This window comes from Bradyrhizobium sp. UFLA05-153 (assembly GCF_054185185.1).
In genome coordinates this window covers 13,044-70,527 of sequence record NZ_JBBIAM010000020.1, presented here as the reverse complement: position 1 = coordinate 70,527, position 57,484 = coordinate 13,044, and the positions used below count along the sequence as shown (strand labels likewise).

Annotated in this window: 53 protein-coding genes and 1 tRNA gene; 27 read left to right on the top strand and 27 right to left on the bottom strand. The window is 64.8% G+C overall.

All coding sequences use genetic code 11. The features are described 5' to 3' along the window. Positions 1-337 precede the first annotated feature (337 nt). The 10 genes from sdhC (at position 338) to Q2941_RS14605 (ending at position 11,988) form a co-directional block, all read left to right on the top strand. Complete coding sequence (gene sdhC / locus Q2941_RS14650; protein WP_027523486.1) at positions 338-736, top strand: succinate dehydrogenase, cytochrome b556 subunit; 399 nt, start codon at positions 338-340, stop codon at positions 734-736. Then, positions 733-1,137 carry a succinate dehydrogenase, hydrophobic membrane anchor protein gene (sdhD, locus tag Q2941_RS14645; protein WP_458192885.1) on the top strand — a complete coding sequence of 135 codons (405 nt, stop codon included), beginning with the start codon at positions 733-735 and terminating at the stop codon, positions 1,135-1,137. The genes sdhC and sdhD overlap by 4 nt, the downstream gene beginning before the upstream one ends. A 3-nt stretch (positions 1,138-1,140) precedes the next feature. Continuing rightward, entirely contained in the window at positions 1,141-2,976 is a 1,836-nt protein-coding gene (gene sdhA, locus Q2941_RS14640) for a succinate dehydrogenase flavoprotein subunit (protein ID WP_027523484.1), read from the top strand. Between the two features lie 24 nt (positions 2,977-3,000). Then, positions 3,001-3,783: a succinate dehydrogenase iron-sulfur subunit gene (locus tag Q2941_RS14635; RefSeq protein WP_458192884.1), complete on the top strand. Its 783-nt coding sequence runs from the start codon at positions 3,001-3,003 to the stop codon at positions 3,781-3,783. A gap of 195 nt (positions 3,784-3,978) precedes the next feature. Next, positions 3,979-6,117: an ATP-binding protein gene (locus Q2941_RS14630; protein ID WP_458192883.1), complete on the top strand. Its 2,139-nt coding sequence runs from the start codon at positions 3,979-3,981 to the stop codon at positions 6,115-6,117. A gap of 58 nt (positions 6,118-6,175) precedes the next feature. Beyond that, entirely contained in the window at positions 6,176-8,134 is a 1,959-nt protein-coding gene (locus Q2941_RS14625) for an ABC transporter ATP-binding protein/permease (protein ID WP_458192882.1), read from the top strand. A gap of 62 nt (positions 8,135-8,196) precedes the next feature. After that, complete coding sequence (locus tag Q2941_RS14620; protein ID WP_458192881.1) at positions 8,197-9,039, top strand: FkbM family methyltransferase; 843 nt, start codon at positions 8,197-8,199, stop codon at positions 9,037-9,039. A 24-nt stretch (positions 9,040-9,063) separates the two neighbouring features. Then, positions 9,064-9,450 (top strand): VOC family protein, encoded by a 387-nt coding sequence (locus Q2941_RS14615; RefSeq protein ID WP_458192880.1) that lies wholly within the window; start codon positions 9,064-9,066, stop codon positions 9,448-9,450. Positions 9,451-9,536: 86 nt separating this feature from the next. After that, a complete protein-coding gene (locus tag Q2941_RS14610) occupies positions 9,537-9,812 on the top strand; it encodes a hypothetical protein (RefSeq protein WP_458192879.1) in 276 nt (91 codons plus the stop codon). A 148-nt stretch (positions 9,813-9,960) separates the two neighbouring features. After that, positions 9,961-11,988, top strand: coding sequence for an OmpA family protein (locus Q2941_RS14605; RefSeq protein WP_458192878.1), 2,028 nt, complete (start codon positions 9,961-9,963; stop codon positions 11,986-11,988). Positions 11,989-12,190: 202 nt separating this feature from the next. On the opposite strand, the gene argG is transcribed toward Q2941_RS14605, so the two are convergent. From argG to Q2941_RS14575, 6 genes are all read right to left on the bottom strand, one after another. Further along, positions 12,191-13,528 carry an argininosuccinate synthase gene (argG, locus tag Q2941_RS14600; protein WP_027523476.1) on the bottom strand — a complete coding sequence of 446 codons (1,338 nt, stop codon included), beginning with the start codon at positions 13,526-13,528 and terminating at the stop codon, positions 12,191-12,193. 95 nt (positions 13,529-13,623) lie between these two features. Beyond that, on the bottom strand, positions 13,624-14,400 hold the full coding sequence (locus Q2941_RS14595; RefSeq protein WP_458192877.1) for a phosphatase PAP2 family protein: 777 nt from the start codon (positions 14,398-14,400) through the stop codon (positions 13,624-13,626). 134 nt (positions 14,401-14,534) lie between these two features. After that, positions 14,535-15,029: a hypothetical protein gene (locus Q2941_RS14590; protein WP_027523474.1), complete on the bottom strand. Its 495-nt coding sequence runs from the start codon at positions 15,027-15,029 to the stop codon at positions 14,535-14,537. A 178-nt stretch (positions 15,030-15,207) separates the two neighbouring features. After that, positions 15,208-16,416, bottom strand: a complete 1,209-nt coding sequence (rlmN, locus tag Q2941_RS14585; RefSeq protein WP_156944353.1) for a dual-specificity RNA methyltransferase RlmN — start codon at positions 16,414-16,416, stop codon at positions 15,208-15,210. Between the two features lie 204 nt (positions 16,417-16,620). Beyond that, entirely contained in the window at positions 16,621-17,265 is a 645-nt protein-coding gene (locus tag Q2941_RS14580; protein ID WP_027523472.1) for an invasion associated locus B family protein, read from the bottom strand. Between the two features lie 128 nt (positions 17,266-17,393). Further along, positions 17,394-18,233, bottom strand: coding sequence for an SDR family oxidoreductase (locus tag Q2941_RS14575; RefSeq protein ID WP_458192876.1), 840 nt, complete (start codon positions 18,231-18,233; stop codon positions 17,394-17,396). Between the two features lie 218 nt (positions 18,234-18,451). Between Q2941_RS14575 and Q2941_RS14570 the strand changes: the two genes are divergently transcribed. The 4 genes from Q2941_RS14570 to Q2941_RS14555 all read left to right on the top strand — a co-directional run bounded on the left by Q2941_RS14570 (position 18,452) and on the right by Q2941_RS14555 (position 22,015). Beyond that, on the top strand, positions 18,452-19,426 hold the full coding sequence (locus Q2941_RS14570; RefSeq protein ID WP_458192875.1) for an NADPH:quinone oxidoreductase family protein: 975 nt from the start codon (positions 18,452-18,454) through the stop codon (positions 19,424-19,426). A 23-nt stretch (positions 19,427-19,449) separates the two neighbouring features. Further along, positions 19,450-19,638: a hypothetical protein gene (locus Q2941_RS14565; RefSeq protein WP_156944352.1), complete on the top strand. Its 189-nt coding sequence runs from the start codon at positions 19,450-19,452 to the stop codon at positions 19,636-19,638. Between the two features lie 315 nt (positions 19,639-19,953). Beyond that, positions 19,954-20,820 carry a hypothetical protein gene (locus Q2941_RS14560; RefSeq protein WP_254109554.1) on the top strand — a complete coding sequence of 289 codons (867 nt, stop codon included), beginning with the start codon at positions 19,954-19,956 and terminating at the stop codon, positions 20,818-20,820. Positions 20,821-20,845: 25 nt separating this feature from the next. Next, a complete protein-coding gene (locus tag Q2941_RS14555; RefSeq protein ID WP_027523468.1) occupies positions 20,846-22,015 on the top strand; it encodes a TAXI family TRAP transporter solute-binding subunit in 1,170 nt (389 codons plus the stop codon). Between the two features lie 271 nt (positions 22,016-22,286). On the opposite strand, the gene Q2941_RS14550 is transcribed toward Q2941_RS14555, so the two are convergent. Beyond that, positions 22,287-22,676 (bottom strand): YkvA family protein, encoded by a 390-nt coding sequence (locus Q2941_RS14550; RefSeq protein WP_027523467.1) that lies wholly within the window; start codon positions 22,674-22,676, stop codon positions 22,287-22,289. 91 nt (positions 22,677-22,767) lie between these two features. After that, on the bottom strand, positions 22,768-23,073 hold the full coding sequence (locus Q2941_RS14545; protein WP_027523466.1) for a 4a-hydroxytetrahydrobiopterin dehydratase: 306 nt from the start codon (positions 23,071-23,073) through the stop codon (positions 22,768-22,770). 151 nt (positions 23,074-23,224) lie between these two features. Between Q2941_RS14545 and Q2941_RS14540 the strand changes: the two genes are divergently transcribed. Further along, positions 23,225-24,673: a TAXI family TRAP transporter solute-binding subunit gene (locus Q2941_RS14540; RefSeq protein WP_458192874.1), complete on the top strand. Its 1,449-nt coding sequence runs from the start codon at positions 23,225-23,227 to the stop codon at positions 24,671-24,673. Positions 24,674-24,778: 105 nt separating this feature from the next. Beyond that, a complete protein-coding gene (locus Q2941_RS14535) occupies positions 24,779-26,326 on the top strand; it encodes an alkaline phosphatase D family protein (RefSeq protein WP_458192873.1) in 1,548 nt (515 codons plus the stop codon). 9 nt (positions 26,327-26,335) lie between these two features. On the opposite strand, the gene Q2941_RS14530 is transcribed toward Q2941_RS14535, so the two are convergent. Next, positions 26,336-26,743 (bottom strand): response regulator, encoded by a 408-nt coding sequence (locus tag Q2941_RS14530; protein WP_458192872.1) that lies wholly within the window; start codon positions 26,741-26,743, stop codon positions 26,336-26,338. Between the two features lie 160 nt (positions 26,744-26,903). On the opposite strand from Q2941_RS14530, the gene Q2941_RS14525 reads away from it, so the two are divergent. From Q2941_RS14525 to Q2941_RS14510, 4 genes are all read left to right on the top strand, one after another. Next, a complete protein-coding gene (locus Q2941_RS14525) occupies positions 26,904-27,701 on the top strand; it encodes a Crp/Fnr family transcriptional regulator (RefSeq protein WP_051389774.1) in 798 nt (265 codons plus the stop codon). Positions 27,702-27,752: 51 nt separating this feature from the next. Further along, positions 27,753-28,376, top strand: a complete 624-nt coding sequence (locus tag Q2941_RS14520; protein ID WP_458192871.1) for a hypothetical protein — start codon at positions 27,753-27,755, stop codon at positions 28,374-28,376. A 242-nt stretch (positions 28,377-28,618) separates the two neighbouring features. Further along, positions 28,619-30,445 carry a translational GTPase TypA gene (gene typA / locus Q2941_RS14515; RefSeq protein ID WP_458192870.1) on the top strand — a complete coding sequence of 609 codons (1,827 nt, stop codon included), beginning with the start codon at positions 28,619-28,621 and terminating at the stop codon, positions 30,443-30,445. Positions 30,446-30,558: 113 nt separating this feature from the next. Next, entirely contained in the window at positions 30,559-31,806 is a 1,248-nt protein-coding gene (locus tag Q2941_RS14510) for a flavin monoamine oxidase family protein (protein ID WP_458192869.1), read from the top strand. Positions 31,807-31,907: 101 nt separating this feature from the next. On the opposite strand, the gene Q2941_RS14505 is transcribed toward Q2941_RS14510, so the two are convergent. From Q2941_RS14505 to Q2941_RS14490, 4 genes are read right to left on the bottom strand one after another with little or no spacing between them, the layout of a single operon-like run. Next, positions 31,908-32,315, bottom strand: a complete 408-nt coding sequence (locus Q2941_RS14505) for a thiol-disulfide oxidoreductase DCC family protein (RefSeq protein WP_027523459.1) — start codon at positions 32,313-32,315, stop codon at positions 31,908-31,910. A gap of 45 nt (positions 32,316-32,360) precedes the next feature. After that, on the bottom strand, positions 32,361-33,686 hold the full coding sequence (locus Q2941_RS14500; protein WP_458192868.1) for an SDR family oxidoreductase: 1,326 nt from the start codon (positions 33,684-33,686) through the stop codon (positions 32,361-32,363). 8 nt (positions 33,687-33,694) lie between these two features. Further along, positions 33,695-34,162 (bottom strand): DUF2269 family protein, encoded by a 468-nt coding sequence (locus Q2941_RS14495; RefSeq protein WP_027523457.1) that lies wholly within the window; start codon positions 34,160-34,162, stop codon positions 33,695-33,697. Continuing rightward, positions 34,159-35,046: an alpha/beta hydrolase family protein gene (locus Q2941_RS14490; protein WP_458192867.1), complete on the bottom strand. Its 888-nt coding sequence runs from the start codon at positions 35,044-35,046 to the stop codon at positions 34,159-34,161. Before Q2941_RS14490 ends, Q2941_RS14495 begins: the two co-directional genes overlap by 4 nt. 267 nt (positions 35,047-35,313) lie before the next feature. Between Q2941_RS14490 and Q2941_RS14485 the strand changes: the two genes are divergently transcribed. From Q2941_RS14485 to Q2941_RS14475, 3 genes are all read left to right on the top strand, one after another. Further along, the gene (locus Q2941_RS14485; RefSeq protein ID WP_027523455.1) at positions 35,314-35,823 is read left to right on the top strand and encodes a GNAT family N-acetyltransferase; all 510 of its coding nucleotides are present in this window, start codon (positions 35,314-35,316) and stop codon (positions 35,821-35,823) included. Positions 35,824-36,001: 178 nt separating this feature from the next. Beyond that, positions 36,002-36,535, top strand: coding sequence for an inorganic diphosphatase (gene ppa, locus Q2941_RS14480; RefSeq protein ID WP_027523454.1), 534 nt, complete (start codon positions 36,002-36,004; stop codon positions 36,533-36,535). Positions 36,536-36,675: 140 nt separating this feature from the next. Continuing rightward, on the top strand, positions 36,676-38,160 hold the full coding sequence (locus Q2941_RS14475) for a M20 family peptidase (protein WP_458192913.1): 1,485 nt from the start codon (positions 36,676-36,678) through the stop codon (positions 38,158-38,160). Between the two features lie 146 nt (positions 38,161-38,306). On the opposite strand, the gene Q2941_RS14470 is transcribed toward Q2941_RS14475, so the two are convergent. From Q2941_RS14470 to Q2941_RS14460, 3 genes are read right to left on the bottom strand one after another with little or no spacing between them, the layout of a single operon-like run. Further along, positions 38,307-39,191, bottom strand: a complete 885-nt coding sequence (locus Q2941_RS14470; RefSeq protein ID WP_027523452.1) for a bifunctional methylenetetrahydrofolate dehydrogenase/methenyltetrahydrofolate cyclohydrolase — start codon at positions 39,189-39,191, stop codon at positions 38,307-38,309. Positions 39,192-39,194: 3 nt separating this feature from the next. After that, entirely contained in the window at positions 39,195-39,545 is a 351-nt protein-coding gene (locus tag Q2941_RS14465; RefSeq protein ID WP_027523451.1) for a DUF167 domain-containing protein, read from the bottom strand. 16 nt (positions 39,546-39,561) lie between these two features. Next, complete coding sequence (locus Q2941_RS14460) at positions 39,562-39,852, bottom strand: YggT family protein (protein ID WP_027523450.1); 291 nt, start codon at positions 39,850-39,852, stop codon at positions 39,562-39,564. Between the two features lie 188 nt (positions 39,853-40,040). Here Q2941_RS14460 and Q2941_RS14455 point away from each other — a divergent pair. Beyond that, positions 40,041-40,116, top strand: a tRNA-Ala gene (locus Q2941_RS14455). Positions 40,117-40,240: 124 nt separating this feature from the next. Here Q2941_RS14455 and Q2941_RS14450 read toward each other — a convergent pair. From Q2941_RS14450 to Q2941_RS14420, 7 genes are all read right to left on the bottom strand, one after another. After that, positions 40,241-41,053 (bottom strand): enoyl-CoA hydratase, encoded by an 813-nt coding sequence (locus tag Q2941_RS14450; RefSeq protein ID WP_027523449.1) that lies wholly within the window; start codon positions 41,051-41,053, stop codon positions 40,241-40,243. A 110-nt stretch (positions 41,054-41,163) separates the two neighbouring features. Next, positions 41,164-41,958, bottom strand: coding sequence for a glutamine amidotransferase (locus tag Q2941_RS14445; RefSeq protein ID WP_027523448.1), 795 nt, complete (start codon positions 41,956-41,958; stop codon positions 41,164-41,166). A gap of 250 nt (positions 41,959-42,208) precedes the next feature. After that, complete coding sequence (locus tag Q2941_RS14440) at positions 42,209-42,988, bottom strand: SDR family NAD(P)-dependent oxidoreductase (RefSeq protein WP_027523447.1); 780 nt, start codon at positions 42,986-42,988, stop codon at positions 42,209-42,211. 233 nt (positions 42,989-43,221) lie between these two features. Beyond that, positions 43,222-43,710 (bottom strand): tellurite resistance TerB family protein, encoded by a 489-nt coding sequence (locus Q2941_RS14435; RefSeq protein WP_027523446.1) that lies wholly within the window; start codon positions 43,708-43,710, stop codon positions 43,222-43,224. Between the two features lie 318 nt (positions 43,711-44,028). Beyond that, positions 44,029-45,438: an adenylate/guanylate cyclase domain-containing protein gene (locus Q2941_RS14430; protein ID WP_458192866.1), complete on the bottom strand. Its 1,410-nt coding sequence runs from the start codon at positions 45,436-45,438 to the stop codon at positions 44,029-44,031. A 47-nt stretch (positions 45,439-45,485) separates the two neighbouring features. Then, a complete protein-coding gene (locus Q2941_RS14425; RefSeq protein ID WP_458192865.1) occupies positions 45,486-46,853 on the bottom strand; it encodes a cytochrome P450 in 1,368 nt (455 codons plus the stop codon). A 36-nt stretch (positions 46,854-46,889) separates the two neighbouring features. After that, on the bottom strand, positions 46,890-48,263 hold the full coding sequence (locus Q2941_RS14420) for a hydrolase (RefSeq protein WP_458192864.1): 1,374 nt from the start codon (positions 48,261-48,263) through the stop codon (positions 46,890-46,892). 137 nt (positions 48,264-48,400) lie between these two features. On the opposite strand from Q2941_RS14420, the gene Q2941_RS14415 reads away from it, so the two are divergent. Next, entirely contained in the window at positions 48,401-50,089 is a 1,689-nt protein-coding gene (locus tag Q2941_RS14415; RefSeq protein WP_027523442.1) for an MFS transporter, read from the top strand. 146 nt (positions 50,090-50,235) lie between these two features. On the opposite strand, the gene Q2941_RS14410 is transcribed toward Q2941_RS14415, so the two are convergent. Both Q2941_RS14410 and Q2941_RS14405 read right to left on the bottom strand, forming a co-directional pair. Next, the gene (locus Q2941_RS14410) at positions 50,236-50,451 is read right to left on the bottom strand and encodes a hypothetical protein (RefSeq protein ID WP_027523441.1); all 216 of its coding nucleotides are present in this window, start codon (positions 50,449-50,451) and stop codon (positions 50,236-50,238) included. Positions 50,452-50,636: 185 nt separating this feature from the next. Beyond that, entirely contained in the window at positions 50,637-50,933 is a 297-nt protein-coding gene (locus Q2941_RS14405) for a hypothetical protein (protein WP_027523440.1), read from the bottom strand. Positions 50,934-51,184: 251 nt separating this feature from the next. Between Q2941_RS14405 and Q2941_RS14400 the strand changes: the two genes are divergently transcribed. Then, on the top strand, positions 51,185-52,234 hold the full coding sequence (locus tag Q2941_RS14400) for a polysaccharide deacetylase family protein (RefSeq protein ID WP_027523439.1): 1,050 nt from the start codon (positions 51,185-51,187) through the stop codon (positions 52,232-52,234). Between the two features lie 176 nt (positions 52,235-52,410). On the opposite strand, the gene Q2941_RS14395 is transcribed toward Q2941_RS14400, so the two are convergent. Continuing rightward, the gene (locus Q2941_RS14395) at positions 52,411-52,755 is read right to left on the bottom strand and encodes a hypothetical protein (protein ID WP_458192863.1); all 345 of its coding nucleotides are present in this window, start codon (positions 52,753-52,755) and stop codon (positions 52,411-52,413) included. Between the two features lie 129 nt (positions 52,756-52,884). Then, complete coding sequence (locus Q2941_RS14390; protein WP_458192862.1) at positions 52,885-56,313, bottom strand: DUF7933 domain-containing protein; 3,429 nt, start codon at positions 56,311-56,313, stop codon at positions 52,885-52,887. A 702-nt stretch (positions 56,314-57,015) separates the two neighbouring features. Between Q2941_RS14390 and Q2941_RS14385 the strand changes: the two genes are divergently transcribed. After that, positions 57,016-57,484: hypothetical protein (locus Q2941_RS14385; RefSeq protein WP_458192861.1), on the top strand; the 469-nt coding region annotated here is incomplete at its 3' end.

Genomic DNA, 57,484 nt, shown 5'->3' with positions numbered 1-57,484 from the left:
GCGGCAGGCTTCTTCGCGGTTCCGCCCCAGGTCGCTTTGGCCGCGCTTTTCGGCATGAACGGACTGGTTCGCGTGAGGACGATCCTCTTGCGATTTCAAGTCGCGAAGCGAGGCCCCCAAGAAACGGCGTAAGATTCAGCTCTTCAACATCCCGATGTCGTTCTGGTATACCAAGCTCCTGATCAGCCTTGCTTCGTGATCCCTCTAGAGCTGAACGCTGGTTCGCTTTATGGCGATTTGGTGATTGCGTGGATAGATTCGACTCCGTAAATAGGGCCGACCTTTCGCGATCCCCGCGCGCCCCATGCTGGGCCGCAATAAAACACCAAAGCCGCCCATGACCGCACGGATCGAACGACCGCTTTCACCACACCTGCAAGTCTACCGCTGGACGCTGACGATGGCGCTATCCATCGTCCACCGCGCCACCGGTATCGCGCTCTATTTTGGAACGGTTCTGCTCGCCTGGTGGCTGATTGCGGCGGCGTCGGGCCCGGGGGCCTACGGCAATGTGCAGGCCTTCACCGGCAGCTTCTTCGGCCGTCTCATCGTGTTCGGCTACACCTGGGCCCTGATGCATCACATGCTCAGCGGCATCAGGCATTTCGTCTGGGACCTCGGCTACGGCTTCAAGGCCAATGAGCGCGAGGCCCTGACCTGGGGCGCGCTGATCGGTGGCATCTCGCTCACTGTCCTGATCTGGATCATTGCCTACGCGATCGGAGGCGGACGATGAGCACGCCCGATACACCCAAGCGCAGCATGCGCACGCCGCTCAGCCGCGTCCGCAACCTCGGCGCCGCGCATTCGGGCACGTCTGACTTCTGGCGCCAGCGCCTCACCGGCGTCGCGATGACGCTGTTGATGCTGCCTGTGATCGTGGTCGTCATGATGCTGCTCGGCAGCAACCAGGCCGGAGCCAAGGTGATCCTCGGCTCGCCGCCGATCGCGCTGATCCTCTTGCTCTTCATCTTCGCCAGCGCCTGGCACATGAAGATCGGCATGCAGGTCGTGATCGAGGACTACGTCCACAACGAGAAGCTGAAGCTCGTTGCGGTCATGCTCAACAACTTCTTCTCGATCGCGGTGGCGCTCGCCTCGACCTACGCGATCCTCAAGCTGTCATCCGGAGTGTAACCCATGGCCGCCACCACGAATGGCAAGGGCAGCGGCGCTCCCGCCACCAACGGAAAAGCCTATCCGATCGAAGACCATACCTATGACGTCGTCGTGGTCGGCGCGGGCGGTGCGGGCCTGCGCGCCGTCGTCGGCTGCAGCGAGGCGGGCCTGCGCACGGCCTGCATCACCAAAGTGTTCCCGACGCGCTCGCACACCGTCGCGGCGCAGGGCGGCATCTCCGCTTCGCTCGGCAACATGCACAAGGACGACTGGCGCTGGCATATGTACGACACCGTGAAGGGGTCGGACTGGCTGGGCGACCAGGACGCGATCGAATACATGGTGCGCCACGCGCCGGAAGCCGTTTACGAGCTCGAGCACTGGGGCGTGCCGTTCTCGCGCACCGAGGACGGCAAGATCTATCAGCGCCCGTTCGGCGGCATGACCATGGACTACGGTAAGGGCCAGGCGCAGCGCACCTGCGCGGCCGCCGACCGCACCGGTCACGCCATGCTGCACACGATGTACGGCCAGTCGCTCCGCCATGCGGCAGAATTCTTCATCGAGTTCTTCGCCATCGACCTGATCATGGACGACCAGGGCGCCTGCCGCGGCGTGATCGCGCTGAAGCTCGATGACGGCACGCTGCATCGCTTCCGCGCCCAGACCACGATTTTGGCGACCGGCGGTTATGGCCGCGCCTACGCCTCCTGCACCTCGGCCCATACCTGCACCGGCGATGGCGGCGGCATGGTGCTGCGTGCCGGCCTGCCGCTCCAGGACATGGAGTTCGTGCAGTTCCACCCGACCGGCATCTACGGTTCGGGCTGTCTCGTCACCGAAGGCGCGCGCGGCGAGGGCGGCTATCTCGTCAACTCCGAAGGCGAGCGCTTCATGGAGCGCTACGCGCCGTCGGCCAAGGACCTCGCCTCGCGCGACGTCGTCTCGCGCGCGATGACCATCGAAATCCGCGAGGGGCGCGGCGTCGGCAAGAAGAAGGACCACATCTTCCTGCATCTCGACCATCTCGATCCGAAGGTCCTGCAGGAGCGGCTGCCGGGTATTTCCGAATCGGCAAAGATCTTCGCCAATGTCGACGTGACCCGCGAGCCGATCCCGATCGTGCCGACCGTCCACTACAACATGGGCGGCATCCCGACGAATTATCACGGCGAGGTGCTGACCAAGAAGGACGGCGACGACAACGCCGTGATACCGGGCCTGATGGCGATCGGCGAAGCCGCCTGCGTCTCGGTGCACGGCGCCAACCGTCTCGGCTCCAACTCGCTGATCGACCTCGTGGTGTTCGGCCGCGCCGCGGCGCTGCGCTGCGCCGAGAAGCTCACCGCCAACGGCAAGCAGCCGGAGCTGCCGGCGAACTCCGCCGAGCAGTCGCTCGGCCGCCTCGATCATTACCGCTACGCCTCCGGCGGCACGCCGACCGCGAAGCTGCGCGAGGGCATGCAACACGTGATGCAGAACAATTGCGCGGTGTTCCGCACCGGCGAGGTTCTGAGCGAAGGCCAGAACCTGATCCAGAAGGTCCACAGCGGCATCACCGACATCGCGGTGTCCGACCGCTCGCTGGTGTGGAATTCGGACCTCGTCGAGACGCTCGAGTTCGACAATCTGATCTCGCAGGCGGTGGTGACGATGAACTCGGCCGCCAACCGCACCGAGAGCCGCGGCGCGCATGCCCGCGAGGATTATTCCGAGCGTGACGACAAGAACTGGATGAAGCACACGCTGGCCTGGCTCGACGATGCCGCCAAGGTCACGATCGACTACCGCCCGGTGCACAACTACACCATGACCAACGACGTCCAGTACATCCCGCCGAAGGCGCGCGTGTACTGAGCGAAAGCGAAGGCCTGATCGAAGATGGTTGAATTCGCACTTCCGAAGAACTCGAAGATCACCGGCGGCAAGACCTGGCCGAAGCCCGCGGGCGCGACGGACTTGCGCGAATTCCGCGTCTATCGCTGGAACCCGGACGACGGCAAGAACCCGAGCGTCGACACCTATTACGTCGACACCAACGACTGCGGTCCGATGGTGCTGGACGGCCTGATCTGGATCAAGAACCACATCGACCCGTCGCTGACCTTCCGCCGTTCCTGCCGCGAGGGCGTCTGCGGTTCCTGCGCCATGAACATCGACGGCCAGAACACGCTCGCCTGCACCCGCTCGATGCACGACGTGAAGGACGGCGCGGTGAAGATCAACCCGCTGCCGCACCAGCCGGTGGTGAAGGATCTCGTCCCCGACCTCACCAATTTCTACGCGCAGTATGCCTCCGTCGAGCCGTGGCTGAAGACGACTTCGCCAACGCCGCAGAAGGAATGGCGCCAGAGCCACGAGGACCGCGAGAGGCTCGATGGCCTCTACGAGTGCATCCTCTGCGCCTGCTGCTCGACCTCCTGCCCGAGCTATTGGTGGAACAGCGAGCGCTATCTCGGCCCCGCCGCCCTGCTCCAGGCCAACCGCTGGGTGTCCGATTCGCGCGACGAGGCGACCGGCGAGCGGCTCGACAATCTCGAGGACCCGTTCCGGCTCTATCGCTGCCACACCATCATGAACTGCGCCAAGGCCTGTCCGAAAGGCCTCAACCCCGCAGAGGCGATCGCCGAGCTGAAGCTGAAGCTCGTCGAGCGGCAAGTTTAAGCGAACTTTTATGCATCGGCGGCGGCCGGACATGGCCGCGGCCGTATTGCTACCTATAGTAGCTTAGCTCAGGATTGCTACTGGCGCATCCTTCGCGGGCGGAGACGCGCCGACCGCAACCAAAGGTTCCCATCACAAGCCACTTCCTTCCCTGCGGGAAATTCAAGTAAGCTTCGTTCCGGGTCAGGAGCGACTGTGCAGGGTGCGCAACGCAATTCGTTGAAACTGCTGCAGTGGATGATGGCGGCATCCCTGGCGCTGCCGATTGCGCTGTTCATCATCGCCTCGGCGATCTCCTATCATTCGACCAACGACATCGCCGACCGCGAGATCGAGCGCACGCTCGACGTCGCCCATGAGCATGCGCTCAAGGTGTTCGAGACCATCGATCGCAGCCTCGCCGAGCTCAACGAGGTGGTGCGCGGCCTTTCGGACGAGGCCATCCGGTCGCGCGAGGGGGCGCTGCATCTTCGCCTGAAGCGGCTGACCGATTCGCTGCCGCAGCTCAAATCTGTCTGGATCTTCGATGCGCAGGGCCATGCGCTGGTCAACAGCCTGTTGTCGCCGGCGCCGCAGGTCAGCTTCGCGGACCGGGATTATTTCAACGCCCATGTCGACCAGACCATCGGCACCTTCATCGGCACGCCGCTGACGCCGCGCCAGCCCTACCAGGGCGCCCGCTTCTTCGGCATGAGCCGCCGCCGCGAGTCCGACGACGGCAGCTTCATCGGCGTGATCCAGGCCTCGGTGTTTCCCGAATATTTCGAGAGCTTCTACGCGCGCATCGGCAGCGATCCCGGCAGCTTCTTCGCGCTGGGGCGGACCGACGGCGTCCTGCTCGCGCACTATCCGCACCTCGATCGCGATGTCCGGCTCGACCCCGGTGGGCCGGTCGGCCGGAAGATCGCGCTGAGCCCCGCGCACGGGCTGATGACCATCGCCTGGCCCGCCGACGGGATCGAGCGGCGCATCGGCTACAAGCGCGTCGCCGAATACCCGATCTATGTCAGCGCGGGGCTCGAGACCTCGGCGATCCGTTCGCGCTGGCTCGCCACCATGGGCCAGCACCTGATTTTCGGTCTGCCTGCCACCGCCCTGCTCTTCTTCATCCTCGCGCTGGCGTTCCGGCGCACGCAGAACCTCCAGGCCGAAGCGGCACGGCGGCGCGACGCCGAGGAGGCACTCAAGCACAGCCAGCGCCTGGAGGCGCTCGGACAGCTCACCGGCGGCGTGGCGCACGACTTCAATAACCTGCTCACCGTGATCCGCGCCTCCATCGACCTGTTGAACCGGCCGCAATTGTCGGAGGAGAGGCGGCAGCGCTACATCAACGCCATCACTGATGCGGTCGCGCGCGCCGCAAAGCTGACCTCGCAGCTCCTCGCCTTCGCACGGCGGCAGACGCTGAAGCCCGAAGTGTTCGACGTCGGCGCGCGCGTGCAGTCGCTGCGCGACATGATCGCCACGCTGACGGGACCGGCCATCGAGATCGTGATGCGGCTGCCGGCGGCGTCCTTTCTCGTCAACGCCGATGCCGGCCAGTTCGAGACGGCGCTGTTCAACATGGCGGTCAATGCGCGCGATGCGATGCAGGGCCGCGGCAGGATCACGTTCACGGTGGAGGCGGCGACGGCCGTTCCCGACAGCCTAACGCATCTCGTCGGCAGCCATGGCTTCATCACCGTCACGGTCACCGATACCGGGTCCGGCATCCCGATAAGCCAGCTCGGCCGCATCTTCGAGCCGTTCTTCACCACCAAGCAGGTCGGCCACGGCACCGGGCTCGGCCTGTCGCAGGTGTTCGGCTTCGTCAAGCAATCCGGCGGCGAGGTGACGGTTGCGAGCGAGGTCGGCCGCGGCAGCGCCTTCACGCTCTATCTGCCGCGCGTGCCCGCCGAGGTGCTGCCGCAGCGGCAGGCGCCCGACACCGCACCGGCACTCGCCGGCAGCGGCATGTCGGTGCTGGTCGTCGAGGACAATATCGAGGTGGCTAATTTCGCCGCCGACGGGCTCACCGAGCTCGGCTACAGCGTCACGCTGGTCGACAATGCCGGCGATGCGCTCGCCGAGCTGACGGTGGACGCGGATCGCTTCGACGTGGTGTTCTCCGACGTGGTGATGCCCGGCATGACCGGCCTCGATCTCGCGCACGCGATCCGCGACCGCGGCATCGACGTGCCAATCGTGCTCACCAGCGGCTACAGCCACGTGCTGGCGCAGGACGGCAGCTTCGGCTTCGAACTGCTGCAAAAGCCCTACTCGATCGAGGCGCTGTCGCGCGTGCTGTACAAGGCGGCACGGCTGCGGCGCGTGCGGGATGGAGCGGCGGAGTGACTTCCGCGAGCCGCTGAAGCCAGAAGGAACCGGCTGATTTCCCTCGCGTTGTTCAGCAATGCAAAAGCCGGCCGCCGAACGCGAAAAGGGCAGGAAGCCGCCCATCATCGAGATCGCCGGCGAGAACGACGAGGAGGTCGCTCCGCCGCCTCCGGAGATTCTCGAATCGGGCGCCGATCTATCGCCTGAGGAGATCGAGGAAGCGCGGAAAGACTATCTGCTGACCCGCTTCTGGATCAGTGCAAGGGGCTTTTGGGGCCCAAATGGCGATCGGCTGGCCTGGCCGTTCTCGATCGGGCTCGGGGTCCTGATCGTCGCCACCGTCGGCTTTCAGTACGGCATCAACGTCTGGAATCGCGCGATCTTCGATGCGATCGAGCAGCGCGACGCCTCCACCGTCTACCATTTGACAGCGGTGTTCTTTCCGCTCGCATTCGGCAGCGTCGCGCTCGGGGTGGCCCAGGTCTTCGCGCGCATGCGCATCCAGCGCCGCTGGCGCGCCTGGCTCACCGCAAGCGTGCTGACGCGATGGCTCGCCAATGGCCGCTACTATCAGCTCAATTTGGTCGGCGGCGACCACGACAATCCCGAATACCGGATTGCGGAAGACCTGCGCATCGCCACCGATTCACCAGTTGACTTTCTCGCCGGCGTGACCGCGGCATTCCTGTCGGCGGCGACCTTCATCGTCGTGCTCTGGACCATCGGCGGCGCGCTCACGGTCGGGCTCGGCGCCACATCGCTCACCATTCCCGGCTTCCTCGTGATCGCCGCCGTCGTCTATGCCGCGATTGCCTCGGGTTCGATCGCGATGATCGGCCGGCGTTTTGTGAGGGTCTCCGAGGACAAGAACCAGGCAGAGGCCGACTTCCGCTACACGCTGACGCGCGTGCGCGAGAACGGCGAGAGCATCGCGCTGCTCGGCGGCGAAGAGGAGGAGCGCGACGGCATCGACCGCAACTTCAGCAACGTCTTGCGCCAATGGGCCCGGCTCGCTGGACAACACATGCGCACCACCCTGGTGTCTCAGGGCTCGAGCCTTGTTGCTCCCGTGGTCCCTCTCTTGCTCTGCGCACCGAAATTCCTCGACGGCAGCATGACGCTCGGGCAGGTGATGCAGGCCGCCTCCGCCTTCACCATCGTGCAGAGCGCGTTCGGCTGGCTGGTCGACCACTATCCGCCGCTGGCCGACTGGAACGCCTGCGCCCGGCGCATTGCCGCGCTGATGATGTCGCTCGATGGTCTCGAACGCGCCGAGCAGGGTGACGGCATCGGGCGTATCAAGCGTGGGGATACGGACGATGATGCGATGCTGGAGCTGCGCGATCTCTCCGTCACGCTCGACGATGGCACCGCGGTGGTCAGCGAAACCGAGGTGGTCATCGAGCCCGGCGAGCGGCTGCTGGTGGCCGGCGAATCCGGCACCGGAAAGAGCACGCTGGTGCGCGCGATCGCAGGCCTGTGGCCATGGGGTGGTGGCAGCGTCAACCTCCATCCCGACCGGCGGCTTTTCATGCTGCCGCAGCGTCCCTACGTGCCGACCGGGAGCTTGCGCCGTGCGGTCGCCTATCCGGGCGCAGCCGAAGACTGGACGGTCGATGAGATCTGCGCAGCCCTGCGCAAGGTCGGCCTCGATCATCTCAAGGAGAAGATCGAGGAAGAGGGCCCGTGGGACCAGACGCTGTCCGGCGGCGAGAAGCAGCGTCTCGCCTTCGCGCGGCTGTTGCTGCACAGCCCGGACATCGTGGTGCTTGACGAGGCGACCTCGGCGCTCGACGAGAAGAGCCAGGACAGGATGATGAAGATGGTCACGGACGAACTGCCGAAGGCGACCATCGTCAGCGTGGCGCATCGCGCCGAACTCGAGGCCTTTCATAGCCGCAAGATCGTGCTGGAGCGGCACAGGGGCGGTGCCAGGCTCGTGAGCGACGTCGACCTCATCCCGCGCAGGGGTAAGCGGCGGCTGCTCGGCAGCTTCCTGCGCCAACGCAAGCCGGCACCGAAAAAGGCGGTCTGAGCGACGTTGGAGTCGGGGGGAAAACCGGCTATGCATGCGCCGCTCGCAACGAGGACCTCTGCTTGGCGCCCGATACCGACCCCGCGCCATTCGGCGCGTTCGCGCCGAATGCGGCGCAAGCTGCGATCATTTCGCTTGCGCACCGCTCCGGGCTGAAGCGCGGCGCGTTCCGCCCGTGGCTGTCGCGGCTTGTCAACCTGCTGCGCGCGGGTCCCGTCGACGTGCAGTATCAGGGCGCCTCGTTCCGCTTCCATCACCAGGCGAGCGCGACCGAGCGCGGTGCGCTGTTCAACCCCGACTATAATCTCGACGAGCTCGAGTTCCTGCGGCAGCACACACCAAGCGGCGGGGTGTTCGTCGACGTCGGCGCCAATGTCGGCACCTTCGCGCTGGTGATGGCGCGCCATGTCGGCGCGCAGGGCAGGATCGTCGCGATCGAGCCGCATCCCATGACCTTCGCGCGGCTCTCGTTCAACAACCAGGCGTCGGGATCGATCCAAGAATCGACTCGGGGATCGACGCAGGTCCGCCTCGTGCAGGCTGCGGCCGGCGATGCCGACGGCGAGCTGATGATCGAGACCGACGGCGACAATCTCGGCGCCAGCCATGTCGTGACCGGCACGGCGACGGCAAGGGCCATCAAAGTGCCGTCGTTACGGCTGATACGCATCCTCGAGGAATCCGGCGTCACGAAGGTCGATGCCCTCAAGATCGACGTCGAGGGCTTTGAAGACCGCGTGCTGATCGGCTTCTTCCGCGACGCGCCGCAATCGCTATGGCCCCGCGCTGTCGTGATCGAGCATCTGTCACAAAACGAATGGCGCGAGGATTGTATTGCAGACATGGTGGCGCGCGGCTTTGCCATCACGCGCAAGACACGGAGCAACACCTTCCTGTCACGCTGACGACGATCAACGACGGAGATTCCGATGATCGATCACATGGGTTTTCCTGTTTCCGACTATCAGCGCGCCAAGGCGTTCTATACCAAGGCGCTGGCGCCGCTCGGCTACAGCCTGATCATGGAGGTCACGCAGGAGCAGACCGGCCACGATCCCGCGGCGGGCTTTGGCGCCGACGGCAAGCCGGACTTCTGGATCGGCGGCGAAGGCGCGTTGAACAAGCCGGTGCACGTCGCGATTCTCGCCAAGGACCGCGCCACCGTGGATGCGTTCTACAAGGAGGCCATCGCGGCCGGCGGGCGCGACAATGGACCGCCTGGCATTCGCGCGCATTATCATCCGACTTATTACGGCGCCTTCGTGCTCGACCCCGATGGTCACAACATCGAAGCCGTCTGTCACGCGCCCGAATAGGCCTGTTCCATCGTCATGATGCGCGGGAACATCGACGCATCGGCAACGTTATCGTCTTTCGAGCAACGATATGTCGATGATGGATGATGCCGATCGAACCCCCGGAGATTCCGCCGGCAACACCGGGCACACCGAGTGAGCCGCCACCAGGAATTCCACCGGGCAATCCGCAGCCGGATATCGTGCCGCCTGTGCGCGAGCCCGGCGAGTCACCGCGACCCGATGAATTGCCCGGCCGTGTCCCGGAGGAGATCCCGCCGCGCGGACCGAACGGGCCGCGCACGCCCAATCCCGCGACGGATGCGAATTTGTCGCATCGTCACATTCGAGGCGATTGCAAGATGGGCCTGAATGCGCAATGAACGTCGATGTTCTGAAGTGATTTGCATGCAGAAATAAATCGAGACGCGGCTGCTTCGCCCGCCACAATCCGGCCTAACGCGTATCTGTTGATCGCAACACTGACTCCAAGAACTTCCTCTACAAGAACCTTCCCCAGGATCTCATCACATGACTCAATTTCGCTTCGTGCTGCTTGCCACGACGGCTCTGACCGCGATGCCATTCGCAAGCTCCGCATCGCACGCGCAAAGCGCACCCATCGTGATCGCGCAGGCGCAGGGCGAAACCGGCCCTGACGGAAAACCGAAGCAGCCATCGCGGGAGCAGCCGAAAGCGCCGCCGCAACAACCGCCGGCCGCTCGCCCCGCACCGGCCCCACCGCCGCCTCCGCCCGCGGCTCCCCAGCGTCCGAGTGCGCCGCCGCCGACGGCTGCGCCTCCGCATGCCCCGACACCACCACCTCCGGCGGCTGCGCCGACACGGCCGACGCCTCCGCCGCCGCCACCACCTCCGGCGCCAGCGGCTCCAAAGCAACCATCGCCACCCCCGGCGGCGGCACCGCAGCAGCATGCGCCGACGCCACCTCCGCCGCCTGCGGCTGCACCGCCCGCGCGCGTTGCCCCGACACCGACGCCAACACCGCCGCCTCCGGCAGCGCCGTCGCGCGTTGCTCCGACACCGACCCCGACGCCCCCTGCCGCGCCTCCGGCACGGGTCGCGCCGACGCCAGCGCCGACAGCGACGCCTGCACCGGCGGCACCAACGACGCGCGCCACGCCGACCCCGACGCCCGCGCCAACTGCTACGCCCGCTCCTGGCGGTGCGACGACCACGCCACCGGCAGGTCGCACGGGTCCGGCACCGACGCCCGCCCCCGGCGCAACCCCGGCCCCGACAGCAACGCCGGCTCCCGGCGGAGCCATGACGCCGCCGACCGGACGTCAGGGCGCAACGCCCCCTGCAACCACACCGCCAGCCGGCACGCCGCCTGCGGGTGCGCCCGCTGCCGGAACTCCGCCTGCGCCGCAGGCGGGCGCCCCGGCCCGGCCCACGCCTCCCGCCGGCGCCGCGGCGCCAACTGTCGTCCCTGGCACGCCAGCCGCAGCGCCACCGCCCAACAGGGCGCAATACGCTCCGCCGACGGTTGCGCCGGCCTTCCGGGCCGCGCCGACGGTCGCAGCGCCGCTGCCGCCACCGCCGCGCCCGCCGCAGCGTGATCTGACGCCGCTCGCTATCGGAGCGGGCGTGGTGGCCGGTGCCGTGATCGGCGCCACCATCGCCGACTACCGCAACCAGCGACAGGAGGTCATCGAAGGCGGCCGCACCGTCTACACCGAGCCGGACCGCATCATCATCCGCGACCCGGGCGGGCAAGCGTACGTCCGCGGCAACGATCTCTATCGCTTCCGCTATGGCGCCCGCGACATCCGCAGCGAGACGGTCGGCGGCGAAACCCGCACCGTCGTGATCCGTCCCGACGGCAGCGAGGTGATCACCGTGGTCGGTCCGGACGGTCAGTTGCTGCGGCGTATCCGCAGGGACCCCGGCGGGCGCGAGATCATCATCATCGACAACAGCTACCGTGATCCGCGGTCGGTCGGCGGCTTCTATGTCGACGTGCCGCCGCCGGTGGTGAACATTCCCTACGATCGCTACATCGTCGACGCCCAGGAGGCGTCGCCGGACGTGATCTACCAGACCATGGAGGCACCGCCGGTGCAGCGGATCGATCGGCGCTACTCGCTCGACGAGATCCGTTACAGCCCGAATGTTCGCATGCAGATGCCGAGCATCGACGTCAACACGATCAACTTCGAGACGGGGTCGTGGACCATCCCGCCGGACCAGGCTGCGAGGCTGCAGGTGATCGCCGACGGTCTCAACCGGGCGATCCAGCGCAACCCGCGCGAGGTGTTCCTGATCGAGGGCCACACCGACGCGGTCGGCAACGACGTCGACAATTTGTCATTGTCGGACCGCCGTGCGCAGGCCGCGGCCGAATTGCTGACCCAGCAGTTCAATGTGCCGGCGGAGAACCTGACCTCGCAGGGCTACGGCGAGCAGTATCTGAAGGAGCAGACGCAGGGGCCGAGCCTGATCAACCGGCGCGTCACCATCCGCCGCATCACGCCGCTGCTCAACGGCGGCCAGGCCTCGCTGCCGCCGCCCCCGCCAGGCACCACGCCGCCGCGGTAAGCGCAGCCACAAATGCAAAATGGCCGGGAGCGATCCCGGCCATTTTTGTTTCTTGCACTCTCGTGCCCCGGCCCATCTACTATCGATGCAATTGGATCGAGATTCTGGGTCCCGGCTCTGCGACGCACCGCCATAGCGCGTCGAAGACGCGCGTGAACGCGCTTATGGCGCTGCATCGCGTCCGGGACACGAGCAGACGCGCTTAGCCCTTGTCGCTCTCGAGCCGGAAGATCTGCGAGCCTTCGCCGCCCGATAGCAAGCCGCTCTCGGTGTAGAGCTTGAGCTTGGTGCGGGTGTCGGCGATGTCGAGGTTGCGCATGGTGAGCTGGCCGATGCGATGCTCCGGCGTGAACGCCGCGTCCTCGACCTTCTCCATGCTCAGCCGCTCCGGCGCATAGGTCAGGTTGGGGCTTTCCGTGTTGAGAATCGAATAGTCGTTGCCGCGGCGCAGCTCGAGCGTCACCTCGCCGGTGACGGCCCGCGCCACCCAGCGCTGCGCGGTTTCGCGCAGCATCAGCGCCTGCGAATCGAACCAGCGGCCCTGGTAGAGCAGACGGCCGAGGCGCAGGCCGCTGACGCGATATTGCTCGATGGTGTCCTCGTTGTGGATGCCGGTGACGAGGCGCTCATAGGCGATGTGCAGGAGCGCCATGCCGGGCGCCTCGTAGATGCCGCGGCTCTTGGCCTCGATGATGCGGTTCTCGATCTGGTCGCTCATGCCGAGGCCATGGCGGCCGCCGATGGCATTGGCTTCCAGGAACAGCGCGACAGGATCTGCAAAGGTCTGGCCGTTGAGCGCTGTGGGCTGGCCCTCCTCGAAACGCACCACGACCTTCTCGGCCTTCACAGTGCAATCGTCGCGCCAGAACGGCACGCCCATGATGGGATTGACGATCTTGATGCCGCTGTCGAGGCTCTCGAGATCCTTTGCCTCGTGCGTGGCGCCGAGCAGATTGCTGTCGGTCGAATAGGCCTTCTCCGCGCTCATCTTGTAGGCGAAGCCTTGGGCGGTCATGAACGCCGACATTTCGGCGCGGCCACCGAGCTCGTCGATGAACTGCTGGTCGAGCCAGGGCTTGTAGATGCGCAAGGATGGATTGGTCAAAAGACCGTAGCGATAGAAGCGCTCGATGTCGTTGCCCTTGAAGGTCGAGCCGTCTCCCCAGATGTTGACGCCGTCTTCCTTCATCGCGGCAACCAGCATCGTGCCGGTCACGGCGCGCCCGAGCGGCGTGGTGTTGAAATAGGTGATGCCGCCGGTCGAGATGTGGAAGGCGCCCGACTGGATCGCGGCGATGCCTTCGTGGACGAGCTGCGTACGGCAATCGACGAGCCGCGCCTTTTCGGCGCCGAACTCCATCGCCTTGCGCGGGATCTCGTTGTAGTCGGCTTCATCCGGCTGGCCGAGATTGGCGGTATAGGCATAGCAGCGCGCGCCCTTCTGCTTCATCCAGAGCAGCGCTGCGCTGGTGTCGAGACCGCCGGAGAAAGCGATGCCGACCTTTTCTCCCTTGGGCAGGCTCTTCAGAATCGTAGTCATGGCGCTTCCAATCGGATCTTAAGGGGCTGATGTCGTCTTTCGGTGTGACTTGCGCGATTATCAAATTTCGCGTGCATGGGCACGCCTTTAATGGCTTACATCGACGCTGCCGGGCCGGTTTTGCGGCCGAACAGGCGCTGGCGGAGCCGATAGGCCGGCCAAGCCAGCCGGGTCAGGGCGGCATCGACCGCCTCGTCGGAAAACCGTGTCCGCGGCCAGCGGTAAATCAGGGCGTAGGCGAGCCAGATCACCAGGAAGGTGACGAGGCCGGCGATCGAGACGTCGGTGAAAAAGTGCCCGCCAAAGGCCATGCGCAGGCCGCTGGTGACTGTGCCGAACACCACGGCCCCGGCATAGGCGAGCGGCCGCCACGTGGGCGGCGCCAGCGCAGCCGGCGCCAGCGTCCAGAACGCGGTCGCGCCCTCGCCGGAGAAGAACGAGCAGTTGCGTCCGCAGCCGCCGCGCGGATCCCACCACGGCACGAATGACAGGTCACCGGCGAACTCGGTCACGACCACCGGGCGCGGCCGGCCCCAATAGGATTTGAAGGCGAGATTGGTGAGAATGCCGGCCGACAGCGTCAGCGTCACCAGCAGGAAGACGATCGTTCGTCCCGAGACCATCAGCGGCCGGTCGGGCCTGACCAGCTTGACCCCCAGCGCCACGATCGATGGAACTGCGAACGCCCAGGCGATCCACATCGCCGCATCCCGCGCAAAGCCGGCCCAGCCATTCAGCTTGAGCGGAAAGGTCTTCGTCTCAGGATCGAAGAACAGCGAGGCGAGCTTGAGATCGAGCTCGGGAAAGACGCCGAAGACGACGCCGATCACGAGCCACAGCGCCAGCGCGATGAAGAGTCCAGTCCGGTTCATGGCGCGCGGTTTAGCCGAGCGGGATGGGGATGGAAACCCTTCGGCTGTCATTCCGGGGCGATGCGAAGCATCGAACCCGGAATCTCGAGATTCCGGGTTCGGTCCTGCGTACCGCCCCGGAATGACTACATTACCTACAGCGCATCCGGCCGCGAATTCGACGGCAGCGGCGGGGGCGGCTTGCGCGGGGGCGGCGGATGGCGCCAGGCGCCCGCATTGCGACCGGCGATCATCCAGTACACGACCCCGGCAACGATACCCGCGCCGGTCATGATCTCGAGATGGCGGCGCACGATGCCCTCGAACTCGAGCGTCTCGGGATGGAACGGAATAAGGCCGAGATAGCAGGCAAGCCCGACCAGCCCGCCACCGACCGCATAGGCGAGCGCACTGCGGATATAGAAGGCCTCGGTGATCGCGACGATGACCATCGCCGGCAACAGCGCGAAGCCGGAGATGAAGATGAAGCCAAAGCCGAGCAGGACGTCGATCGTGCCTTCATCAACCGGACCTGCGCCGAGATCGGAGAATTCCGGGAACAGCAGCGCAGCCACGACGATCATGCCGCCGACCAGGCATGAGGCCAGAAAGCCGAGAAAGATCACGACGAGGCGCCCGATCAGTGCCATCGGACGCATCCATCATCGTTGACCGAATGTAACACAACGTCCCCCACCGTCATTCCGGGGCGCGCGTAGCGCGAACCCGGAACCTCGAGATTCCGGGTTCGGGTCGTCCAGCCGCCCCGGAATGACTGCCTAGAAATAACGATGCCCGGCCATGACGGATGTTGATGGCCGCTTCATGTCAATCGGTCATCGCCATCGCGCGCAGCGCCTGGCGCTCGCGAACCGAGAGCTTTTCCGTCTCCGATTTGAGCTGGCCGCAGGCGGCGAGGATGTCGCGGCCGCGTGGCGTACGCACCGGCGAGGAATAGCCGGCGTTGAAGATGTATTCGGAGAATTTTTCGATCTGGTCCCAGTCCGAGCATTCATAGGCCGTGCCGGGCCAGGGATTGAACGGGATCAGGTTGATCTTGGCCGGGATGCCCTTGAGCAGCTTCACGAGGAGCCTGGCGTCGTCGAGGGAATCGTTGACGCCCTTGAGCATCACATATTCGAAGGTGATGCGGCGCGCGTTCGAGGCGCCCGGATAATCGCGGCAGGCCTGCAGCAATTCCGCGATCGGATATTTGCGATTGAGCGGCACGAGCTCGTTGCGCAGCTCGTCGCGCACCGCGTGCAGCGAGATCGCGAGCATGACGCCGATCTCGTCGCCGGCGCGCACGATGTTCGGCACCACGCCCGAGGTCGACAGCGTGATGCGGCGGCGGGAGATGCCGATGCCTTCATTGTCTCCGACGATGAGCAGGGCATCGCGCACCGCGTCGAAATTGTAGAGCGGCTCGCCCATGCCCATCATCACGATGTTGGTGACGAGGCGCGTGCCGTTCTCGCGATCGGCCCAATCATTCAGGCGATCGCGCGCCACCATCACCTGCCCGACGATCTCGCCGGCGGTGAGGTTGCGTACCAGCCGCTGCGTGCCGGTGTGGCAGAAGGAGCAGTTCAAGGTACAGCCGACCTGCGAGGAGACGCACAGCGTGCCGCGATCGGTCTCGGGAATGTAGACGCACTCGACTTCATGCGCCCTCTCGACATTGTCACCGCTCGGCAGGCGCAACAGCCATTTGCGGGTGCCGTCATTGGAGATCTGCTCGGCCACGACTTCGGGCCGGTCGACGGTGAAGTGCTTTGCGAGCTCGGCGCGGATGTCCTTCGAGATCGAGGTCATCTCGTCAAAGCTCCTGGCGCCGCGGAAATAGATCCAGTGCCACAATTGCTGCACACGCATCTTGCGCTGCGCGGGCGCTACGCCGATCTCGCCGAGGCGTTCGGCAAGCTCGCTCCGCGACAGGCCGATGAGCGAGGGCCTCGCCGGCGGCACATAGGTTTCGAGCGGGACCTTTTCCAAGGGAAGCCCGGCGGCAACGGTGTCGGTCGATTGAACGGTCATCGTCATTCTGTCTTGAGAAAAACTCTCGCCCCTCATCCTGAGGAGCGCGCATCGCGCGCGTCTCGAAGGATGAAGGCCCGGAACAAGCATCTCGGCCTCGCGGTTCGAGACGGCGCTTGCGCGCCTCCTCACCGTGAGGGGAAGCAGCTTTCAAATAGGCGTTTGAAAGCCCCCAAACAACGCCAAATTGGCGCGAAACGCACCCTACCGCTTGCAGTCTTGCGCGATTCGATCGAGGGCCTGCGCCAGGCCCTTGAGCGAGAAGGTGTCGGTGGTCTCGGTCCCCTTGGCCGAGACGCCCTTGACCACGAGATCGGCGGATTTGCGCATGGCCTCGACCATCCGCTCCTCCTCGGCCGCGTTCTTGATCCAGAGGCCGTCGCCTTGCGTGTACATCGCGTAGGACGCGCCCCCGACCTCGAGGGTCGATTCCGAGCCCGGTTTCAGCGCGTAGCCGATCATGACCGAGACTTCGTTGTTGACCCTCTCCGACGGCCGGGTGGAGACGAAGGCATAGGCCGGATCGCGCGGGCGGTTCGGCGGATTGGTCTTCGAGGACGAGGGTTTTGCCAGCGCAAAACAGACTTTCTTGCCGTTGGGCGTCGCCGAATAGGCGCCCCAGGTGCCGAACTGGCCGATCAGGGACGGCTCCGCACCGCCTGCAATGGCCGGAGGCGGCGCCACCGGTTTACTCTCGGGCTTTGCCGCCGTCTTTGCTGCGGTCTTGGCATCCGCGGCCGGCTTAGCCACTGCCTTCGGCGCCGGTTGCGCGGTTTGCGCGCGCGCAAGATCGGCGATCCCACACGCCACCACGCCAGTCATCAAGGATAAAAAAAGCACCCGCCACATCCTGGAGTGGTTCCCTCAATATTGTGACTGGAAGATGGCCCGGCTGGACTTTGTCCCGCACCCAAAATAGCCGGTAAGAGCCTGATTCGGAACGAGGTTACAGGGAAGAAAGTCCTAGTCTTTCGGTCTTAGCCCTTGGATCTGGCGGCGCGCTGCGCGGCCCATTGCGCCTCGGTCCAGCCGAGCAGGTCCTCGGCGCCGGAACTGCGCAAATGCGCGCCGCCGTCGATCACCACCATCTCGCCATTGATATAGCCGGCGCGGTCCGAGACCAGAAAGCTGGCGAGATCGGCGAGCTCGGCATGCTCTCCGGTGCGGCCCAGCGGATTGCGCGACGCCCAGCCCTCATCGCGGCCCTCCGGGCGCAGCTGGCCGGAGGCGCCGGCGGTCGGGAACGGACCCGGCGCAATCGCCAAGGTGCGGATGCCCTTCGGCCCCCATTCAACCGCGAGGCTCCTGGTCATCGCCAGCACGGCCGACTTCGCCATCGCTGAGGGCACGGTGAAGGCACGGCCGGTAATGGTCGAGGTCGAAAGGATCGAGAGCACGACGCCTTTGTGCGCGCCTTCGATCCAGCGGCGGCCCGCCGCAAGCGTGCAATACATCGCGCCGTGCAGCGTCGGCGCCAGGATCGCGTCCGCGGCACGGAATGAGAGATGCTCGCTCTGCGCGATGAAGGTCGCGGCCGCATTGTTGACGAGGATATCGAGCGGCGCCTCGCGCCAGATCTGATCCATCATGCCATCGACCGCCGCGCCGTCGCGGACATCACAGACGATGGTTGTGACCTTGCCGCCGGTCTCGTTTCGCATCTCGCTGGCGGCAGCCTCGAGGCGATCGCGCTTGCGGCCGCAGATCACGAGCTCGGCGCCGAGCGCGCGGAAGCGACGCGCCATCGCAGCACCAAGTCCGGAGCCGCCGCCGGTAACCAGGATGCGCTTGTCCCTGAGCAGGCCTGTTTCAAACATCGTTTGAATCCTCCCGTTCGCAAACATCGCCATTGCGAGCGCAGCGAAGCAATCCAGACTGTCGCCGCGGAAAGATTCTGGATTGCTTCGCTGCGCTCGCAATGACGGAGAATAGGCCTACGCATCGCTTTGAACAAAGAAACCGGATTGTGGGCTGGCGTTAAATCCGGCAAAAGCAGGCAAACTATAATTCTGCTTTGAAACGCCTAGGTGTCGCCATGAAAGCCATCCTCTGCTCGCAATATTGCCAGCCCGACGATCTCGTGTTGGCCGATGTACCGGATCCGGTGGCAGGGCCCGGCGAAGCCGTAATCGCGATCAAGGCGGCGGCGCTGAATTTCTTCGACATCCTGATGATTCAGGGCAAGTACCAGGTCAAGCCGCCGTTCCCGTTCTCACCGGCCGCCGAAGTCGCCGGTGTGATCGAGAGCATCGGCCCCGGCGTGACCGATCTGAAAGTGGGCGACCGCGTGGTGGCCTCCTGCGGCCATAACGGCGCGCGCGAGAAGATCGCGCTGCCGGCGGCTTCGATCGTGAAGATTCCGGACAATCTCGATTACGACCGTGCGGCCGGAATCATCATTATCTACGGCACCGCGCTGCACGCGCTCGAGGATCGCGCGAGCCCGAAGCCGGGCGAGACGCTTGCGGTGCTCGGCGCTGCCGGCGGCACCGGCCTGGCGGCCTGCGAGCTCGGCAAGCTGATGGGCCTGAAGGTCATCGGCTGCGCCTCGTCGGATGAGAAGCTGGCTTTTGCGAAAGCGCACGGCGCGGAGCTGACGCTCAACTACGGCAAGGAAGATCTGAAGGAGGGCCTGCGCAAGCTCACCGACGGCAAGGGCGTCGACATCATCTTCGATCCCGTGGGCGGCGCCTATGCCGAGCAGGCACTGCGCTCGATCGCCTGGGAAGGCCGCTTCCTGGTGATCGGCTTTGCCGCCGGCGACATTCCAAAGATGCCGCTCAACCTCGCGCTGCTGAAGGGCTGCGATATCCGCGGCGTGTTCTGGGGCGCCTGGACGCGGCTCAACCCGGCGAAGAACCGCGCCAATCTGGAGAAGCTCGTGAAGTGGACGGCGGAAGGCAAGATCTCCTCCCACGTCGACCGCACCTTCCCCCTGGCGCAGACCGCCGATGCGCTGAAGGTGCTGGCCGGCCGCCAGGCGATGGGCAAGGTGATCCTGCATCCCTGACGTCGCGCGGATGTTACGAAACGTTGCTCGCCACAAACCTGGCCGTCATCGCCGGCCGCACATTCAACTGTCATCCAACTGTCATCGCCCGCCTTGCGCGCAGTTGCGCACTGGAGCGGGCGATCCAGTATTCCAGCGACGTCAGGCGCATGCGGAGAAGCCGCCGCGTACTGGATTTCCCGCTCGCCGCCTACGCTAAAGCCTTGGCGTAGCCGGCCTTGGCGTAGCCGGGTCGCGGGGAATGACCGCGTAGAATGTGGTGCATGCAACGGGCCTCTCGCAGCAGACCGCCGGATTTAAGGTAAAAGTTCCCTCAACCACCGCGATCAAAATTGCGGTGCACGTCCCGCTCTTGCCTCAATCAAACCCAAATGTTTCCTGATTCGCCCAAACCGTGGTCGTCTTTTGGGCTGAATCGGACGGCGATTTACCGGTTCCAGTGAGCGGGGGCTTCTGGACAACAATAAGAAGACTTCACCCGGGATGCCCCCAGCGCGTTGCGTTTAGTAATAGGGGAGCATCAGACCATGGAGACGACGGCCTACCGTCTGTCCAAGACATCTCGGGCGTTCGACGCCGAGCAAGTCATGACCGATCTGGACGCCATGCCCTATCATCTGGCACAGGCCGACCGGACCGAGCTTTCACCGCACGATCCGATGCCGCTGTTTTTGTCCGATCCGCAGGGCACGCCGGATCCACGAGAGTTTACCCCCCGCCGCGCGCGGCGCGTCGGCCTCGCGACGCAAATCGTCGCCAGTGTGCTGGCCGCATCCGCGATCGCAGTGCTGGTCACGTTGTTCCACTCCGACGTCAGCCGCCTGTTCGCCGCCAATGCTACGGCATGGATAAGCAGCGTGGCGGCCGAGGAGCCGGCGACACCACCGGCCCCGGTCGCACGCCAGACCCCGCTGAAGGATCCGGCCCGGGTGTCGAACCCGATGCAACTCGCCGCCGCAGAAGCCAGGGAAGTCACGGCGCCGGCGCCGCCGAGCCGCGAGGCGATCGCGACCGCCTACCAGAACGCGCTGCAAGCGCAGACGCCGGCACAGGCCGCCGCCGCGCCCGTCGCGCCGCCGCCCGCACCGCTGGCGCCACCTCAGCCCGTCAAAACGCTCGACGCCGACACGCTGGCCGGACTGATGACGCGCGCCAGGAGCCTGATGACCATCGGCGATATCGCCGCCGCCCGGCTGCTGCTCGAGCGCGCGGCGAATGCGCAGGATGCGACAGCGGCGTTCGTTCTGGCGCAGACTTTTGACCCGGCCGTACTCGGCACCAAGGATACGCGCAGCATCACCGCGGATCCCGCCACTGCACGAAGCTGGTACCAGAAGGCCGCTGCCCTCGGATCCGCGGAGGCGCGGGCGCGCCTCACGCAACTTCAGGACTAGGATTTCAATTTAAGCAGAGGACATCATGCGTAACGCTTTGAGAATGGCGCTAGCCGCCATCGTGACGATGTGTGGCCTGTCAGCACAGGCCGAGCAGACCGAATACGACCCGAGCAAGGTCTCGGACAGTCTGAAGGCGATCTTCCAGTTCGGATCGGTCTCGACCAAGCAGGCGTTGAACGCCAACACGGTCACGCTGATCACCGGCACCATCGGCGGCACCTATGTGCAGTTCGGCGCCGACCTCGCCTCCGTGCTCGATGACGGCAACAAGCTGCGCGTGCTGCCGATCGTCGGCCGCGGCTCGGTGCAGAGCGTCGCCGACATCCTGTTCCTCCAGGGCGTCGATCTTGGCATCGTGCGCGCCGACACGCTCGACTACCTCGAGCGCAAGGGTTTTGCGAGCGACATCAAGAAGCAGTTCACCTACGTGACCAAGCTCTACAATGAAGAGATGCAGGTCATCGCGCCGAAGTCGATCGCGACACTGAAGGACCTCGAGGGCAAGAAGGTCAGCGTCGACCTGCCCAATGGCGGCACCTTCGTCACCGCGCTCACGGTGTTCGAGCGGCTCGGGATCAAGGCCAACTTCGTCTATATCGAGCAGCGCATCGCGATGGAGAAGCTGAAGGCCGGCGAGATCGACGCCGTGATCGTGGTCGGCGGCAAGCCGTACAAGTCGGTCTCGACCTTCAATAATGATGGCCGCTTCCATCTTGCGGGCGTGGACTACGCCAAGCCGCTCCAGAGCGACTATCTGCCGGCGACGCTGACGGCAAAGGACTATCCGAACCTGATCAAGGATGGCGAGACGGTCGATACGATCGCGGTCCCGGCCGTGCTTGCCGCCTATAATTGGGGGCCGAAGACGGATCGTTACCGCAAGATCGCACTGTTCGTGGACGCGTTCTTCACGAAATTCCCGACGCTGCAGAACCCGCCCTTCCATCCGAAATGGAAAGAGGTCTCGCTCGCGGCCCCGTTGTCGGGCTGGAACAGGCTGCCGGTGGCGCAGCAATGGCTCGACAGCCACGGCGTCGAGCCGGTGGCGCGCCAACGCTTCGAGACATTCCTGAAGCAGAACCCCGCGGCGGCGAAGGTGTCCGAGACCGACAAGGAAGCGCTGTTCAAGCAATTCCAGGCCTGGGAAGCGGAGAACGGCTCGCGGGCGCAGGCGAGGTCGGAGAAGAAGTAGCGGCAAACACCGTCATTGCGAGGAGTGAAGCGACGAAGCAATCCAGACTGCCACCGCGGAAACATCTCTGGATTGCTTCGCTTCGCTCGCAATGACGAGCTTGTGGAACGCTAGCGCTGCACTCTCACTGTCATCACCCGCCTTGTGCGCGATTGCGCACTGGAGCGGGTGATCCAGTATTGCAGAGGCAGCGCAAGGACACGGATAAGCCGCGGCGTACTGGATTGCCCGCTTTCGCCGGCAACGACGGCGGAGCGTGTTACTCCCGCGACTACGCGGCTTCCGCCTCTGCTTCGCCCACACCGCGCTTCAGCGCGGCGCGGGCGGCTTCGCGGTGATCTGGCGTGATGTGGCTGGCGACCAGCTTGATTGCGGTCGCGAGCACGGCGGCATCATCGGTGAAGCCGAGCATCGGCAGCATGTCGGGCACGACATCGAACGGCAGGATGAAATACGCGATCGCGCCCAGCAGCGATGCCTGCACATGGCGCGGCGTCTGCTTGTCGAAGGCGCAGTAATAGGCGGCGAGCAGATCCTCGGCGAACGGCAGGTGCGCGACCACGCGCTTCAGCTTGCGCCAGAAACGCCGGCGCACGGTCTCGCGGTCTTCCGCCCGCCGATCGGCCGGCTCAAAGCCGACGCTGTGTTCGGCAGCAGCCATGGTCCAAAACTCCCCGTTCAGGCCGGCGCGGCCGATGGCCGCATCCAATGCCGATCACAAGATGGGGATGCGGCGGCATTGCAACAAGACGTCAGCCAAGGCCTGCCTGTGTCGCGATGGCGTTCATCGCCTTGGCGAGCTCGATATCGAGCGCGGTGACGCCGCCGGCATCATGGGTCGAGAGCACCACCTCGACCGTCTTGTAGACGTTCTTCCATTCGGGATGATGGTCCATCTTCTCGGCCACCAGCGCGGCACGTGTCATGAAGCCGAAAGCCTGGTTGAAATCCCTAAAGGTAAACGTCCTGCCGATCGCCTCGCGGCCACCGGTCTCGGTCCAGCCGGATAGTTCGCTCAAGGCCAGCTTGCGTGCTTCCGCCGACAGCCGCTCCGTCATGATCGCCTCCGTCTTCAGGGGAACTTTACCCTAACACCGTGCTGACGCCGGGGTTCATATGGAGTTGTCCTCCATCCGCTAACCATGACGCAGATGTAACCCTGACGGGCAAGAAATTTGCTACAATTGCGGGGGTAATGACCAGGCCAAGATGAAACCGAGCCTGAAACGCCTGTATGGGAGATCGATGACCGGGGGCCTGGAGCTGGCCGAAACACCCACACCGACGTCGCCGCGATCGGCGGCGCGGAAGACCATGCTTGTTTCGCTCGCGTTCGTGCTTGCTGTCGTCGGCGCGCTCGTCGGCGGCTATTATTTTGCCATGCGCCCGGTGACGCTCAGAATCGCCGTTGGCCCGGCCAACAGCGACGACGTCAAGGTCGTGCAGGCGCTGACGCAGGCTTTCGTCCAGAGCAAGGGCTATGTCCGGCTGCGTCCGGTCCAGACCGAGGGCGCCACCGCGAGCGCCGAGGCGCTCGCCGAGAACAAGGTCGACCTCGCCATCATCCGCGGCGATCTCGACGTGCCGAAGACCGCCCAGGCGGTTGCGACGTTGCGCAAGAACGTCGTCGTGCTCTGGGTCCCGGCGACCGGCAAGGGCAAGAAGAAGGGCGCCAAGATCACCAAGATCGCGCAGCTCGCCGGCCATCGCATCGGCGTGGTTGGCCGCACCCAGGCCAACGTCAATCTCCTGAAGGTGATCCTCCAGCAATACGGCGTCGATCCCGCCAAGGTGGAGATCGTGCAATTCCCGGCCAATGAAGCCGCCGAAGCGATCCGCACCCAGAAGGCCGACGTCTATCTCGCCGCCGGCCCCGTCAACAGCAAGATTACCGCGGATGCGATCGCCGCCTCCACCAAGGACGGCGGCACGCCGACCTTCCTCGCGATCGATTCGGCCGACGCGATCGCGCAGAACCATCCGGTCTATGAAGCCGCCGAGATCCCCGCCGGCACCTATGGCGGCTCGCCCGACCGGCCCGATGACGAGGTCAAGACGATCAGCTTCGCGCACCACATCGTGGCGCGCAAAGGCCTGTCGGACACTACCGTCGCCGCCTTCACCCGGCAGCTCTTCGCGATACGCCAGCAGCTGGTGACGGAATTCCCGCTGGCGGCGAAGATCGAGACGCCCGACACCGACAAGGACGCCGTGATCCCCGTGCATCCGGGCGCGGCCGCCTTCGTCGACGGCGAGGAAAAGACCTTCCTTGACAGATACAGCGACTACATCTGGTGGAGCCTGATGGCGCTCTCGGCGATGGGCTCGATCGGCGCCTGGTTCGCCGGCTACCTGAAGAAGGACGAGCGCGACAACAACAGCCATCTGCGCGAACGGCTGCTGGACATGATCGCGGCGGCGCGGCGCTCGGAGACCGTCGACGAGCTCGACCAGATGCAGGGCGAGGCCGACGACATCCTGCGCGACACGCTGCGCTGCTTCGACCACGGCGCCATTGAAGAAAGCGCGCTGACCGCCTTCAACATCGCGCTCGACCAGTTCCACTCCGCGGTCGCCGACCGCAAGGCGCTGCTGCTCAGCCTGCCGCAGAACCTGCAGCGCGCCGGTGCCCAATTCCGCGCCGCCGGCAACGCGTAAAAGCTTCCGCGCGTAATCGCTGCGTCACATTGTCTCAATATAGCGTTGGCTTCGCAGTGACGGCTGCCACCGCAGTCGTCCCGACCGATTTCGAGACGCCTTTCCATGAAAATCAAATTCTCCCGTCGCCAATTCCTCTCCACCAGCGCCGGCGCACTCGGCGCGATCGCGATGCCCTATGTGTCGCGCGCGGCCGACCGGCCGCTGATCACCCATGGCGTTCAGTCCGGCGACGTCACGGTCGACGGCGGCGTGGTCTGGGCGCGCGCCGATCGTGCCTCACAGATGCTGGTCGAGGTGGCGACGACGGATAGCTTCAAGGACGCCCGCGCACTGCCGCCGATTGCCGCGCTGCCCGAGAGCGATTTCACCGCGAAGATGCTGGTCGAAAATCTGCCCGGCGGTCAGGACATCTTCTACCGCGTCCGTTTCCGCGATCTCTCTCACACCGCGATCGAGAGCGAGCCGGTGGTCGGCCGCTTCCGCACCGCGCCCGCTGACCGCCGCGACGTCAGCTTCGTCTGGGGCGGCGACGTCGCCGGCCAGGGCTGGGGCATCAACCCCGACGACGGCGGCATGTTCACATTCTCGGCGATGCGCAAACACCGTCCGGACTTCTTCCTGCATTCCGGTGACACGATCTATGCCGACGGCGTGATCCCCTCCGAGGTGAAGCTTGCCGACGGCAAGATCTGGAAGAACGTCACCATCCCCGAAAAGGCCAAGGTCGCCGAGACGCTCGACGAGTTCCGTGCCGCGCACAAATACAACTTCACCGACGACAATGTCCGCGCCTTCAATGCCGAGGTGCCGATCTTCGTGCAGTGGGACGACCACGAGGTGACCAACAACTGGTCGCTGTCGAAGGATCTGCCGGCCGCATACAAGGAGCGCAACGTCACCCTGCTCGCCGCGCGCGCCGCGCGCGCCTTCCACGAGATGTATCCGATGCGCGAGAGCATCGTGGAGCCGGGCCGGGTCTATCGCCAGATCTCCTACGGCCCACATCTCGACGTCTTCATGCTGGACGAGCGCAGCTATCGCGGCCCCAACGGTCCGAACCTGGAGACGGAATACGGCCCCGCGTCCTATTTCCTCGGGCCGGATCAGATGGCCTGGCTGAAGCGCGGCCTCCTGAACTCGCGTGCGACCTGGAAGGTGATCGCCTCCGACATGCCGCTCAGCATCCTCGTTTACGACGATGCTGCGAACAAGAAGGGGTCGGAAGCCTTCGCGCAGGGCGACGGGCCGGTGCGCGGGAGAGAGTTCGAGATCGCCGACCTCCTGCGCTTCATCAAGATGGCGCCGATCAAAAACACGGTGTGGCTGACCGCCGACGTCCACTATACGGCCGCGAACTACTACAATCCGGACAAGGCGCAGTTCCAGGAATTCGAGCCGTTCTGGGAATTCGTCTCGGGGCCGCTGCATGCCGGAACGTTCGGACCGGGCGAGATGGACAACACGTTTGGACCCGAGGTGCGTTTCGTCAAGGCGCCCGGCCTCGACAAGCAGAACTTGCCGCCGTCGGCCGGCATGCAGTTCTTCGGTCACGTCAAGATCGACGGCGCAAGCGGCCAGATGACGGTGACCCTGCGCGACCGCGCAGACACCGCGTTGTGGTCGACGACGCTTGAACCGAAGCTCGCTTAGAGCACACTGCTACCTGGAGGCACGCGCGCGCAGCGCGGCCTCCATCGCATCACTCGAGCAGGGTTTTTGCAGCCGCGGCACGCCAGCGAACTCGGGCGGAATCCTCGTCTCCGCGCCGTAGCCGGTGACGAAGACGAACGGGATTTTCAGCGCAGCCAGCCGCTCGGCGATCGCAAAGCTCGTTTCGCGGACCAGCTCGACATCGAGGAGCGCAAAGTCGGGCGCGCGGTCGGTGATCGCATCCAGTGCGCGCGCAACGGATGCGACTGTCCGCACATCCTTCACGCCGAGCCCGAGCAGGCGTTCTTCGAAATCGATCGCGATGATGGGATCGTCCTCAACGATCAGCACATCGGCGGGGACATCGGAGCCGTCGAATGAAGCGCGCTGCATGGTCTCGTCGATTGAGGGCTGCATGATGTTCCAATCAAGACGGTTTCAGCCCGATGCCTGCGCCCCGCGCATCGGAGGTTCCAGGAACGAAGCGCACCACATCACCGTTTCTCCGTCTGTCCACTTGTGCACACAGGCGGCGAGCGGAACCAGCTAATGTCGGGGGAGATCGGAGAGCGTTGGGATGGATGCGCGAAGCAACAGGACAGCCGAGATTGCGAGCCGGCCCTACAACAATCTGCTGCGGCGACTGAGCCAGGCCGACTACGCGCTGATCGCGGCGCATCTGACGACCGAGGCAACATCGGCGAACGAGCTGCTCTACAATCCCGGCGACGACGTCCAGGTCGTGCATTTTCCCTGCGGGCCGTCGCTTGCGACCTTCCTCGTTCCCAACGAAGACGGCCGCGACGTCGAGACCATTCTGGTCGGCCGCGAGGGCGCCGTCGGCGGCGTCGTCAGCGAAGGCTATCTGCCGGCCTATACGCGGATCGTCGTGAAGTTCGGTGGCCCCTTCGTGCGCATCCATGTCGGCAAGCTCGAGGCCGCCAAGCGCAGCTCGCCGACGCTGCGCAACATCTTTGCGCGCTACGCCGACTGCATGCTGGCGCAGATCTTCCAGTCGACGGCCTGCAACGCCATCCACTCGATCGAGCAGCGCACCGCCAAATGGATTTTGGCCGCGATGGAGCGGATCGACGGCAACGACAGCGTGCCGCTCACGCACGAGCAGCTGGCGACCCTGCTCGGCGTCGGGCGTAGCTACGCGAGCCGCGTCATCCAGTCGTTCAAGGCGCAAGGCCTGATCGAGACGCGTCGCGGCTCGATCCTGGTGTACAACCGCGAGGGCCTCAAATTGCGGGCCTGCCTGTGCAACGACGCGGTGAAGGGCCATTTCGAGGAGGTGCTGCGCGGGGTGTATCCGACGGAGGAAGAGGATATCGGCGTGGAGGCGGGTCGATCCCCTCGCCGCGCGACGTGAACCCACGCAAAGAGCGCTGCTACAAAACCGGGGTATCCATGGAGGACTACCTTGGCCGTCGATTATTGGTGGGTCGGCTTTTTCGTCGACGACGCGACGCGTCAGCGCCTCAAACCACACTTCAAGGCAGCCGCTGCGAACAGCAGCCTTTCGATCGAAGCGGAGCAGGCGATCGCGGCTTGGCGCGCCAACCCAGGCGATTTCGAGGAAGCGGCCTTTTGTTCAAACCCAGAAACGGCGGCTCAAACCAACGCCTTCATTTGCGCGTTCGGCCTTCCCGGGTTTGTCGAGCTTGCAGTGCAGTTGCTGATTGAGGGCCACGAGCTCTCCGGGATCGCCAACGAACAAAACCTGTTCGGTATGGTCATCACGTCCCGGCATGCACCGGTGAGTATCGTCTGGCACGCGCTGGGCGCAGAACGCTCGGAGCTGCTGCCTGGCCGGATGGGCAACATGCTGCTGGCTCCAAACGAGGTTGAAGCCGCCCTTGAGGCGACCCATCGGGCCTATTCGGGCCTGGCGACGAACGAGATGCTGACGAGGGCAAGGCGCTATTGCGGTCACAGCGTACGAGACGACGAGCTGCGCGAGACGCTCGACTTTCTGCCCGGAGGGCTCGCGGAAGCCCGCGGGAGGAACCTGGGGTTCGCCACGCTGGCATGCCCAAGACTTTGAAAGAATTTGACCAAACCCCGTGGTAGAACGGCCAGGCGACGGCCAAAGAAGCCATTGTTTTTTAGCGTTTTCTGACTATATTGCGCTGCAAACGCGTTGAGGTGCCCGGCTTTGATGGCCGGGCTTCCTTTTTGGGCGGAAAGCGCCCGTTTCTCAGGTTTCCAGCGTTATCCGAAAAAGAGGTCCCGGTCTGACCGGCGAGATCGCGCTAACCCATTGTTCGACCGCAAAGAAGCTCACTCATGAACCTTCGTAACGTCGCCATCATCGCTCACGTCGACCACGGCAAGACGACCCTCGTCGACCGCCTCCTCCAGCAATCCGGTACCTTCCGCGAGAACCAGAAGGTGGCCGAGCGCGCCATGGACTCCAACGATCTGGAGCGCGAGCGCGGCATCACCATTCTGGCCAAGGCGGCCTCGGTGCAGTGGAAGGACACCCGCGTCAACATCGTCGACACCCCCGGCCACGCCGATTTCGGCGGTGAGGTCGAGCGCATCCTGAACATGGTGGACGGCGCGCTGGTGCTGGTCGACGCCGCCGAAGGCCCGCTGCCGCAGACCAAGTTCGTGGTCTCCAAGGCGCTGAAGGTCGGCCTGAAGCCGATCGTCGTCATCAACAAGGTCGACCGCCCCGACGCGCGCCCGACCGAAGTCATCAACGAGGTCTTCGACCTGTTCGCCGCGCTCGATGCCAGCGAGGAGCAGCTCGACTTCCCGATTCTTTACGGATCGGCCAAGCAGGGTTGGATGGCCGAGAGCCCTGAAGGTCCGAAAGACAAAGGCATGGAGCCGCTGTTCGACCTGATCCTGCGCCACGTCGCGCCGCCGAAGGTCGAGGAAGGCCCGTTCAAGATGATCGGCACCATCCTGGAGGCCAATCCCTATCTTGGCCGCATCATCACCGGCCGCATCTCCTCCGGCGTGCTCAAGCCGAACCAGCAGGTCAAGGTGCTGAATGCCGACGGCAAGCTGGTCGAGCAGGGGCGCATCACCAAGATTCTCGCCTTCCGCGGGCTCGAGCGCACGCCGCTCGATGAGGCCGAAGCCGGTGACATCGTCGCCATTGCCGGCCTCACCAAGGGCACCGTCGCCGACACCTTCTGCGATCCGACCGTCGAGGTGCCGCTGCCGGCACAGCCGATCGATCCGCCGACCGTGTCGATGTCCTTCATCGTCAACAACTCCCCGCTCGCCGGCACCGAAGGCGACAAGGTGACGAGCCGCATGATCCGCGACCGTCTGCTCCGCGAAGCCGAAGGCAATGTCGCGCTGCGCGTGGTCGAGGCCGACGACAAGGATTCGATGGAAGTTTCGGGCCGCGGCGAATTGCAGCTCGCTATCCTGATCGAGACCATGCGCCGCGAGGGTTTTGAGCTCTCGGTGTCGCGTCCGCGCGTCGTGCTCCAGAAGGACGAGGCAACCGGCGGCGCCATGGAGCCGATCGAGGAGGTCGTGATCGACGTCGACGAGGAGCATTCCGGCGTCGTCGTGCAGAAGATGAGCGAGCGCAAGGCCGAGCTCATCGAGATGAAGCCCTCTGGCGGCAACCGCCTGCGCCTGGTGTTCTACGCGCCGACCCGCGGCCTGATCGGCTACCAGGGCGAGCTTTTGACCGACACCCGCGGCACCGCGATCATGAACCGCCTGTTCCACGGCTATGCGCCGTACAAGGGCGAGATCCAGGGCCGTCGCAACGGCGTGCTGATCTCCAACGACCAGGGCGACGCGGTGGCCTACGCCATGTTCAAGCTGGAAGACCGCGGCCCGATGATGATCGAGCCCGGCTGGAAGGTCTATCGCGGCATGATCGTCGGCGAGCACACCCGCGACAACGATCTCGAGATCAACGTGCTCAAGGGCAAGCAGCTCACCAACATCCGTACCACGTCCAAGGACGAGGCGGTGCGCCTGACCCCGCCGATCCGGATGACGCTGGAAAAGGCGCTCGCCTATATCGAGGACGACGAGCTCGTCGAGGTCACGCCGAAGTCGATCCGTCTGCGCAAGAAGCACCTCGATCCGAACGAGCGCAAGCGCGCGGAGAAGGCCAAGGAAGCGGTGGCGTAAGCCACTCACGCTGTCATTTCTTGGTCATCTCGCTGTCATCACCCGCTTCGCGGGTGATGACGCTCACGTGGTGGTGGCTTTGGCGCACACAACAGACGTGCTAGAGCCCAGCCATGACCTCCCTCCCCTCCTCCGTCGACGTCGCAATCATCGGCGCGGGCGCCGCTGGTCTCGGCGCAGCCCACGCGCTGAAGGATTGCGGCCTCTCCATCATCGTACTGGAAGCGCGCGACCGGCTCGGCGGCCGCGCCTGGACCGTGCAGGCCTCGCCTGAAGTGATCTTCGATGTCGGCTGCGGCTGGCTACATTCGGCAGACAAGAACTCCTTCGTAGGAATCGCCGAACGCCTGAATTTCGAGGTCAACAGGGATCTTCCACCCTGGCGCGATCGCGCCTTTGGCGAGGTGTTTCCGGACAGCGAGCGCGAGGACTTCGGACGCGCGATCGACGAATTCTACGAGCGTGTGTCCGAAGCTGCGCAAGACCGCGAGGATGCGCCAGCCGAACGCTATCTCGAACCCGGCAATCGCTGGAACCCGATGATCAATGCAGTCTCGACCTATGTGAACGGCTGCGAGCTCGACCGCGTCTCGATTCTGGACATGGACGCCTACGAGGACACCTACTTCAATTGGCGCGTACGGGCCGGATTTGGCGCGCTGGTCGCGGCCTACGGTGCGTCATGTCCAGTGGCACTGAACTGCAAGGTCACGCTGATCGATCACTCCGGCAAACGCATCCGGCTCGAAACGTCGCTTGGCACGCTCGATGCTGCAAAGGTGATCGTCACGGTACCGACCAACCTGATTGCAGATGAAGCGATCCGCTTCTCGCCGCAGCTCCCGGCCAAGGTCGACGCCGCGCGCGGCCTGCCGCTCGGCGTCGATGACAAGGTGACGCTGGCGCTGGAGAACGCGGAAGCCTTTCCAAGCGAAGGCAATTTGCGCGGCGCCACCATGCGCACCGCCATGGGCACCTATCACATCCGCCCGTTTGGTCAGCCCTGCATCGACGGTTTTTTCGGCGGCCGCTTTGCACGCGAATTGGAGGACGCCGGCGACGGCGCCTTCGCAGCCCAAAGCATCGACGAGATCGCGGGTTACCTCGGCAACGACATCAGGCGCATGCTGAAGCCGCTGCGTGAGTCCCGATGGGCCCACGATCCCTTCGCCCGCGGCGCCTATTCCCACGCGCTCCCGGGTCATGCCGGCGACCGCGCCGTGCTGGCGGCTCCCGTCGATGGGCGGCTGTTCTTTGCGGGCGAGGCGACGTCGCCGAACTTTTTCTCGACGGCGCATGGAGCGCGGGACAGCGGAGAGCGGGCGGCGAATGAAGTGCTGGCAACGATGGCAAAGGCGTAGCAACAAACTCCGTCATTGCGAGCGGAGCGAAGCAATCCAGAATCCCCCGCGGAAAGATTCTGGATTGCTTCGTCGCTTCGCTCCTCGCAATGACGGGGCTACTACTCGATCACCCTCGCCCGCAAGTCCGCGTCCGGCACGAAGCACGCATCATACTTGCCGAAAATGCGATAGCGGTTGCGTGCGACGAGATTGTAGACCGCGTTCCGCAGCGGTTTTGGCACGGCGAACAGCGCGCGCACCCAGCTCCAGCCGGGGAGTTGCGACAGCACGGTCAGCGCGGCGTCCGATTTCATGAATACTTCGCCGCCGTGAACGACGGCGTTGGTGTCGGGATCATCGGGATCGATGCCGAAGGTCTGTGCGAGCTTCGTTCCGTACTCCGACTGGATCGGCGTGAAACGGAATCGGCGCGCCGTGTCGCGCGTCGCGACGAAGCGAATCCAGCGTGAGCAGAAGATGCAGACGCCGTCGAACAGGATCACGTCGTCGTCAGGCCATTTACTCATCAGAGTCTCTTTATTGACGCGTCTTCTTCACGCGAACCGAAAACGCTATCGGCTATCCAGCATCAGCAGAGCGACCAGCATCAGCACAATCGCCGGGCCCGTCTTCACCAGCGCGCCAAGCGGCTCGATCCAGAGGTCGGGCGTCAGGATCGCGGCGCCGACCATATAGCCGAGCGAGGCAACGATGCCCGCGACGAGCCCGACGCCCGCGGTGCGGCGGAAGGCGATGAGCACGCCGATCGACATGTCCATGAGGCTGGTGCCGATGGTGATGGGATCGACCAGCGCGGATGGGAAGCCGTGCGCGCTCAGGATGCCAGCGGCGGCGCGGTAGGAGACGATCAGGGCGATGAAACCGGAGACGACCCAGAACGCCACCAGGCTCGCGAACACAAGCGCCTTGACCAGGTATAGCCGCGCAAACCATTTGTCCTGGATGGTGGCGGGATGACGCCCGATCGCCTCGGCCAGTGTCGTCGGCACAATGCCTGTGGCTGCGATCCAGTGCTGCGGGTCGCCCGTCACGCCGCGGCGCAGTTCGGCGATCGCGGTCGAGCGCATCGGCGGCATCCAGCCGAGCCGGCTGGCGAGATCGCCTGCCCACGCGCTGCAATCGAGCAGGAATGCCGGCATCGCGAGATGCGGCCAGCCGGCCGTGCCGAACGCAAGGCGAAACTGCTTGATGACGCCAGCCATCGTGACCGGCTCGGCCTGCATCAGGTCCCAGCTCACGGCTTTCACGGCGGGATCGTCGATGTCGCGCGCCGCGAGCCAGGCGATCGTGGCGGCAATGTCGCTGATAGCGACGGGCTGGAACGGCGTCGCCATCTCCTTGGCCGGCAGGTCGAGCGGAGAGGCCGCGAGCGCGCGCAGCATGGCGCTGCCGCCATAGGCGGACGGCGCGACCACGAAGCCCGGGCGCAGGATCGCGTGGGGAATGCCGGAAGAGGCGACCAGGCGCTCGGCCTCGCGCTTGGTCGTGGCAAAGGAGGTACGATCCTCGTTGGCCGCGCCGGGGATCGAGATGTGCACCAGCCGGATCGCGCGGCCGCTCGCGCCAATTGCCTGCAATAGGCGCACGACGAAGTCGCGATGAACAGCGTTGGTGTCGCTGCCGGGAGCGTCCTGGAGGACGCCCACGCAATTCACGACCACATCGACCGCATGCTCGTTCAGAAGGCGCGTCAGCGCCGCCGCGTCGAGCGCCATGATCGGCAGCTCGATATCGAGCGCGCTCATCTTCTGCGCCGGCGACAGCTGTCGCGCCACGCCGATGACGCGAAAGCCGCGGGCGCGGAGATCGTCGGTGACGAAGCGGCCGATCAGGCCGGAGGCTCCCAACAGGAGGATGTTGCGCACCACTTCACTCATCATATTACTCAGAACGGCTTTGCGATCATCAGCCAGAGGATCAGCATCGTTGCGCCAAAACCCGGGAAGCCGAAGGCGAACCAGCGGCGGAACAGCACGAAATAGCGCGGCGGCAGGGCCGCGCGCTGCTCGGCCGCCTTGCGCGCGAGACCGCGCATCTCGATCTGCATGAACACCACAGGCACCCAGAACAGCCCGGCGACCGCGTAGAGCGCGAGTGACGCCAAGAGCCAGCGCTCCGCGATCGACGTCGCCGAGAGCATCATCAATAGTCCGCCCGTAACCGGCTGGAGGATGACCGCCGAGAGCGTGAACAGGGCGTCCGCGATCACCACGACCGCGGCCGTGCGCGCGATGAACTCGGCGTCCCGGCTGCGATGCGCCATCAGCATGAAGAAGGCGATGCCGCTGCCGGTGCCGAGAATGACGATGGCACCGAGCACATGCAGATATTTGACCAGGAAATACAGCGTCATGGCTTCTTGGCCACCAGCGGCTTTGGTGATTTCAGCGCGCGCTCGAGTTCAGCGCTGGCGGCTTTGACGCCGGCTTCGGTCTCGATCATCCAGTGGCCCTCGCTGCCCACGGCTGGCAGCGCGCGAAAATCGATCTTCCCACCACTGCTGCGAAACGCATCGGCCAATTGCCGCGAAAATGCCGGCGCGAAATAGCTGTCGTTGGCCGCCACCACCCAGGTGATCGGCACGCGCGCCGCCTTGCCGAACTCGCCTGCCGCCGAGGTGAGCGTATGCGGCGCGCAGACCTGGTTGGGGAAGTCGTTGGCATGGCCGCCGCGCCCGGGTGCAAAGGCGATGATGGCGCCAACCGTCTTGGGGTCGGCATTGGCAAGCGCGAGCGTGCCCCAGCCGCCCGCGGAATGACCGAGCACGACGGCGCCGTCCTTGCGGACGAAATCCTGCTCTCGCAAGAATTCCAGCGCGCGTGCGATTTCCTCGGCCGTGGCGCGGCCCGAGCGCGCGTAGTTCGCCTCGTCGCAGCCGCCCTGGTCCTCGACATAACGGCCGCCGGTTGCGCCATGGCCAAGCCTTTCCGGCACCAGCACGGCAAAGCCGCGCGCAACCAGAAACGCGGCGAGCGCGCGGTACTCCAGTTGCGGCATTTGCGCACGACGCAGCACGTTTTGCGTGGAGGCATGTGCGATCAACGCGAGGCGGAACGGGCCGTCGCCCGGGGGACGGAAGAGCAGGGCATGTGCCGGCGTTGCAGCATCCGACGAGGGCACGCGCCACTCTTGCCGGCGAAACGGCTCGCCTTCGGCACCCGATGCCCCCAACGCGCTCTGCGCACGCGCGGGCGTGGCGAGAATGAGCAGGGCAACGATGAGCGCAGAGAACCGCATGACTGCCGGCAGCAGAATTCGAACGACAAAGGCCAGACTAGCTGGAACGAATCATCATGGGCGGACTTTTCTCGCGTTGCCGCCATGCAGTCCTTCGCGAAACGGCTGGTTTTGCACCGGCGCAGGGCATCTCGCTGCCGTCCAAAGCGGCGCCCTGTCCTCTTTCGGTACAACACGGCTCGGAAACTGATGCAGAAAGTCCACAGGTTAACCGATAATTAACGATGGCTCTTGCCGCCGGCCCGGCGACTTGGTTTGATCGCGCCCATGAGCACAACCCTGATCGAGGTCCGGCCGGCCAAAGCTGCTGACGCAGCCGCGGTGGCGTCTACCCATGACGAAGCTTGGCGCTCGGCCTATCAGGGCATCATTCCCGGCGCCGAACTGGAAAAGCTGATCAATCGCCGCGGCCCGCAATGGTGGGACAGCGCGATCCGCAAGGGCAGCCGCGTCAGCGTGCTGGTGTTCGGCGACAAGATCGCCGGCTACGCGAATTACGGCCGCAACCGCGCCCGCAGCCTGCATTTCGACGGCGAAATCTACGAGCTTTACCTGCGTCCGGAATTCCAGGGGCTGGGCTTCGGCCGGCGCCTGTTTACCGCCGCCCGCCGCGACCTGATGCAGAGCAATTTGAAGAGCATGGTGGTCTGGGCGCTGTCCGACAACGATCCGGCTACGGAATTTTACCGGGCGCTGGGCGGCCGCATGGTGGCGCGCTCCTCGGAGCGGTTCGGGCCCAAATCGCTCGACAAGGTCGCTTTCGCCTGGACCAATTGATCCGCTGTCATTTGGCTGGCAGTACTTCCTTCCGCCGATACCGCTTGCCCATTTGAGCCGGTAAGAACCGGTGTTCATTATTTCGCGAAAAGTCGATGGATCGGCGGGCCAAGCCCGCGTATGACAGCGCGAAATCGCTGCCGGGCGAGATCCCCTTTCGGCAAACACGGAGCTTTTTATGCGTATCGATGCGGTCTCGATCGGGACCAAAGCGCCAAACGAAGTCAACGTCATCATCGAAGTGCCGGTTGGCGGCGAGCCGATCAAGTATGAGATGGACAAGGAAGCCGGCACGCTGGTGGTCGACCGCTTCCTCTATACGCCGATGCGCTACCCCGGCAATTACGGTTTCATCCCCCACACGCTCTCTGACGATGGCGACCCCTGCGACGTCTTGATCGTCAACACCCGCGCCATCATCCCCGGCGCCGTCATGAGCGTGCGCCCGGTCGGCGTGCTGTTCATGGAGGACGAGGCCGGCGGCGACGAGAAGATTTTGGCGGTGCCGTCTTCGAAGCTCACGCAGCGCTACGACAAGATCAAAGCCTATAGCGACCTGCCCGACATCACGCTGCAGCAGATCCAGCACTTCTTCGAGCATTACAAGGATCTCGAGAAGGGCAAATGGGTGAAGATTCTGCGCTGGGGCGGCCCCGAGGAAGCGCACAAGCTGATTCTCGAAGGCATCGAGCGCGCGAAGAAGAACAAGTAAGCTTCCGTGTCCCGGACGCGGCGCGGCATGAAATGACGCGCCGCTGAGCCGGGACCCATGGCGCCGCTGGGCCCCGGCTCGGCAGCGCATCACTGGCGTGCTGCGCTGCGTCAGGGGCATGAGCTTCGTTCGGAATGGCTATGCGCCGTCTTCTCAGGATCATCCGCAACGTCGTTCTGCTGATCGTCGCCGGCGTGCTCGTGCTCGCCGGCGTCTTGCTGTTCAACGTCCTCACGCGGGCATCGCGGCAAGTGCAGGTCGCAGCGATCCCGCGCGCGACGGTCGACACCGAAGGCGCGGCAAAACGGCTGTCGGAAGCGATCCGCTTTCAGACCATCTCGAACTTCCTCAATCCCGAGCAGGACGCCGACGCTCTACACGGGCTCGAGACGCATATCTCGCAAAGCTTTCCGGCGTTCAATGCCGCAGCCACGCGCGAGGTGATCGGCGGCCACAGCCTGCTCTACACCTGGGAAGGTTCTGATCCCAAGGCCCAGCCGATCGCGCTGCTCGCGCATCAGGACGTGGTGCCGATCGCGCCGGGCACCGAGAAGGACTGGCAGCAAAAGCCGTTCGACGGTGTCGTCGCCGACGGCTTCATCTGGGGCCGCGGCTCCTGGGACGACAAGGGCAACCTCTATTCCATGCTGGAGGCGGCCGAGCAGATGGCGAAGGACGGCTTCCGACCAAAGCGGACGATCTACTTCGCCTTCGGCCATGACGAGGAGGTCGCTGGCACACGCGGCGCCAAGGTGATCGCGGCCACGCTCAAAGCGCGCGGCGTACATCTCGACTTCGTGCTCGACGAGGGCCTCTTGATCGCCGAGGGCATGATGAAGGGACTACACAAGCCGGCCGCGCTGATCGGGCTCGCAGAAAAAGGCTACGCGACGCTGGTGCTGACCGCGCATGCGACGCCCGGCCATTCCTCGATGCCGCCGCGCGAGACCGCGATCGGCATGATGAGCGCGGCGCTGGCGCGGCTGGAGGATCACCGGCTGCCGATGCATATCCGCGGCGCGGTCGCCGAGATGTTCGACACGCTGGCGCCGGAGATGAGCGGCTTCAGCCGCGTCGCGCTGTCGAACCTCTGGCTGTTCCGGCCGCTGCTGCTGCGCGAGTTCGAGAAGAACGGCCCGAGCGAGGCGATGGTCCGCACCACCACTGCGCTCACCATCTTCAATGCCGGCGACAAGGACAATGTGCTGCCCGGGAATGCGGAAGCCACCGTCAATTTCCGCCTGCTGCCCGGCGACACGCAAGCCAGCGTCACCGATCACGTCCGCACCACGATCGATAATGACAAGATTTCGATCGCGCCGTTTCCCGGCAACACCGACCCGCCGCCGGTGACGGGGACTGCGAGCAAATCCTATGCGGCGCTGAACCGCACGATCCGCGAGGTCTTCCCCGACGTCGTCGTCGCGCCCGGCCTGATGGTCGCGGCGACCGATTCACGCCACTACGCAGGCATCGCCGACAACATCTTCCGCTTCTCACCGGTGCGTGCCAACAGCGAGGACTTGAAACGGTTTCACGGCACCAATGAGCGCCTCAGCATCGAGGGCTATGCCGACATGATCCGTTTCTATCGGCGGCTGATCGAGAATACGGCTGGGTCTTAAGCTCAGGGCGAGTGGCGCCGCAGCGAGGTGCGCCCCCTCGCCCCGCTCTTCGCGGGGAGAGGGTTGGGGTGAGGGGCTGCGTGCGCGATCGCCGTGAGAAATGGACTCGCGGAAAGTCCCCCTCACCCGCAAGCGGGGCGAGGTAACTACACCGCCGGCTTCGGCAGGCCGGCGATTGCGCAAGCCGCACGCAGCGTATTCACCAGCAGGCACGCCACCGTCATCTGGCCGACGCCGCCCGGCACCGGCGTGATTGCACCGGCGACGCCAAGCGCCTCCTGATAGGCGACGTCTCCGACGAGACGCGTCTTGCCGTCTTCTTTCGGGATGCGAGTGATGCCGACATCGATCACGGTCGCGCCCGGCTTCAGCCAGTCGCCGCGCACCATTTCCGCCTTGCCGACCGCGGCATAGACGAGGTCGGCACGCTTGACGAGACCAGGCAGATCGCGCGATCGCGAATGCGCGACGGTCACCGTGGCGTTCTCGTTCAGCAGCAACTGCACCAGGGGACGGCCGACGAGATTGGAGCGGCCGAGGACGATGGCGTTCATACCCTCGAGCGAGGCGTGCACGCTCTTGGTCAGGATGATGCAGCCGAGCGGCGTGCAGGGTGACAGCGCCTCCAAACCGCCGGCGAGCCGGCCGGCATTGTTCGGATGCAGGCCATCGACGTCCTTGGCGGGATCAATGGCGTTGATCACGGCTTCGGTGTTGAAGCCCTTCGGCAGCGGAAGCTGCACCAGGATGCCATGCACGGCGGGATCGCGATTGAGTTTTGCGACCACCGCAAGCAAATCTCCTTGCGAGACGTCGGCCGGCAGCTTGTGCTCGAACGAGGCCATGCCGGCCGCTTGCGTCTGGGTGCGCTTGGAGCGGACATAGACTTCGCTGGCGGGATTGTTGCCGACCAGCACGACGGCTAAGCCCGGCACCAGATTGTGCTCGCGCTTGACGCGGGCAACCTCGTCCGCGACGCGGGCGCGGAGCTCCGCGGCGATGACTTTTCCATCGATGATCTGGGCCGTCATGTCCTAGTCCTTGTCCGTCGATTTGGCCGCGGCGAGCCGGCGCAGCGCCTCACCAAGGCGCACCGGATCGCCATCAACCGCAATCTGCTTCAACCGCGAGGCGGCGCCCGAGAGCAGCCGCACGCTCGCCTTCGGCACGCCGAGCGATTTCGCAATCAGTTGCAACACCGCACGATTGGCTTCGCCACCATCGGCAATCGCGCGCACCCGCACCTTGAGCACGCTGCGGCCGTCGGCGAGCGCCTCGACGCCGTCGATGTCGTCGCGGCCGCCGCGCGGCGTCACTCGCAGCGCGATACTGATACCCGAGGTGGAATAGCGCCAAGGTTCTGTAGAGGGCTTTGTCGAGGCCAAGGCCCGCCTGCTTCGCCTAAATCACGTTCGGGTAGACGTAGTACATGATCACCCGCTCGATGAACATGATGATCAGGATCAGGATGATCGGCGAGATGTCGATGCCGCCGAGATTGGGCAGGAAATTGCGAATCGGCGCCAGCACCGGCTCGGTAATGCGGAACAGGAACTCCGCCACCGCCGAAACGAATTGGTTGCGGGTGTTCACCACGTTGAAGGCGATCAGCCAGGACAGGATCGCGGAGGCGATCAGCAGCCAGACGTAGAGGTCGAGCACGATGATGACGATGTCGAGAACGGCACGCATGGCTGGGAAAACTCTGGTTCCGGTGGGGATTGACGCCTTTTGCTAGATATCGGTTCCCCCCGGTCCAAACAAGGGAAGTCCCAGCACCCACAGGGCTAAAACCGGGTTACGCCCGTCCTTGACTTGACCTTGGCGGGGACTTAAATGGCGCCCGGTTGTCGGCCGCGTTTACCAGAGCGGCCCGCGACGGGGCCATAGCTCAGCTGGGAGAGCGCGTCGTTCGCAATGACGAGGTCGGCGGTTCGATCCCGCCTGGCTCCACCAGCCTTCGCTCGCTTCGCGAGCTACGGCTAGGCAAGTCCGGGAAGTCCCTCTTAGCGAAGTGAGCGAAGGCTGCCCCGCCATAGCCCGAAGGGCGACGGCGGGCCTTTTCCGCAAATCCACGATCCTACCTCCCCGTAAACCGCGGCGGGCGTTTCTCCACAAAACTCGCCACGCCTTCCCTGAAATCGCTGCCGTTGAGCGCCACCAGCATTTCCCGGTTGGCCTCGATCGTGGCCTCGGCCAGGGTCTGGAACGGCACCTCGTAGAGCTGCCGCTTGATCACGGCCATGGCGCTCGGGGAGACGAAATCGGCGAGATCGCGCGCATAGGCGTAGGTCTCCTCGCGCAGCTTCTCCGGCGGGCAGAGCCGGTTCACCAGCCCGATGCGCAGCGCCTCCTCGCTTCCCACCCGTCGCGCCGAGAGCAAAAGATCCAGCGCGTTGGCGTGGCCGACGATGCGCGGCAGCATCCACGAGATCCCATGTTCGGCAATCAGTCCGCGCCGCGCGAAGGCCGTGGTGAACACCGTGTTGTCCGCCGCAAAGCGCAGGTCGCAATAGAGCGCATGCACGAGGCCGATGCCGGCGGTCGCGCCGTTGAGCATCGCGATGACCGGTTTCCCGATCGACGGATAGAAGCCGTAGCGCGTCTGCCAATCGGGCCGGCGGTTCATGTCGAAGGGCGGCAGGTTCGAGGCACGCCTGATATCGTTGGGATCGAGCCCTTTCAGGGCATCCATGTCCGCGCCGGCGCAGAACGCGCGCCCTGCCCCCGTCAGCACGATGACGCGGACATCGTCGTCGGCTGAGGCAGCTTCCATGGCATGGCGGACGTCGCGCTCCATGATCGGCGTCCACGCATTCATGCGATCGGGACGGTTGAGCGTGACGGTCGCGATCCTGTCGCTGACCTCATAAAGAATATGCTCGTAGCTCACGGCGCGCTCTCCCTTGTTCTTGCTTGGTCGCACGCCTTCAAGCGCGCGTTGAGCGCGAGCCTAGCACATCCGGGGAAGAGGCAAGAGGAAGACGGAATGCGCCGCCGCGATCACTCGGCGGCTTGCGCCATGACCGGCCTCCGCGCGAGCCAGCCGTCGACGAATTTCTTGAGCCAGGTGCGCTCGGCAACGTCGTAGACCGCGCGGTCCGCGAAATGATGGTGGCGGGCGCATGCGCCGGGCGCACTCAGGCCGTCATAGCCGCGCGTGGTCCAGCGATGCATCATCGCGTAGGTCACGTCGGGATGAAACTGGAAGCCGAAGGCATTGCCGGCACAGAACGCCTGCACCGGGAAATCGTCGCCCTCGGCGAGCAGCTCCGCGCCGGCGGGCAGCTCAAAGCCTTCGCGGTGCCAGTGATAGACCTTTCCCGGCCAGTCTGGGCACAGCGCCTGACCCGCCGCTGTCGGACGGATCGGATAGTAGCCGATCTGGGTGAGCGCGTCGGGGTGCGGCGCGACGCGGGCGCCGAGCTGCATGGCGAGCATCTGCGCGCCAAGGCAGATGCCGAGAAACGGGCGCTGCTCGCGGAGCGGAATTTCGATCCAATCGATCTCGCGGCGGATGTAGTCGTCGCAATCATTGGCGCTCATCGGGCCGCCGAAAAACACGGCACCGGCGTGATGCTCGAGCGTCCCCGGCAAGGGATCGCCGAAGCGCGGCCGGCGGATGTCGAGGCGATGGCCGAGCGCGCGCAAGGCGTTGCCGACCCGCCCCGGTGTCGAGGATTCCTGATGCAGGACGATCAGAACGGGCAGCGACGGCTTGCGGTCGGCGGCGTCTGGCTCCCTTCTCCTGAAGGGGACCACCTCCGCGCCACCAAGCCTGTCCGTCCGGAACGACATTGCCCTCTTCGAAAGCTATTGGTTCAGACCGCCAGCATAACTAAGCGATCCTTAATTTCGTGTGAGTTTGCGCACACACTCGACTGAAGGAGGCAAAGCAAGCGCCGGGCCAAAATCGGTTCTCGCCGCGGCTAAAGTGCAATGAGATCAGGATGAATCGTCATCGCGCTTTAGGTAGTTGTTTGCGCATGACCTTTTCGGAAAACCGCTTCGCACTTTGCGCTAACGCGGCCCTTGGGGTCATCATGCTTTAGCGCCGGCGCCTCTGGAACCGGCCGACGGCGGCCAAAATGAAGCCGCGCGGAAAGAAGCGCAGCAGGAACGGCACGATCTTGATGCCGAGACCAGGCAACACCGCCCGTTTATTGGCCATCAGCCCGCGATAGGCGGCGCGCGCAACATCAGCGGCAGAGACGTCGAGCACGGCGGAATCGATACCCGGGGCGAAGCCGGCGCGGGCCTGAAATTCGGTCGCCACAGGACCCGGACAAAGTACGGTGACGCGGACGCCGCGCGGTCCGAGCTCGCCGCGCAGCGCCTCGGTGAAGGAGATGACGTAGGCCTTGGAGGCATAATAGACGGCCATGCCCGGGCCGGGCAGGAAGCCCGCGACCGAGCCGACGTTGAGAATGCCGCCCTTGTTCTTGACGAGTTGATCCGCGAAACGCAGCGACAGATCGGTCAGCGCGCGGATGTTGACGTCGATGATGCCGAGCTGCGCGGCACGATCGCACTCGATCGCGTCACCGAACACCCCGAAGCCGGCATTGTTGACGAGATGGTCGAGCTCGACGTCGGCAGCGGCCAGTGCCGCCGCGATCTTCTCGCCCGCGCCAGGCTCTTCCAGATCGCAGGCGATCACGATCGGCGTCTTGCCGCCCTTGGCTGCGATCTCGCTGGCCAATGCATCGAGCCGGTCGGCGCGACGTGCCGTCAATGCCAGGCGGTGACCGTTCGCGGCAAACACGCGCGCCAGCTCTGTGCCTATGCCCGCCGAGGCACCGGTAATCAGCGTCACACGCTCAGTCACGATCGACGTCTCTTCAATGCAAAGCGAAATTAGGGCGACAACCTCAGGACGAGAGCCTAAGACGAGAGCATAGGCCGCGTGCGCGATGCAAGCCGCCCGTCAGCCTCGCAACCAGCGTCGAGGATGGAGGATGCAGAAAAAACCGCAGATTTGCGGGGATATTCGGCTAAGCCGTGATCAGCCGATACATTAAAGTTTCGTCATGTGATCGCGACTTCGTCCCGCCGATGCGATCAGGCGCCGGCGACGCCGTCCTTGACCTGACCGGTGCCGCGGCTCGCGATGAGATGCTTGAGGTCGATCCTGTCGCGCTGTGACACGCCGAGCAGATCGGATGCACGCCAGACGACGTTGTCCTCGAACTCGGTCACCTGGCCATCGGCATAGACGACCTCCCACATCATCTCGACGATGCGCTTGCGGCCCTCTTCGTCGAGCGAGCGCATGATGACGCTGGTAAAGTGATAGAGATCGACTGCCTCGCCCTCGACCTGCGTTGCGGAGGCAATCAGGCGCTCCGCGGTGCCGCGATCCAGCGAGAAACGGCTCTCGATCAGGCTGTGCAGCTTGCGCCGTTCGGCTTCCGTCGGCTCACCGTCGAGCGAAATCACATGGATCAGCAGCGCGGTCGCCGCCAGGCGATAATCGTTGTCACCAAAGGCGCGGTCCTGCGCCTCGGGGGCGACGATGTCGGCAATGAATTGGCGCAATCCGTCGAGCATGAAATCCTGCCGCAAATGGGTGGCGCCGCAACTGCGGCCTCTCCCCTTTATATGAGCGGGAAATTCGCACCGCGCAATGCGCGCTTATGCCCCGCACTGCATTACGTTTCGGCAATCTGGTAGCGCAACTTTTCCGAGTCGTCCTGGCGAAAGCCAGGACCCATTACCCCAGGGAGACCTTTTGTACGAAACCGCCAACCACTAGTCTTCGCGCGAACCAAGACTGGTGGGTATGGGTCCTGGCTTTCGCCAGGACGACGTTGGGGGCACAGTACAGCGCTCGCAATGACGGAGATTGTGGCGGCCATACTCCACCGCTCACGGCAGCTCGTACACCACCATCTTGTCGGCGATGCCGCGCAGCGCGGCCTGTTTCTGGATCGGCTTGATCGACCATTGCTCCAGGATCCTGGCGACCGCCGGCGCGTCCAGCACGGGACCGGTGATGTGGATTTCCTGGGCCATCGACACGCTCTGCACGCGGGCGGCAATGTTGACGGTGCGGCCGAAATAGTCCTGCCGCTCATTGAGCATGACCGCAAGACAAGGCCCCTCATGAATGCCGATCTTGAGAACGAGATCTGCGGAGCCGCGCTTCTTGTTCAATTCCTCCATTGCGGAGCGCATGCGCAAGCCGGCGACAAGCGCGTCCTCCGGCTTGACGAACGTCGCCATCACGGCATCGCCGATCGTCTTCACCACGGCGCCCTTTTCGGACGCGATGATCTCGAGCAGCGCATGGAAATGCGCCCGCACGAGGTCGAAGGCGGCGAGATCCCCGACCCGCTCATAAAGCGCGGTCGAGCCCTTCAGGTCGGTGAACAGGAAGGTCAGCGAGGTGATCTGCAGGCGCTGGTCGATATTGAGATTATCCGCCTTGAAGACATCGCGAAAAGTCTGGTTGGACAGCATCCGCTTGGCGGTCAGGAACGGCTTGCGCTTGCCGATCAGGTGATGCAGCGCCTCGGCCGCGATGAACACGGTCGGCAGCACACGCACGCCGGCCTGGTTGTCCAGGGACAGCCGCAGGGGTCCGGGCCGCAAGGTCGTTGTCCCCGTCGGGGCCTGGACCTTGTTGTACATGATCGCGAGCTGCTGACGCTCCTTGGTCGGCTCGCCCTGGACATCGACGAAATGCGCGGCATGCGTCACCGGCTCGAACACGATGATGAAATCGTTCGGAAGCTGCAGCGACATCGTCGCCTTTTCACCGGCTGGAAGTTCGAGCGTGTCGAGCGTGACCTCATTGGCGAGGGTCGCGAACGATTCCTTGTTGAAGTCGACGCCCGAGCTCCAAAACATCTGCTTGAAATAATCCCACACTGAAAGCGAGTCGGGATCGTGCGCCGCGATGCGCCGCACGCGCGGGCTGACCGTGAACGAGACCTCGACCGCCTCGTCGACGGACGCCTTGTAGCCGCAGGCACAGAGCGCGCAGTGATAGTCGTCGGGTCGCAGCGCCTTCAGCGTCGTGTGTGCGCCGAGCACGCCGCCGCACCCCGGACACAGGACGTTCCAGCTCAGGTCAAACAGTCCGAGCCGCGCCGAATGCAGGAAGGCGGAGATGACCCGCTCCTCGTCGAAGCCATGCTGCTTGGAGAAATCGATGGCGTTGATGCGGTTGAGCTCGTGATCCTCGCCGCGATCGATCAGCCGCTCAATCTGGTCGACCACCTTGGGCTCGGCGGTCTGCTTGAGAACCGAAAACTGCGCCTGAATGTCGCTCATGTCGCCTCATCTAGTGTGTCGGCGCAGCGATCCCAAGGACCGGCTCGTCACCGTGGCGTGATACGGAACATGGGAGGATGGTCCGGCTGCGTCGTGACGACGCCGACGGGAATGACGGGACCGGTGTCGACCAGCTCAACACGGAATTCTCCGATCAGCCGCGCCAGGGCCAGCACCGACTCGGCTTGCGCAAAAGGCGCGCCGATGCAGACGCGCGGACCGGCGCCGAACGGCAGGTAGGCGAAGCGGTCGGGCGGGGTCGCCGACATGAAGCGCTTGGGAATGAAGGCGTTGGGCTGGTCCCAGAGCTTTTCGTGCCGGTGCAGAAGCCACGGCGCGATCATGATGATATCGCCCTTCTCGATCTCGACGCCCGCCGCGTTGTCCTTGTCGAGTGCCGCACGCGCGATCAGGAAGGCCGGCGGATAGAGCCGCATGGTCTCCTCGATCACGGCGCGGGTGAATTTCTGCCGGTCGATATCGGTTATGCTGTCAAGGTGCTCGCCGCGTGTCTCGGAAGCGACTTCCTCCTGGGTTTCGGGATCGAGCGCCAGAAGATAGAGCGCCCAGGACAGTGCCGTCGCGGTCGTCTCGTGACCCGCCAGGATCATGGTCGCGACCTCGTCGACGAGTTGCGCATCCGAAAAGCCCTTGCCGGTTTCGGGATCGCGCGCCTCGTCCATGAGGTCGAAGAGATCGCGCGGCGGCGCGCCCTCCTTCTTGCCCGCGGCGCGCCGCTCGGCGATCAGCGTCGCGACAAACGCGGTCCAGCGCTTGCGGAAACGGGCGCGCGCAAAATCCATCGGGCTCGGCCAGGACACCGGCAGCAGCATGTCGAGGAAATACGGCCGGCCCAGGCGCTGGCCGTATTCCATGACGAAATTGCGCAAGGCCGCGCCGTGCTTGTCCATGCCGAACGAGAACATCGTCCGCCCGGCGATCTCGAGCGTCATCCGCTGCATGATTTCGCGGAGGTTGAGGACCTCACTGGTCTTCGTCTTGAGCTTCGCGATGGTCTCGTCGAGCACCGCCGTCATGTGCGGAACGAGGTTTGCGGTGGCGTGCGGCGTGAACGCAGGCGCCAGCGTTCGACGCTGATGCCGCCACGGCTGTCCTTCCGCGATCAGCAGACCCTCGCCGAGCACCGGACGCAGCATCCGGATGCCGGCCGGCGTGCGCGTATAGTTCTCGTAATTGGTAAGCAGGATGTGCCGGATCGAGTCGGGCCGGTTGAGGATGAAGCTGTTGTGGAGAAAGAAGCGGCCCTGGATGACGTCTTCCTCGTAGGCGCGCTGTGCCCACGTCGCGATCATGTTCTTGCGGATCACCGCAACGCGACGGAGGAACGGCATGCCCTCCGGCGCACGCAGCGGGGTCGGCGGAATGATGGGCCGGCGCACCTTGGCGACATTCATGGGCTCTCTCCCCGCATATCCACCGCACTCACAGAGCTAGTAAGTCAGCTCGGCAATCGCAATCCTGTTCTCCGCGGCCGGCCAGGCCCGGGCCACGATCCGTTCTTCGTTGAACTCAGCCACGACGTTACGCCCGACCTCTGTGGCCGGAAGCCGCAGGGTTGCTGCCGTATCCGTTGGCACGCCCGGCTTGACGTCCGCCGGCTCCTTGCCGTCGAACAGCACGATGTCGCGCGGCAGGCCGAAATAACCGCGCGGCCGTGACAGAATCAGGACTGCAGCGGCCCCGGCATCGGGCGGACCGAGCGGGCGGGCGGCGCGCAGGTGCACCACGTCCGAAGAGCGCGGAAAGGGCGAGCGGTAGATATGCGTCGTGGGCGCGACCGGCGAGGTCAGGACGAATTCGAGCGACCAGGTCGGGTCAACCTGCGCCGACCCCCAGCGGCCATCGGCGGCGGTCTTTGAGCTATGCACCGCACCGCCCTGGCGCTCGCCGCTGGCGGGATCGACACGAAACACCTCGACGGCGGCGCCCTCCACGGGACGATTGGTCGGCACGCCACCGGGCGTTCCCATCACCAGCCCGCTCAACTTGACGCTGCTCTCGGGCGTGATCGCGATGCGGTCCGGCTCGCGCCCCGCGATGAACTTGTAGATCTCGCGGAATGCGCGTGGATGAAATGCCACTTCGCGATGATCGAGCGTGCCGAGCACGAGATTGGTGGCGCCTTTCAGTTCCGGGCCCTCGGCAGTGACATTGGTGGGCACACCGGGCTTGCCGATGAAGCGGCCGTCGGCCTGCGCATATTTGTCCATGCCGTCGCTGCGCAGGGTGAGGAAGGCCGGCCCCGGCGTCACCTCGCTCTCGCCCTCGTTCAGGCCGCGCAGGAAGGCGCCACGGCCGTTGAACTCGCTGCCGAGCACATCATCGCTAGCCCAGACGCCGTGATTGGGCGTGCCGCACAATACGGCGTGGCTGACATCGCCGGCGCCGCCGTTCTTGATCACGTTGCGGATGGCATAGCCGCCGCGTGAGCTGCCGACCAGCGCGACGCGCGCAGCGCCGGTGCGGCGCTTCAATTCAGCAATCGCAGCGGCGAGCTCCCGGCGCTGGTCTTCGGTCGAGGAGCGGTTGGGCTGTTCGACGCTGTCGACGTCCCGCGCATTGGGATCGGTGAAATTGATCGCCAGCATGCGCTCGCGCGCAACGCCATTGGACTCCATCCGCCATAATGTCGTCATCCAGAGCGCGCCGTAGTCGCCGTTGCCGTGCACGAACAGGATCGGCGGCACCTCGGCAGCGGCTGGCACTGCGGGCGTGGTCTGCGCCCATGCCGACGTCCGCATGCTCGCAACCGCGAAAGGCAGCGCGCTGGCGCCCTGCAAGATTGTCCGTCGCGATAGTTTCATGTCGTTCCTCCCCGGCAAACCACTTGGTTGCACCGCTTATAGCCGTCTAACCACTGGACAGCGAAGGACTTTCGCAGGCATCACTTGGCCCAGCAGGAATCGCCGAACCATTTCTCGCAAGCCATTTGGAAGGGGATATGACCGAGCAGCCGAAACGCCAGAAATTTGCCAATGACGGCATCACCGCGCCCCTGCGGTATACCGTATTCCGGCGCATCTGGCTCGCCAGCCTGCTCTCCAATCTCGGGCTCCTGATCCAGGGCGTGGGCGCGGCCTGGGCGATGACGCAGATGGCGGCATCGGCCGACAAGGTCGCGCTGGTGCAGACCGCGCTGATGCTGCCGATCATGTTGATCTCGATGCCGGCAGGCGCCATCGCCGACATGTATGACCGCCGCATAGTCACCCTGATCTCGCTCTCGATCGCGCTGGTCGGCGCATCCGCGCTCACGATCCTGGCCGGGCTCAAGCTCATCACGCCGGAAACGCTGCTCGCGTTCTGCTTCATCGTCGGCAGCGGTAACGCGCTGTTCGGCCCGGCCTGGCAGTCCTCGGTCAGCGAGCAGGTGCCGCCGGACTCGCTGCCATCGGCGGTGGCATTGAACGGCATCAGCTACAACATCGCGCGCAGCTTTGGCCCCGCGATCGGCGGCGTCATCGTCGCTGCGGCCGGCGCGGTGGCGGCCTTTGCCTGCAACGCGATCCTCTATCTGCCGCTGCTGGTCGTGCTGCTGCTCTGGCGGCGCTCCAACGAACCGTCGCGCCTGCCGCGGGAAAAGCTCAACCGGGCCATGGTCTCAGGTGTGCGCTACATCACCAATTCGCCGCCGATCAAGATCGTGCTGACGCGGACGCTGGTGATGGGCCTGATCGGCGGCGCCATCATGGCGTTGATGCCGCTGGTCGCGCGCGACCTCCTGCATGGCGGCGCGCAGACCTACGGCATCATGCTCGGGGCCTTCGGCATGGGCGCGGTGGTCGGCGCGCTCAATATCCACGAACTGCGCAAGCGCATGAGCGGTGAATCGGCGATCCGCGCCTGCACGATCTCGATGGCATTTGCGATGGCCGCGATCGCGCTCAGCAGCGAGCCGGTGCTGACCGCGGCGGCTCTCGTGCTGGCTGGAGCGGTGTGGATGGCGTCGGTGGCGCTGTTCAATATCGGCGTGCAGCTCTCAGCGCCGCGCTGGGTCGCGGGCCGCTCGCTGGCCGCATTCCAGGCCTCGATCTCCGGCGGCATCGCGATCGGCGCCTGGGGCTGGGGCCATCTCACCGACTATGCCGGCGTCGAGACGGCGCTGCTGGTTGCCGCCGGCCTGATGCTGATCTCGCCGCTGCTCGGACTGTGGCTGGCAATGCCGCGCGTCGGCGCGCGCAACGAGGACGCCGAGGTGCTCGCCGATCCCGAGGTGAGGCTGTCGCTGACCGGGCGCAGCGGGCCGCTGGTGGTCGAGATCGAATATCGCGTGGCGCAGGAGAACGCGCGCGCCTTCCACAATGTGATGCAGGACGTGCAGCTCAGTCGCCAGCGCAACGGCGCCTATGGCTGGTCGATCGCGCGCGACATCGCCGATCCGGAGTTGTGGACCGAGCGCTATCACTGCCCGACCTGGCTCGATTATCTGCGCCAGCGCAACCGCTCGACGCAGTCCGAGCGCGCGCTGCATCAGCAGGCGATCGATTTCCACATCGGCCCCGAGCCGGTGCGGATTCGCCGCATGCTCGAGCGCCCATTCGGCTCAGTGCGCTGGAAGGAAGAGACACCGGACCGCAGCAGCGGCGAGGTGCTGCCGGTGGTCGCGACCGCGGCGGGGAGCAGTACTTAATTTTTCACCGAAGCCGTAGCCCGAATCTTACTTCTGTCATTCCGGGGCGCGCCGTCAGGCGCGAGCCCGGAATCCATTCCTCCATGCGTATGCGGCTCGATGGATTCCGGGCTCGCGCTTCGCGCGCCCCGGAATGACAGCGATAACTACTGCCCGTGCTCGGTCAGCACCTTGTCGCAGGCCTTGCTGAGGCGGGTGCGATTCTGCTTCAGGCAGGCGAGCACGGCCGAATCACCATTGTTCATCACCGAACGGCAGAAGCGGGAGACGTCGCGAGCGCAGGCATCGTGGCCCGGCTGCTGCTGCGCCGACGCACTCGATGCGATCAGGACCAATGGAAGAATCAAAAGAAATCTGCTCATCGCGCAATGCCTCATACCCGAAACGATAGGCGGGCGAAGCTAGAGCGATGGTTCCCGCGCTGCAACGGCTTTGTTAATGATCCGTGCCAGCGAGAGGCGCGTGGCCCCGGTCCGGCACCGGGGCACTTCGCGAGGGAGCTCAAGGGCGCGATGATGGCATCATCGCCACGCAAGCGGCACTTGTCTTAGTGCGCACTTTCCTGGACGTCGGCGACCTTGCGCGACGGCGCCTTGGCGAGGTCCTTGTCCATCACGGCGCGGCAGCCGGGGCTGAGATCGGCGCGGTGCTTGATCATGCAGGCGGTGATCGCGGGGATGTTGGGGATTTCCGACGAGCACAGCCGGAAGGCGTCACCGGTGCACATCTGCTGCGCCTCGGCAGTGTAGGCAAAGCTTGTCGTCGTGGACAGGATGGAAACGAAAGCGGCAAAACCCAGCGCCAGGCTGGCGTCGCGGATTTTGGACGAGAACGAGATGGTCATTTGAGGCTCCCATTGGTGCCGCCGTTGGGCGGGATGCGTTAACGGGAGCTACGATGATCCGGCAAAACCGTTTCCACTGTGATGACGGTCACGACCGGCCCGCTGACTGTGACATCGGTCACTTTGGCGCACCCCGCTGAAATTCCTCCGCAACCGCCGTCGTGTTGGTGTCACGTTAACTGTTCCTTCGCATTAATGGCTCGGCGCGGGGAAAAACCGCTGGTTTGGTTGCGTATTTGGAAAGAATAGCGATGCGTAATGCGTTGGGCCTGATAGCGGCCAGTGTGATTGCGGCGGTCGTGATCGCCGGAGGTTGGTTCTTCTATTCCTCGCGCGCCGAACAGGCCGCTCCCCAGACGATGGCCGCCCGCGCGCCGGAGCCCCTCCCGGCCTCGGCGAAGCTTGCGGCCAGGGACGATGTCGAGACCACGGCGGCACTGTCGGGCAGGCAGGTCGCGGCTGCGGCCGCGACGCCCACGCCGGCACCAGCGATGCCGGTTCAGCAGAAGTCCACCTGCACCAATCCGAACGCGCTTGGGGTTGCCCGCGTGGTCGAGATCGATACCACCGGCGGGCCGGGCTTCGGCTTTGAGCACTTCAAGCAGTTCGACTTCCTCACCGACAAGGAGGTCGTGCTGACCTTCGACGACGGTCCGTGGCCGAACAACACGCCGGCCGTGCTGAAGGCGCTCGCCGACGAATGCACCAAGGGCCTGTTCTTCGCGGTCGGCAAGCATGCGACCTATCACCCCGAGATCCTGCGCCAGGTGCTGGCCCAGGGCCACACGGTGGGCACGCACACCTGGTCGCACGTCAACCTGAACAGCAAGAAGATGACGGAGCAACAGGCCAAGGACGAAGTCGAGAAGGGCTTTAGCGCGGTGAAGTTCGCGCTCGGCACCAACCCCGCGCCGTTCTTCCGCTTTCCCCAGCTTCAGCACAATCCGGCGATCGTGAGCTATTTCGGCACCCGCAACGTGGCGATGTTCTCGACCGACCTCGACTCCTTCGACTTCCGGAAAGAGAGCACGCCGGACAAGATCGTCAGCAACGTGATGACCAAGCTCGACAAGCTCGGCAAGGGCATCATCCTGATGCACGACTTCCAGAAGCACACCGCCGAAGCGCTGCCGACGCTGCTCGCGCGCCTCAAGGCCGGCGGCTACAAGGTCGTGCAGATGAAGGCGAAGACGACGTTCCAGACGCTGCCGGAATATGACGAGGCGCTGCTCAAGGATTTGAAGGTGCCGACGTCGAGCGCGCGTCCGATCTCGAGCGTGGTGCAGACGGTTTCGCAGTAAGCTTCGGCAGATCAAGGCTGCTTAAATTGAACGTCATGGCCGGGCTCGTCCCGGCCATTCGCGTTTTCTTGGTCCGTCATCCCGGGGCACGCGCAGCGTGAACCCGGAATCTCGAGATTCCGGGCTCGCCCTTGCGGGCGCCCCGGAATGACTGTGCGAGCGGAAAGACTGCCGCTTCACCAATAAATGCCGTGGCGATGCAACTCGCTGATGATGCGGCCTTCGGTCCAGTAAGGCTTGCGCTTCGGCTTATCGGCCTTCGCGATGGTCTTGGCCGTGCTTGCTGGCGTCTGCGTCGTTGCGGGCGTTGAGCCTGTGGTCGTCGGTGTCGTGGACACGGCCGCGGGCCGGTCGACATATTTCGGAGCTTCGGTGGGCTTTGCGGCCTGCGGCGCGGTGGTGGTCGTGGTCTGCTGCGCGGCCGGGTCATCGGCGGAAGCGAGCGCGAGCCCGCGCGAACCGGCGGCCTGAGCGGACGCGGAGGCCAGAACCATGGCCGCAACCAGAATGATCTTGCGCATGTGTGTCTCCCGTTCTGAGTGTCACGGGACGCTAGGACAAGTCGGCACGGCGTTACGTGACGTGGGTCACGCAAGCGGACGTCGCTGCATCATTGGCCGGAATCTTTGTTCGGGCGCCCCGGCCCCGATCTAATCTGCACTGAACGGCACCGATGCGCGTCCACGCACCGACCAGACGGTGAACTGATTGCTCCCGAGCCCCCCAAGCTCGCCATCGACCGAGAACCTCGGGCCGGCTCCCAGTGTCACGCCGACGCCGGTCGTGACGCGCGCCGACCAGCCTTGCAGGAACTGGGTCGGCTGCAACAGCGGCCCGACCGGCAGCGTCGCGTCGTCGCGGTTGAAGTAATAGTCGGCGTAGAGGCCGACATAAGGTGTCAGCTTGACCGTGGTCGTCCATAGCCACGGATACATGATTTTTGCGCCGGCGCTCGCGCGGCCTTCCGAGAAGGAGCGTGAGCTCTCCGTGACGCCGAAGTTGTCCGTGTAGGCGTCTTCGCGCTCCCACAAGGCATAGACCTTGAGCGAGGGCTCAATCTCGACGCCGTAGTGCGTCTTGTAGACGCCGATCAGCGACGCCGTCGCGAGCCAGCGTTGCCCCGGGAACGTCGCGAATGCGGTGCCGGCGACGCCGCTGTAGCTAATTCCCGAGCGCGCCAGGCTGGCGTCGAATCGCATGCCTGGCAGGAAGCGCCAGCCGAAATATCCGCCGGCCGTCCACCCGTCACCCTTCAATCGGCCGTCGAGCAGCTGCGAGGTGTAGTCGAAGTTCTCATAGCCGCCGAATGCGCCGATCAGAATATCGGTCGTGAGGCGATGCGATATTCCGAACAGCGCATTGATCTGTCCGCCGCGGATATCGCCGGTCTGCTGGCTGGTATTCCAGTCGCTGCCGCGTATGTCGGCCCAGGCCAGCCACAACGGTGGTGCGAGCACGACCGACGGCGTCCCCTTGGTCGGCGGGGGTTGGAGTTCGCAGCCGAACTTGAAGCGCAGGCCGCCGCCGCTCGCCTTGACCGGCACCTGCGGGCCCGCGCAATCGGTAAAGCCATCGGCAATCGCCTCATCGACCGCGCCGGAGACCGCGGCGCCCGAAGCATGGGCCTCGATCTTGGTGACGGTGAGTTGCAAATCGCGCAAGCGCCCGCTGTCCGCCGGCACGCTGATGGTGATGGAGGCACTCGCAGTGTTGCCTGTTCCGCCGTTCGTGGACGTGACCGGGTCGGTGACGTTGGTCAGCGACCCGACGGTCGTTCCCGTCACGTTGACCGAAAACGTGCAGGACGCAGCGGCCGGGAGCGTCGCACCCGTGAGGCTGACGTTGCCGCCGCCTGCGGTCGCCGTGATGGAGCCGCCGCCGCACGAGCCGGTCAGGCCGTTGGGGCTCGCAACCACGAGCCCGGCCGGGAATCTGTCGGTGAGCGCGACGCCGGTGAGCGCCGAGCTGGGGTTGGGATTGACGACGGTGAACGTTAGCGAGGTTACGCCGCCCGTCGCAATCGACGCGGCGCCGAATACTTTTTGGACACTCGGAGAGAGCGACGTATTGACCGTGAGCGTCGCGCTGGCGCTGTCTCCGGCCCCTCCGTTGGTCGAACTGATCGGTGAGCTCGCGTTGACCTTGATGCCGGCGGTCGTGCCGGTCACGTTGATCGAGATCGTGCAGGACGAGGCGGCCGCGAGGGTGGCGCCCGAGAGGTTGATGCTGCCGCCGCCGGCAGGCGCGGTGAGGGTGCCGCCGCAGGAGTTGGTCAGGCCGCTGGGGCTCGCAACCAGGAGCCCGGCGGGAAACGCGTCGGTGAACGCGACCCCCGAGAGCGCCGTCGAAGCATTGGGGTTGCTGATCGTGAAGGTGAGCAACGACGTGCCGCCGACTACAATCGAGGCGGGCGCGAAGCTCTTGGAAAGTCCGGGAGGAGCCAGTGCGGTCACCTGGAGCGACGAACTGGCAGTGTTGCCGGTCCCTCCATTGCTCGAGGTGACGTTCGAGGTGGTGTTGACCTTGGTGCCGGTGGTGGTGCCGGTTACGATGAGCGAGAAGGTGCAGGCCCCGCCTCCCGTAATGTTTGCGCCCGCGAGCGCAATGCTCGTGCCTGTCGTCGTAAGCGTGCCGCCGCATTGTGCGATGCTGGCAGCCGGAACAGTGAGCCCGGCCGGCAGAGCATCGGTGAAGGCTACCCCGGACAGCACCAGCACAGGGTTGGGGTTGATGATCGTGAAGGTGAGCACCGATGTGCCGCCGAGCGGAATCAGTGAAGGCGCGAAGCTCTTGGCAATCGCAGGCGGAGAGGTCACGCCCACCGCGAGCGCCGCGCTGGCGTTGTCTCCGGTTCCTCCGTTGGTTGAGCTGACCGGTGATGTGCTGTTGACCTTGATGCCGGTGGTCGTGCCGGTCACGTTGAGCGAGATCGTGCAGGATGAGGCGGCCGCGAGGGTGGCGCCCGAGAGGTTGACGCTACTGCCGCCGGCAGGCGCGGTGAGGGTGCCGCCGCAGGCGTTGGTCAGGCCGCTGGGGGTCGCAACCAGGAGCCCGGCGGGAAACGCGTCGGTGAACGCGACGCCCGTGAGCGCCGTCGAAGCATTGGGATTGGTGATCGTGAAGGTGAGCGACGATGTGCCGTTGACGGCAATCGATGCCGGCGCGAAGCTTTTGGAAATTCCAGGAGGAGCCAGTGCGGTCACCTCGAGCGACGCGCTGGCGGTGTTGCCGGTCCCCCCATTGGTCGATGTGACCGCCGAGGAGTTGTTGACCTTGGTGCCGCTGGTGGTAGCGGTCACGGTGACCGAGAAGCTGCAGACCCCGCCTCCCGCAATGCTTGCGCCCGCGAGCGCGATGCTCGTCGCGGTCGTTGTAAGCGTGCCGCCGCATTGAGCGATGCTGGCGGCCGGAACAGTGAGCCCGGCGGGCAGAGTGTCGCTGAACGCGACGCCCGCGAGCGCTGCCGAAGCATTTGGATTGGTGATCGTGAAGGTGAGCACCGATGTGCCGCCGAGCGGAATCGATGAAGGCGCGAAGCTCTTGGCGATTGCGGGGGGCGAAGGGGTCGGCGCCGCGTCAACGGTCAGGTGCGCCGTTGCATTGTTGCCGGGCCCCTGGTCCGAGGAGACCTTGACTGAGTTGTTCTTCTGGCCGGTGGCGGTGGCGGTCACGTTGACAGCGACGGTGCACGTCTGGTTCGACGCCAAAGAGACGTTCGCCAAGCTGATGCTGGCGGCACCGGCCGTGGCCGTCACATTGGAGGCATTGCAGGAGGCGTCGGCGCCGGTGACGGTCAGACCGGTGGGAGTGGCGACAACAAGTCCGCTGGGCAGAGCGTCTGTGAAGTTTACGCCGGTGTTTCCAAGAGTGGCGCCAGTGACGGTGAACGTCAGCGTCGTGCTGCTGCCAACCGTGATCTCCGATGCGCCGAACGACTTGTCGATCGTCGGCGTATTCTGCCCGCGCACCTGCGCAGACCCCGGGCTGGCGGACAGAAACGCGATCAGCACGCCCATGACTGCCGCCCACACCGTCGCGCGGCAGCGCAATCTCTGCGCTGCCGTCGCAGCAGCGTCCACGCGAGGCGGCTTCGAAAACCAACGGATCGCAAGCGCCGCGACGAGAGATCGCGCAATGGGGCACAACCCGCACTTCATCGCCGCCCTCAAGGACAGTTGTCACGCCGGCAAAGGCAATAACGAAAGGTCGGGACGCGTCAGTCGGTTCGGCCGCTAGAATGTTTCAATTGCGCGCGGACCACCGTGAACGGCGAAGCCGCGCCAAGTTCAAAGCTCAGATTGCAATCTACGAACACCACAATCCTCGGAGGAACGGCCACAAATGCGGCAAACGACCAAGGCGGTGCAAGTTTCACGATGACTGTTGCCACCGCGCGACGCGGCGGACAGCGACGCTGACCGAATCTGGAGGCTGGTCTGGACGTGTCTGGATGAGAAGGTGGTGCCGCAAGAGGGCATCACACTATAGGAATAAGCTATTGTTCAAACTAGCTAATTTCTGTGCGATTTTGGCTGAATGCCAGCATAAATGCCAACAATTTTCGTGGCCTCGGGCGAGCGACAGCGAAAAGTTTTCATTCGCGCTGCGGCAGCAACAGGGTGCGAATCAGCGTCTCAGAGTGGTGAGCATGGTGGTTCGCTGAGGGTACGGACCGGTGAATCGTGAGGTTCCCCCGCCCAAGTGAAATCAAGTTTTCCCCGCTTTTTGGACCTCGATAGCAGGGTACTGGTCGACAAGAAGATTAAGGGGGGTATCGCCCTATGCCGACCAAAGACAGTTTTGATCCGGACTATCCTTTGCCTCTCTTTCTCGCCGATGAACCTGAGCAGCAGGGTATCGGGAAAGCGTGGGAAAGAGCAGCTGTTATCTCGTCGCGAGTTCTTAAGGCGAGTATTTTGGTTGCAACGGCGACAGCGATCGGTATCGCGATTCTATCGGTGGGAAATCCAGTGACGCTGTTTGCGGACGTCACGGCTTCGCTGGTCGACAAATCGGCGCTTCAGCCTGGCACCGACCGGTCGATGTCAACAATTCAATCTACCGCCGATGCTCAGGCCTTGCCGCCGACCGCAAAGGACGCGCCGACCCGCGACGAAGTGGCTGCGGTCTCTGAACCCGCCGGTCAGAGTCAGCCTGGCACCGACCGATCGACGTCAACAATTCAATCTACCGCCGATGCTCAGGCCTTGCCGCCGACCGCAAAGGACGCGCCGACCCGCGACGAAGTGG

Coding starts and splice junctions, on each gene's coding strand:
- sdhC (WP_027523486.1), top strand. CDS start 338: ATGACCGCACGGATCGAACGACCGCTTTCACCACACCTGCAAGTCTAC.
- sdhD (WP_458192885.1), top strand. CDS start 733: ATGAGCACGCCCGATACACCCAAGCGCAGCATGCGCACGCCGCTCAGC.
- sdhA (WP_027523484.1), top strand. CDS start 1,141: ATGGCCGCCACCACGAATGGCAAGGGCAGCGGCGCTCCCGCCACCAAC.
- Q2941_RS14635 (WP_458192884.1), top strand. CDS start 3,001: ATGGTTGAATTCGCACTTCCGAAGAACTCGAAGATCACCGGCGGCAAG.
- Q2941_RS14625 (WP_458192882.1), top strand. CDS start 6,176: ATGCAAAAGCCGGCCGCCGAACGCGAAAAGGGCAGGAAGCCGCCCATC.
- Q2941_RS14615 (WP_458192880.1), top strand. CDS start 9,064: ATGATCGATCACATGGGTTTTCCTGTTTCCGACTATCAGCGCGCCAAG.
- Q2941_RS14610 (WP_458192879.1), top strand. CDS start 9,537: ATGCCGATCGAACCCCCGGAGATTCCGCCGGCAACACCGGGCACACCG.
- Q2941_RS14605 (WP_458192878.1), top strand. CDS start 9,961: ATGACTCAATTTCGCTTCGTGCTGCTTGCCACGACGGCTCTGACCGCG.
- argG (WP_027523476.1), bottom strand. CDS start 13,528: ATGACTACGATTCTGAAGAGCCTGCCCAAGGGAGAAAAGGTCGGCATC.
- Q2941_RS14595 (WP_458192877.1), bottom strand. CDS start 14,400: ATGAACCGGACTGGACTCTTCATCGCGCTGGCGCTGTGGCTCGTGATC.
- Q2941_RS14590 (WP_027523474.1), bottom strand. CDS start 15,029: ATGGCACTGATCGGGCGCCTCGTCGTGATCTTTCTCGGCTTTCTGGCC.
- rlmN (WP_156944353.1), bottom strand. CDS start 16,416: ATGACCGTTCAATCGACCGACACCGTTGCCGCCGGGCTTCCCTTGGAA.
- Q2941_RS14580 (WP_027523472.1), bottom strand. CDS start 17,265: ATGTGGCGGGTGCTTTTTTTATCCTTGATGACTGGCGTGGTGGCGTGT.
- Q2941_RS14575 (WP_458192876.1), bottom strand. CDS start 18,233: ATGTTTGAAACAGGCCTGCTCAGGGACAAGCGCATCCTGGTTACCGGC.
- Q2941_RS14570 (WP_458192875.1), top strand. CDS start 18,452: ATGAAAGCCATCCTCTGCTCGCAATATTGCCAGCCCGACGATCTCGTG.
- Q2941_RS14560 (WP_254109554.1), top strand. CDS start 19,954: ATGGAGACGACGGCCTACCGTCTGTCCAAGACATCTCGGGCGTTCGAC.
- Q2941_RS14555 (WP_027523468.1), top strand. CDS start 20,846: ATGCGTAACGCTTTGAGAATGGCGCTAGCCGCCATCGTGACGATGTGT.
- Q2941_RS14550 (WP_027523467.1), bottom strand. CDS start 22,676: ATGGCTGCTGCCGAACACAGCGTCGGCTTTGAGCCGGCCGATCGGCGG.
- Q2941_RS14545 (WP_027523466.1), bottom strand. CDS start 23,073: ATGACGGAGCGGCTGTCGGCGGAAGCACGCAAGCTGGCCTTGAGCGAA.
- Q2941_RS14540 (WP_458192874.1), top strand. CDS start 23,225: ATGAAACCGAGCCTGAAACGCCTGTATGGGAGATCGATGACCGGGGGC.
- Q2941_RS14535 (WP_458192873.1), top strand. CDS start 24,779: ATGAAAATCAAATTCTCCCGTCGCCAATTCCTCTCCACCAGCGCCGGC.
- Q2941_RS14530 (WP_458192872.1), bottom strand. CDS start 26,743: ATGCAGCCCTCAATCGACGAGACCATGCAGCGCGCTTCATTCGACGGC.
- Q2941_RS14525 (WP_051389774.1), top strand. CDS start 26,904: ATGGATGCGCGAAGCAACAGGACAGCCGAGATTGCGAGCCGGCCCTAC.
- typA (WP_458192870.1), top strand. CDS start 28,619: ATGAACCTTCGTAACGTCGCCATCATCGCTCACGTCGACCACGGCAAG.
- Q2941_RS14510 (WP_458192869.1), top strand. CDS start 30,559: ATGACCTCCCTCCCCTCCTCCGTCGACGTCGCAATCATCGGCGCGGGC.
- Q2941_RS14505 (WP_027523459.1), bottom strand. CDS start 32,315: ATGAGTAAATGGCCTGACGACGACGTGATCCTGTTCGACGGCGTCTGC.
- Q2941_RS14500 (WP_458192868.1), bottom strand. CDS start 33,686: ATGAGTGAAGTGGTGCGCAACATCCTCCTGTTGGGAGCCTCCGGCCTG.
- Q2941_RS14495 (WP_027523457.1), bottom strand. CDS start 34,162: ATGACGCTGTATTTCCTGGTCAAATATCTGCATGTGCTCGGTGCCATC.
- Q2941_RS14490 (WP_458192867.1), bottom strand. CDS start 35,046: ATGCGGTTCTCTGCGCTCATCGTTGCCCTGCTCATTCTCGCCACGCCC.
- Q2941_RS14485 (WP_027523455.1), top strand. CDS start 35,314: ATGAGCACAACCCTGATCGAGGTCCGGCCGGCCAAAGCTGCTGACGCA.
- ppa (WP_027523454.1), top strand. CDS start 36,002: ATGCGTATCGATGCGGTCTCGATCGGGACCAAAGCGCCAAACGAAGTC.
- Q2941_RS14475 (WP_458192913.1), top strand. CDS start 36,676: ATGCGCCGTCTTCTCAGGATCATCCGCAACGTCGTTCTGCTGATCGTC.
- Q2941_RS14470 (WP_027523452.1), bottom strand. CDS start 39,191: ATGACGGCCCAGATCATCGATGGAAAAGTCATCGCCGCGGAGCTCCGC.
- Q2941_RS14460 (WP_027523450.1), bottom strand. CDS start 39,852: ATGCGTGCCGTTCTCGACATCGTCATCATCGTGCTCGACCTCTACGTC.
- Q2941_RS14445 (WP_027523448.1), bottom strand. CDS start 41,958: ATGTCGTTCCGGACGGACAGGCTTGGTGGCGCGGAGGTGGTCCCCTTC.
- Q2941_RS14435 (WP_027523446.1), bottom strand. CDS start 43,710: ATGCTCGACGGATTGCGCCAATTCATTGCCGACATCGTCGCCCCCGAG.
- Q2941_RS14430 (WP_458192866.1), bottom strand. CDS start 45,438: ATGAGCGACATTCAGGCGCAGTTTTCGGTTCTCAAGCAGACCGCCGAG.
- Q2941_RS14425 (WP_458192865.1), bottom strand. CDS start 46,853: ATGAATGTCGCCAAGGTGCGCCGGCCCATCATTCCGCCGACCCCGCTG.
- Q2941_RS14420 (WP_458192864.1), bottom strand. CDS start 48,263: ATGAAACTATCGCGACGGACAATCTTGCAGGGCGCCAGCGCGCTGCCT.
- Q2941_RS14415 (WP_027523442.1), top strand. CDS start 48,401: ATGACCGAGCAGCCGAAACGCCAGAAATTTGCCAATGACGGCATCACC.
- Q2941_RS14410 (WP_027523441.1), bottom strand. CDS start 50,451: ATGAGCAGATTTCTTTTGATTCTTCCATTGGTCCTGATCGCATCGAGT.
- Q2941_RS14405 (WP_027523440.1), bottom strand. CDS start 50,933: ATGACCATCTCGTTCTCGTCCAAAATCCGCGACGCCAGCCTGGCGCTG.
- Q2941_RS14400 (WP_027523439.1), top strand. CDS start 51,185: ATGCGTAATGCGTTGGGCCTGATAGCGGCCAGTGTGATTGCGGCGGTC.
- Q2941_RS14395 (WP_458192863.1), bottom strand. CDS start 52,755: ATGCGCAAGATCATTCTGGTTGCGGCCATGGTTCTGGCCTCCGCGTCC.